Source organism: Flavobacterium difficile, assembly GCF_011392115.1.
GTDB classification, from domain to species: domain Bacteria; phylum Bacteroidota; class Bacteroidia; order Flavobacteriales; family Flavobacteriaceae; genus Flavobacterium; species Flavobacterium difficile.
In genome coordinates this window covers 230,686-288,356 of the sequence record NZ_JAAJBT010000001.1, presented here as the reverse complement: position 1 = coordinate 288,356, position 57,671 = coordinate 230,686, and the positions used below count along the sequence as shown (strand labels likewise).

Annotated in this window: 46 protein-coding genes, 1 pseudogene and 1 riboswitch (2 of these 48 only partly in view); of the genes and pseudogenes, 15 read left to right on the top strand and 32 right to left on the bottom strand. The window is 32.4% G+C overall.

Going from position 1 to position 57,671, the window contains the following annotated elements:
• The 17 genes and pseudogenes from metH to G4D72_RS01145 form a co-directional block, all read right to left on the bottom strand.
• Nucleotides 1-1,417, bottom strand: partial view of a methionine synthase gene (metH, locus tag G4D72_RS01225; RefSeq protein ID WP_166075762.1) — the 5' portion only. Its footprint begins 1,259 nt before the window's first position; the window shows 1,417 of its 2,676 coding nt (coding positions 1-1,417); the start codon lies at nucleotides 1,415-1,417; its stop codon lies beyond the left edge, outside the window.
• Nucleotides 1,418-1,594: 177 nt separating this feature from the next.
• Entirely contained in the window at nucleotides 1,595-2,620 is a 1,026-nt protein-coding gene (locus tag G4D72_RS01220) for a homocysteine S-methyltransferase family protein (RefSeq protein WP_166075761.1), read from the bottom strand.
• A gap of 101 nt (nucleotides 2,621-2,721) precedes the next feature.
• Nucleotides 2,722-2,828, bottom strand: a riboswitch (SAM riboswitch).
• Nucleotides 2,829-2,977: 149 nt separating this feature from the next.
• Nucleotides 2,978-4,516: pseudogene (locus G4D72_RS13620) on the bottom strand (ACT domain-containing protein); the annotation flags it as partial.
• 47 nt (nucleotides 4,517-4,563) lie between these two features.
• Nucleotides 4,564-5,547, bottom strand: coding sequence for an alpha/beta fold hydrolase (locus tag G4D72_RS13615; RefSeq protein ID WP_166075759.1), 984 nt, complete (start codon nucleotides 5,545-5,547; stop codon nucleotides 4,564-4,566).
• 542 nt (nucleotides 5,548-6,089) lie between these two features.
• The gene (locus tag G4D72_RS01205) at nucleotides 6,090-7,535 is read right to left on the bottom strand and encodes a TSUP family transporter (protein WP_166075758.1); all 1,446 of its coding nucleotides are present in this window, start codon (nucleotides 7,533-7,535) and stop codon (nucleotides 6,090-6,092) included.
• Entirely contained in the window at nucleotides 7,528-8,274 is a 747-nt protein-coding gene (locus G4D72_RS01200; protein ID WP_166075757.1) for a DUF2490 domain-containing protein, read from the bottom strand. The genes G4D72_RS01205 and G4D72_RS01200 overlap by 8 nt, the downstream gene beginning before the upstream one ends.
• On the bottom strand, nucleotides 8,271-9,917 hold the full coding sequence (locus tag G4D72_RS01195; protein WP_166075756.1) for an NADPH-dependent assimilatory sulfite reductase hemoprotein subunit: 1,647 nt from the start codon (nucleotides 9,915-9,917) through the stop codon (nucleotides 8,271-8,273). The genes G4D72_RS01200 and G4D72_RS01195 overlap by 4 nt, the downstream gene beginning before the upstream one ends.
• A 39-nt stretch (nucleotides 9,918-9,956) precedes the next feature.
• Nucleotides 9,957-11,627, bottom strand: coding sequence for a diflavin oxidoreductase (locus G4D72_RS01190; RefSeq protein WP_166075755.1), 1,671 nt, complete (start codon nucleotides 11,625-11,627; stop codon nucleotides 9,957-9,959).
• On the bottom strand, nucleotides 11,617-12,435 hold the full coding sequence (gene cobA / locus G4D72_RS01185) for a uroporphyrinogen-III C-methyltransferase (protein WP_166075754.1): 819 nt from the start codon (nucleotides 12,433-12,435) through the stop codon (nucleotides 11,617-11,619). Before cobA ends, G4D72_RS01190 begins: the two co-directional genes overlap by 11 nt.
• Nucleotides 12,436-12,513: 78 nt before the next feature.
• A complete protein-coding gene (cysK, locus tag G4D72_RS01180) occupies nucleotides 12,514-13,425 on the bottom strand; it encodes a cysteine synthase A (RefSeq protein ID WP_166075753.1) in 912 nt (303 codons plus the stop codon).
• Nucleotides 13,426-13,506: 81 nt separating this feature from the next.
• Nucleotides 13,507-14,322: a serine O-acetyltransferase EpsC gene (epsC, locus tag G4D72_RS01175; RefSeq protein ID WP_166075752.1), complete on the bottom strand. Its 816-nt coding sequence runs from the start codon at nucleotides 14,320-14,322 to the stop codon at nucleotides 13,507-13,509.
• Nucleotide 14,323: 1 nt separating this feature from the next.
• Nucleotides 14,324-15,556: a sulfate adenylyltransferase subunit 1 gene (locus G4D72_RS01170; protein ID WP_166075751.1), complete on the bottom strand. Its 1,233-nt coding sequence runs from the start codon at nucleotides 15,554-15,556 to the stop codon at nucleotides 14,324-14,326.
• A 93-nt stretch (nucleotides 15,557-15,649) separates the two neighbouring features.
• Nucleotides 15,650-16,555 (bottom strand): sulfate adenylyltransferase subunit CysD, encoded by a 906-nt coding sequence (cysD, locus tag G4D72_RS01165; protein ID WP_166075750.1) that lies wholly within the window; start codon nucleotides 16,553-16,555, stop codon nucleotides 15,650-15,652.
• Between the two features lie 46 nt (nucleotides 16,556-16,601).
• A complete protein-coding gene (locus tag G4D72_RS01160; protein WP_166075749.1) occupies nucleotides 16,602-17,297 on the bottom strand; it encodes a phosphoadenylyl-sulfate reductase in 696 nt (231 codons plus the stop codon).
• A gap of 466 nt (nucleotides 17,298-17,763) precedes the next feature.
• The gene (locus tag G4D72_RS01155) at nucleotides 17,764-19,254 is read right to left on the bottom strand and encodes a PLP-dependent transferase (protein ID WP_166075748.1); all 1,491 of its coding nucleotides are present in this window, start codon (nucleotides 19,252-19,254) and stop codon (nucleotides 17,764-17,766) included.
• 1 nt (nucleotide 19,255) lies between these two features.
• Entirely contained in the window at nucleotides 19,256-20,425 is a 1,170-nt protein-coding gene (locus G4D72_RS01150; protein WP_166075747.1) for a trans-sulfuration enzyme family protein, read from the bottom strand.
• A 320-nt stretch (nucleotides 20,426-20,745) separates the two neighbouring features.
• Nucleotides 20,746-21,135, bottom strand: a complete 390-nt coding sequence (locus G4D72_RS01145) for a hypothetical protein (protein WP_166075746.1) — start codon at nucleotides 21,133-21,135, stop codon at nucleotides 20,746-20,748.
• Nucleotides 21,136-21,381: 246 nt separating this feature from the next.
• Here G4D72_RS01145 and metK point away from each other — a divergent pair, with 246 nt between their 5' ends.
• Nucleotides 21,382-22,653, top strand: a complete 1,272-nt coding sequence (metK, locus tag G4D72_RS01140; RefSeq protein ID WP_166075745.1) for a methionine adenosyltransferase — start codon at nucleotides 21,382-21,384, stop codon at nucleotides 22,651-22,653.
• Nucleotides 22,654-22,713: 60 nt separating this feature from the next.
• Here the strand turns inward: metK and accD are convergent, their stop codons facing one another.
• From accD to tamL, 3 genes are all read right to left on the bottom strand, one after another.
• Nucleotides 22,714-23,568 carry an acetyl-CoA carboxylase, carboxyltransferase subunit beta gene (accD, locus tag G4D72_RS01135; RefSeq protein ID WP_166075744.1) on the bottom strand — a complete coding sequence of 285 codons (855 nt, stop codon included), beginning with the start codon at nucleotides 23,566-23,568 and terminating at the stop codon, nucleotides 22,714-22,716.
• 111 nt (nucleotides 23,569-23,679) lie between these two features.
• The gene (gene fbaA / locus G4D72_RS01130; protein WP_166075743.1) at nucleotides 23,680-24,747 is read right to left on the bottom strand and encodes a class II fructose-bisphosphate aldolase; all 1,068 of its coding nucleotides are present in this window, start codon (nucleotides 24,745-24,747) and stop codon (nucleotides 23,680-23,682) included.
• A 69-nt stretch (nucleotides 24,748-24,816) separates the two neighbouring features.
• A complete protein-coding gene (tamL, locus tag G4D72_RS01125; protein WP_166075742.1) occupies nucleotides 24,817-27,381 on the bottom strand; it encodes a translocation and assembly module lipoprotein TamL in 2,565 nt (854 codons plus the stop codon).
• Nucleotides 27,382-27,413: 32 nt separating this feature from the next.
• On the opposite strand from tamL, the gene G4D72_RS01120 reads away from it, so the two are divergent.
• Nucleotides 27,414-28,142, top strand: coding sequence for a TrmH family RNA methyltransferase (locus G4D72_RS01120; protein ID WP_166075741.1), 729 nt, complete (start codon nucleotides 27,414-27,416; stop codon nucleotides 28,140-28,142).
• 83 nt (nucleotides 28,143-28,225) lie between these two features.
• Here G4D72_RS01120 and porT read toward each other — a convergent pair whose 3' ends face one another.
• The 9 genes from porT to G4D72_RS01075 form a co-directional block, all read right to left on the bottom strand.
• Nucleotides 28,226-28,924 carry a type IX secretion/gliding motility protein PorT/SprT gene (gene porT / locus G4D72_RS01115; protein ID WP_166075740.1) on the bottom strand — a complete coding sequence of 233 codons (699 nt, stop codon included), beginning with the start codon at nucleotides 28,922-28,924 and terminating at the stop codon, nucleotides 28,226-28,228.
• Nucleotides 28,925-28,927: 3 nt separating this feature from the next.
• A complete protein-coding gene (gene ubiE / locus G4D72_RS01110; protein ID WP_166075739.1) occupies nucleotides 28,928-29,659 on the bottom strand; it encodes a bifunctional demethylmenaquinone methyltransferase/2-methoxy-6-polyprenyl-1,4-benzoquinol methylase UbiE in 732 nt (243 codons plus the stop codon).
• Nucleotides 29,660-29,700: 41 nt separating this feature from the next.
• Nucleotides 29,701-30,198, bottom strand: coding sequence for a dihydrofolate reductase (locus G4D72_RS01105; protein WP_166075738.1), 498 nt, complete (start codon nucleotides 30,196-30,198; stop codon nucleotides 29,701-29,703).
• A gap of 102 nt (nucleotides 30,199-30,300) precedes the next feature.
• Nucleotides 30,301-31,245, bottom strand: coding sequence for an energy transducer TonB (locus G4D72_RS01100; RefSeq protein WP_166075737.1), 945 nt, complete (start codon nucleotides 31,243-31,245; stop codon nucleotides 30,301-30,303).
• A gap of 9 nt (nucleotides 31,246-31,254) precedes the next feature.
• Nucleotides 31,255-32,079 carry a thymidylate synthase gene (locus tag G4D72_RS01095; RefSeq protein WP_166075736.1) on the bottom strand — a complete coding sequence of 275 codons (825 nt, stop codon included), beginning with the start codon at nucleotides 32,077-32,079 and terminating at the stop codon, nucleotides 31,255-31,257.
• Between the two features lie 66 nt (nucleotides 32,080-32,145).
• Nucleotides 32,146-33,405 (bottom strand): nucleoside permease, encoded by a 1,260-nt coding sequence (locus G4D72_RS01090; RefSeq protein WP_166075735.1) that lies wholly within the window; start codon nucleotides 33,403-33,405, stop codon nucleotides 32,146-32,148.
• A gap of 23 nt (nucleotides 33,406-33,428) precedes the next feature.
• Nucleotides 33,429-34,049 (bottom strand): bifunctional nuclease family protein, encoded by a 621-nt coding sequence (locus tag G4D72_RS01085; protein WP_166075734.1) that lies wholly within the window; start codon nucleotides 34,047-34,049, stop codon nucleotides 33,429-33,431.
• Nucleotides 34,050-34,172: 123 nt separating this feature from the next.
• Nucleotides 34,173-35,141, bottom strand: a complete 969-nt coding sequence (locus G4D72_RS01080; RefSeq protein WP_166075733.1) for an electron transfer flavoprotein subunit alpha/FixB family protein — start codon at nucleotides 35,139-35,141, stop codon at nucleotides 34,173-34,175.
• Between the two features lie 52 nt (nucleotides 35,142-35,193).
• The gene (locus G4D72_RS01075) at nucleotides 35,194-35,940 is read right to left on the bottom strand and encodes an electron transfer flavoprotein subunit beta/FixA family protein (RefSeq protein ID WP_166075732.1); all 747 of its coding nucleotides are present in this window, start codon (nucleotides 35,938-35,940) and stop codon (nucleotides 35,194-35,196) included.
• Nucleotides 35,941-36,190: 250 nt separating this feature from the next.
• Between G4D72_RS01075 and G4D72_RS01070 the strand changes: the two genes are divergently transcribed.
• The 10 genes from G4D72_RS01070 (at nucleotide 36,191) to G4D72_RS01025 (ending at nucleotide 51,138) form a co-directional block, all read left to right on the top strand.
• Entirely contained in the window at nucleotides 36,191-37,171 is a 981-nt protein-coding gene (locus tag G4D72_RS01070) for a pyruvate dehydrogenase complex E1 component subunit beta (RefSeq protein ID WP_166075731.1), read from the top strand.
• Between the two features lie 64 nt (nucleotides 37,172-37,235).
• A complete protein-coding gene (locus G4D72_RS01065) occupies nucleotides 37,236-39,716 on the top strand; it encodes a DUF5686 and carboxypeptidase-like regulatory domain-containing protein (RefSeq protein WP_166075730.1) in 2,481 nt (826 codons plus the stop codon).
• Between the two features lie 42 nt (nucleotides 39,717-39,758).
• Complete coding sequence (locus G4D72_RS01060; protein WP_166075729.1) at nucleotides 39,759-40,349, top strand: DNA-3-methyladenine glycosylase family protein; 591 nt, start codon at nucleotides 39,759-39,761, stop codon at nucleotides 40,347-40,349.
• A gap of 79 nt (nucleotides 40,350-40,428) precedes the next feature.
• Nucleotides 40,429-40,959, top strand: coding sequence for an inorganic diphosphatase (locus G4D72_RS01055; RefSeq protein ID WP_166075728.1), 531 nt, complete (start codon nucleotides 40,429-40,431; stop codon nucleotides 40,957-40,959).
• Between the two features lie 63 nt (nucleotides 40,960-41,022).
• The gene (locus G4D72_RS01050; protein WP_166075727.1) at nucleotides 41,023-41,880 is read left to right on the top strand and encodes a T9SS type A sorting domain-containing protein; all 858 of its coding nucleotides are present in this window, start codon (nucleotides 41,023-41,025) and stop codon (nucleotides 41,878-41,880) included.
• A 116-nt stretch (nucleotides 41,881-41,996) separates the two neighbouring features.
• The gene (locus G4D72_RS01045; RefSeq protein ID WP_166075726.1) at nucleotides 41,997-44,633 is read left to right on the top strand and encodes a sodium-translocating pyrophosphatase; all 2,637 of its coding nucleotides are present in this window, start codon (nucleotides 41,997-41,999) and stop codon (nucleotides 44,631-44,633) included.
• Between the two features lie 84 nt (nucleotides 44,634-44,717).
• On the top strand, nucleotides 44,718-46,982 hold the full coding sequence (locus G4D72_RS01040) for a glycoside hydrolase family 20 protein (protein WP_166075725.1): 2,265 nt from the start codon (nucleotides 44,718-44,720) through the stop codon (nucleotides 46,980-46,982).
• 12 nt (nucleotides 46,983-46,994) lie between these two features.
• Nucleotides 46,995-47,990: an isoaspartyl peptidase/L-asparaginase family protein gene (locus G4D72_RS01035; protein WP_207784832.1), complete on the top strand. Its 996-nt coding sequence runs from the start codon at nucleotides 46,995-46,997 to the stop codon at nucleotides 47,988-47,990.
• A 24-nt stretch (nucleotides 47,991-48,014) separates the two neighbouring features.
• The gene (locus G4D72_RS01030) at nucleotides 48,015-48,686 is read left to right on the top strand and encodes a copper homeostasis protein CutC (RefSeq protein WP_166075724.1); all 672 of its coding nucleotides are present in this window, start codon (nucleotides 48,015-48,017) and stop codon (nucleotides 48,684-48,686) included.
• A complete protein-coding gene (locus G4D72_RS01025; RefSeq protein WP_166075723.1) occupies nucleotides 48,679-51,138 on the top strand; it encodes a beta-mannosidase in 2,460 nt (819 codons plus the stop codon). The genes G4D72_RS01030 and G4D72_RS01025 overlap by 8 nt, the downstream gene beginning before the upstream one ends.
• Before the next feature lie 45 nt (nucleotides 51,139-51,183).
• Here G4D72_RS01025 and G4D72_RS01020 read toward each other — a convergent pair whose 3' ends face one another.
• The 3 genes from G4D72_RS01020 to G4D72_RS01010 are packed head-to-tail and all read right to left on the bottom strand — an operon-like array spanning nucleotide 51,184 to nucleotide 53,166.
• Nucleotides 51,184-51,774: a carboxymuconolactone decarboxylase family protein gene (locus G4D72_RS01020; protein ID WP_166075722.1), complete on the bottom strand. Its 591-nt coding sequence runs from the start codon at nucleotides 51,772-51,774 to the stop codon at nucleotides 51,184-51,186.
• A gap of 9 nt (nucleotides 51,775-51,783) precedes the next feature.
• Entirely contained in the window at nucleotides 51,784-52,398 is a 615-nt protein-coding gene (locus G4D72_RS01015) for a deoxynucleoside kinase (RefSeq protein WP_166075721.1), read from the bottom strand.
• Nucleotides 52,399-52,401: 3 nt separating this feature from the next.
• A complete protein-coding gene (locus G4D72_RS01010; protein ID WP_166075720.1) occupies nucleotides 52,402-53,166 on the bottom strand; it encodes a hypothetical protein in 765 nt (254 codons plus the stop codon).
• Nucleotides 53,167-53,250: 84 nt separating this feature from the next.
• On the opposite strand from G4D72_RS01010, the gene G4D72_RS01005 reads away from it, so the two are divergent.
• The 3 genes from G4D72_RS01005 to G4D72_RS00995 all read left to right on the top strand — a co-directional run.
• Complete coding sequence (locus G4D72_RS01005; protein ID WP_166075719.1) at nucleotides 53,251-54,138, top strand: GLPGLI family protein; 888 nt, start codon at nucleotides 53,251-53,253, stop codon at nucleotides 54,136-54,138.
• 59 nt (nucleotides 54,139-54,197) lie between these two features.
• The gene (locus G4D72_RS01000; RefSeq protein WP_166075718.1) at nucleotides 54,198-56,909 is read left to right on the top strand and encodes a peptidase associated domain and porin domain-containing protein; all 2,712 of its coding nucleotides are present in this window, start codon (nucleotides 54,198-54,200) and stop codon (nucleotides 56,907-56,909) included.
• Nucleotides 56,910-57,017: 108 nt separating this feature from the next.
• Nucleotides 57,018-57,671 carry the start of a hypothetical protein gene (locus G4D72_RS00995; RefSeq protein WP_166075716.1) on the top strand. 1,629 nt of this gene lie beyond the right edge of the window, so only the first 654 of its 2,283 coding nucleotides appear in the window; its start codon is at nucleotides 57,018-57,020; the stop codon falls past the right edge of the window.

The following is a 57,671-nucleotide window of genomic DNA, read 5'->3' as shown; positions in this document are numbered from 1 at the left end:
TTAAACCAATAATATCAACATTTTCCTTAACAGCGGCTTCAATAATTTTTTCTGGCGGAACCATCACACCTAAATCGATGATTTCGAAATTATTACACGCCAACACTACCGAAACAATATTTTTACCGATATCGTGCACGTCTCCTTTTACGGTAGCCATTAATACTTTTCCGGCTGACGAAGAAGCGGTGTCGTCTTTTTCTGCTTCAATAAAAGGTAATAAATACGCCACGGCTTTTTTCATCACACGAGCAGATTTAACTACTTGTGGCAAGAACATTTTTCCACTTCCGAATAAATCGCCCACTACATTCATTCCGTTCATTAAACTGATTTCGATGACTTCGATAGCTTTCTTAGCATGTAATCGGGCTTCTTCTACATCAATTTCAATAAATTCATCAATCCCTTTTACTAAAGAATGTGTTAATCGTTCTTGAACTGATTCATTTCGCCATTCGGCAACCGCTTTTTCGTTCGACTTGATATCGCCTTTGAAACTTTCGGCTAAGTCTAATAATCTTTCAGTAGCGTCTTCTCTTCTATTTAAGAGCACATCTTCTACATGCTCTAGTAAAACCTTATCAATTTCATCGTAAATTTCTAACATTTCTGGATTTACGATTCCCATTGTCATTCCATTTTGAATGGCATGATATAAAAAAGCTGAATGCATCGCTTCACGCACTTTATCGTTTCCGCGAAAAGAAAACGAAACATTACTTACTCCGCCCGAAATGTTAGCATACGGCAAGTTTTCTCGTATCCATTTTGTGGCTTGGAAAAAATCTAGAGCATTTAATTTATGTTCGTCCATTCCCGTAGCAACAGGGAAAATATTTGGATCGAAAATGATGTCTTCGGCTGGAAAACCGACTTCGTTGACTAAAATATCATAACTTCTTTTACAAATCTCAATTCTTCGTTGATAGGTATCAGCTTGTCCGACTTCATCAAAAGCCATAACAATTACAGCTGCACCATAGCGTTTGATTAATTTAGCATGATGAATAAATGTTTCTTTTCCTTCTTTTAATGAAATAGAATTTACAACAGCTTTTCCTTGCACAACTTTTAAACCTGCTTCGATGATCTCCCATTTCGAGCTATCTATCATAACAGGAACACGAGCAATATCTGGTTCGGCAGCAATTAAATTTAAGAATTTTGTCATCGCATAGACGCCATCTAACATGCCTTCATCCATATTGATATCGATGATTTGCGCGCCACCTTCAACCTGATTTCTAGCAATATCCAATGCCTCTTCATAGTTTTCTTCTTTAATTAATCGAAGAAATTTACGAGAACCCGTTACGTTTGTTCTTTCACCCACATTTACGAAAATCGACTCTTCGGTAATGAAAAGTGGTTCTAAACCTGAAAGTTGTAAATTTATTTTATTATTTCTTGACATCTTTTTCTACGCTTGTACTTTTTAATTAAAGTACATTATTTATTTTCCTATAATTTTCAGCAACTTCCTTCCAGAAGATTTTGCTTTGCTTATAATATTTTTTAAATTTTAATATCGTTTTTTTCATGATAGACTTTTTACCATTCATTTAGAATCATAAAAAGCTAAATGAATTTTTTAAACAGATTTTCTAGGTTGAAATTCGGCTGCAACCTCAGCAATTAATTGGATATGCTCTGGAGTCGTACCACAACAACCACCAATAATATTAACTAAATTATCTTGCAAATATTCCCGAATAAGTACTTGCATTTCTTTTGGTGTTTGGTCATATTCTCCAAAAGCATTTGGCAAACCTGCATTAGGATGTGCAGAAATATTTAACTGCGTATGATGTGCTAATCTTTTCAAATAAGGTTTTAGTTGATCGGCTCCTAACGCACAATTGAATCCCACACTTAATAATGGAATATGTTGAATGGAAATCAGAAAGGCTTCTACGGTTTGACCAGATAACGTTCTACCAGAAGCATCTGTAATCGTTCCTGAAACCATGATGGGAATATCTAAATTCCGTTCTTCTTTGACTTCTTCAATGGCAAATAATGCAGCTTTTGCATTGAGAGTATCGAAAATCGTTTCTACTAAAAGTACATCTGAACCACCATCAATTAGGGCATTGACTTGCTGTTTATACGCAATTCTTAAATCGTCAAATGTTACCGCACGATATCCTGGATCATTTACATCTGGCGACATAGAAGCGGTTCTGTTGGTTGGTCCGATAGAACCTGCTACAAATCTTGGTCGCTCTGGATTTTTGGCTGTAAATTCATCCGCTACTTCTCTAGCAATTTTAGCCGATTGATAATTTAATTCGTAAACCAAATCTTCCATATGATAATCGGCCATACCAATAGTAGTTCCAGAAAATGTATTCGTTTCTACAATATCAGCACCAGCTTGAAAATACAAACGGTGTACTTCTTTAACGGCTTCGGGTTGGGTTAACGACAACAAATCGTTATTTCCTTTTAAAGGATGCGGAAAATCTTTGAAACGTTCGCCACGAAAATCTTCTTCTTCAAATTTATTGCGTTGCAACATGGTTCCCATAGCGCCATCTAACACAAGAATCCTTTCCTTAATGGCTTGGTAAATAGTACTTTTTTTGGTTAAAGCTGCTGTGCTCGTATCTGACATTTTGTTTTTTTTAAAGTATAAATTATAGCAAGTGTACACGGGCTAAATTGTAGCGAGTGTAAACTTTATATTGGTATCAGCGAAAAGTGGTGAAAATTTTCTGGTTATCTGTTTCCGATTAAAATCGAAATAGAATGTAGCACCTTCTACAAGCGTAGGGTTGCTAAGGTTTCGCAGGGTCTAATCCCTCCACCTTTCGTGATAACAATCATTATGCTTATGAACGATGCAAATGTAATAAAAAAATGTGAAATAGAAATATTTTCTATTTATTAATTAAATAATCACAAAAAATAGTTTTTTAATCACAATTAGCACATAAAAAAAGAACAAAAAACTAAAAAAACGAATTTTAAGTTATTTTTTATCAATAATTCTTAGAATATCTCCAAAAACTCCGCGAGCAGTAACTGACGCACCCGCACCTGCACCTTGAATTACGATTGGTCGTTCTCCATACGATTCGGTATAAATTTCGAAAATGGAATCGGAGCCTTTTAATTGACCTAATGCTGAGCTTTCTGGAACTGAAACTAATTTCACCTGTAACACTCCTTTGTCTTGTTGCAAATCGCCAGATAATTCTCCGATATAACGTAACACATTTCCTTTTTCTTGGTTGTCTTTTATTGTTTTATAATGAAAATCCAACAACTTTAAATTTTCTAAAAAATTGGAAGTCGTTAAAGTTCTTAATTCGACTGGAATTAAATTTTGAATCTCAATTTCACTCAATTCATTTTGTAAATCTAATTCGCGTGCTAAAATCAATAATTTTCTGGCCACATCATTTCCACATAAATCTTCACGAGGATCGGGTTCGGTAAAACCTTGTGCTATGGCTTCTTTCAACACTTCACTAAAGGGTTTGTCTTGTACAGAAAAATGATTAAAAATATAACTCAAAGTTCCTGAAAAAACACCTTTAATCTTTGTAATATTTTCTCCTGAAAGATGCAATAATTGTATCGTATCAATTAACGGCAAACCTGCACCTACATTAGTTTCGTACAAATAATTTTTCTGGTTAATTTGTAAAGCCTTTCTAACATCTTTATAAAAATCATAACTTAAAGTATTGGCAATTTTGTTAGAAGATACTACATCGAAACCATTTTCAATAAGTGTTACATAATTTTCAACAAAAACACTACTTGCGGTATTATCCACAGCGATTAAATTTTCTAAATGATTTTCTTTAGCAAATTGAATTACATCTTGAATGGTATAAGCTGCTCCATTTTTAATAATTTCCTCCTTCCAGTTTTCGTTTACTCCCGCTTTTTGAAGTACTAATTTGGTAGAATTCGCAATCGCAAATATATGCAGCTGAATTCCTTTTCTACCTTCAATATTTTTTGCAGATGATAACACTTGATTGATAAGCGTTCCACCTACTAAACCATGACCAAAAACAGCAATATTGATTTTTTTAGTTTGTCCGAAAATCTCAACATTAATCACATTCAAAGCGCGATTTAAATCGGTTTTCTTCACCACTAAGCTTACACTATTTCCTGTGATGATAGTATTGAATAAAATTGGTGTAATTTTATTCTTTATTAAAGCAGAATACAACTTATGAAAAGTACTCAAATCCTGACCCGTAATAGAAATAGCAGCGATATTTGTATCAACTGAAACCTTACTTACATCGCCAAAAAGTAGTTCTTTTGAAAATTCTTTTTCCAATCCCTGCAAAGCTTCTGTAGCCCTGTCCGAGTTAACAACGATTCCGATTCCTCTTTCCGAAGAACCTTGTGAAATGATACTTACACTAATATTATGGAGCGCCATAACACTGAAAATTCGCGCATCGATTCCTGCTTTTCCAAGCAAGCCTTTTCCTTCTAAATTTAGCAAAGAAACAGTATCTAAGACCGTTAATTCTTTTAATTCTTTGTACTTGATTGCTTTTTGTTCTGATTTTAAAATTGACATAATTAAGTTGTGTGTTTTGCGTTAATAATTGTTTTTAAAATATAGTTTAATCGTTCATATTCTATCAAGAATGCATCATGACCATGAATAGAATTTATTTCATGATACGTAATGTTCTTTGTGAGATTGCTTAACAAATTATGTGTTTTGATATTTTCATTTGGAGCGAAAAAATAATCGCTATTAATCGCTATTTGGTGAATTTTTGTATTGCTGCTTAGTATGAAATTTTGCAAATCTTTTTCCGAATAACTTTCACCAATAGTCTTTAAAAGATGATTCATTAATTTGTAGGCACTTAATTGAAATCGACCTGCTAATTTTTCGCCATGATGCAGCAACCAGGATTCAACCTTATAACTATCCTGATTGCCATTCTTTTCTGAGTTAAATTTCGCGGTTAACGATTCTGGTGTTCGATATAAAAGCATCGCATGCAATCTGGCATCATGAATTGGATTGATTGAATGATTCAGAATCGCATCTTGTACTAAAACATTTCCAATTAGCCAATCATTAGCTTTCCAATTTGTGGCAATGGGAATAAGATTTTGAATAGATTTTGGTTTTATAAAAGCCATTTCCCAAGCGATAGCACCGCCTAAACTACCACCAATGACTGCAAAAAGTTGTTCTATTTTTAAATATTCTAACCCTTTCCAAAAGAGAGACGCGATGTCTTTAGTCGTAAAACTTTTATAGTTTTCAATTAAATTCTCAGGAATTTCATCGTACCCATTTCCTGGAATATTGAAGGCGATTATGGTAAATTTTTGGGGATCTATTACTTTATTTTCCCCCACAACTTCTTTCCACCAACCGTTTTCACCAGCTACATTTGAATTTCCTGTTAATGCGTGATTGACAATTACTATTGGCGCCATTCCAATTGGCAAACCAAAAGTTTGAAAGGATAAATTGATTCTACAAACCTCACCAGATTGAAGTAAAAAATTTGATATTGTTATATTTTGTACTGTTTTCATTTATTTTAAACTATTGTTGTTTTTTTAAAACATTGCGCTTTTCCTTAATATTCTGAAACAAGTTCAGAATAAAAAAACCCTTTTGAACGTTTGCCAAAAGGGTTTTTAGTTGAACTAATACTAAGATTACATCTTCCGTTTTTGGCAATAGTTTTCACGCATACTAAACATTGTACGCATTTTCATTGTTGTGTAGTTTATGGTTTGGATTGTTTGTTTCATCTTTAAAATGTGTTATTTATAAAATCTGGTAAAAAAAAACCTCTACAAATTGCAGAGGTTAAATCTTATAACTTTTAAAATATTTAAAATCATACAATACTAGCCCGCTGCGAAAGGTTCCACATCATAAAGCGCATATTGTCAATTATTAAATTCATTTATATTGATTTTGATATGGCAAATTTAGAATAATTTTCTGTAAAATAAAAATTAGTAGATAATTTATCTAAATTTTATTATTTTGATGTTTAAAAATAGATTTTATTTCGTAAATTATATCTCTGAAGCAAAAATAATTCTATGAAACAGAAAAATTTAGTTTATACAATTTTCAATAACATTCTCAAACTAAAAACAATTACCAAAAACGCCACTAATAACATGGCCGTTTTTTGAGGTAATTTCCCAGTTAGTTTAGCTGCAATTGGCGCTGCGACAGCACCACCAATAATCAAACCAGCAATAATATACCAGTGACTTACTCCGATTGATGCAAAAAAGGTAATGGATGCGGCCATTGTGACAAAAAATTCAGCTAAACTTACTGTTCCAATAACATATTTAGATTTTTTACCTCTTGACAAAAGTGTTGATGTTACAATTGGTCCCCAACCACCACCACCAAAAGCATCTAAAAAGCCGCCAGCAAAACCTAACCATCCAGTATTTTTACTTTTTCTATTTGGAATTTGTTTTCTGATGGCGATTCTCAACAAACTAAACCCCATAATCATGGTATAAGTTGCTAAAACGCCATATGTAATTTTTTCATATTTATTGCCTAAATACACTAATAATAAAGCACCAGATACCGCGCCAATAACACCAGGAATAACCAACCAACAAAGTAGTTTTTTGTTTACATTCCCAAATCTGTAATGCGAAAAACCACTGATTCCGCTTGAAAACATTTCTGCTGTATGGATACTTCCGCTTATAGCTGGCAATTTTATCCCTAACAACATCATACTTGTAGAACATGTAATTCCATAACCTAAACCCACCGCACCATCTACCAATTGTGCAAAAAAACCAACTAATAACATTCCGAAAAAAACATTTGGAACTTGGCTTGAATATTCTTTAACTTGATCGATTGAAATTACACCTGAAAGTCCGTATCCAAAGAAAATAGCAAAAAATAAAAGCGTTAATTGAAACGTTAAATTTTTATATTTCTTTTTTTCTGAATTTTTCTTTTCAAATACGGCAGTAACTTCATTTAAAACGGCTAATTTTTCTTTAAAATCTCCTTTTTGTTGGTTTCTAAATGTATTCAACTGCAGAATAGTTTCATCAATTTCATCGGGAATAACTTCTGTGAAATATTCTCGCATTCTTTTGGCTAAAACAGGCGATTTCCCATTGGTAGAAATGGCAATTTTTAGATTCCCTTTATTTACAATCGAACCCAAATAAAAATCACATAAATCGGGTTGATCGGCGGCATTCACTTTAATTCCTCTTGCTTTGGCTAACTCACGTACTTCTTTGTTTACCTTAGGTTGATCAGTTGTAATAATTACAAAATCTTTATGTTCTAGGTCTGCCACTTCAAAAGGGCGTTCAAAACAAGTAATAGTTGAATGTATCTTAATTATTTCTCTCAACTTAGGATGCAAAAGCGGCGCAACAATTACGATATGAATGTGCGGATTTTGCTTTAATAAGGTTTCTGTTTTTTCTAAACCGACATTTCCGCCACCAACAATTAAAAATTGTGCGGTTTCTGTTTTTAGAAAAACTGGAAATAATGTATTAGTCATTTTTTTTATTTTTAAAATAGATGTTATGGAAAATAGACAATCTTAAAATATCTCTATCATAAAAATCGGTTCCTGTTTTTTGTTGCTGAAACCAATTCATATATCCTAATTCTACACCATATGAATTATTTATTTTGTAATATAAAGCCGCATAAATTCTGTTTTGATCGAAGGTATTATTAACGATTTTATTTCCCATGTTTAGCATCAATTCATCTTTAACTTTTACTACTAACTCTTGATCTTTATTATTCTTCCAAAAAGAATAATCGAGACCTATTTGATAACGAAATCGAAAATTAGAAAAACGATATCCTCCAACTAATTTGTTGTTTTCCACATCATGAAAAAATCTTGCTTCTGCTTTATATCTGTGGTTAATGGTGATGAAACCCAATTTTTGTTTGTGATTAAATCCGATGTCCGGTCGTAATTCTGGAACAGTTAAATTGCTTTCAGAATTTGGATCATTCGGATTCTGCAAAAAAAACGTCAAACCTGCTGAAGTATTCCAATCTCCAGCTAATTTTCTCTCTAAATTCGACCTAAAAACCAATTGATGTTGACTTGTAGGATTGTAAAACTGACGCTGTTGAATTTCACTATTTACACTCCAATTTTCATTCCACTTAAATTGATTGTAATACCCATACCACATAAGTTGTTGTTTTTCTATTTTTTTTTGAGCAGCAACAACTTCTAAAAGCAACATAAATAGAAGTAAGACTAATTTTCTCATTTGTTCAAAATGGTTCTGTAGGCAAAATCTCCAAAGGTTTCCTGTTCTAATTTCTCATTTACATATTTTCCCAATAGCACATCTACTTCATCTAGAATTTGCGATTCGGTTTGTTTTTCTTTGTAAATAGTATTTAACCTTTGTCCGAATCTGTCGCCACCCAACATAAAATTATATTGTTCCGGACCTGTTCCTACAAAACCAAGTTCGGCCACATAAGGGCGACCACAACCGTTCGGGCAACCTGTCATTCGTATGGTAATTTCATCATTTGATAGTTGGTATTTGGCTAAAATGGGTTCGATTTTTGTAACTAAAACCGGCAAATATCTTTGTGCTTCTGCTAACGCTAACGGACAAGTTGGTAAAGCCACACAAGCCATTGAATTTTTTCGTAAAGCACTTACTTGTTTTTCTATGTTATGTTGTTGCAATAAGGCTTCCACACGAGCTTTTTTAGCAGCATCAATCTCGCCTAAAATTAGATTTTGATTTCCTGAAAAAATAAAATTATTGATGCCTAATTGCGCCAATTCGTACAAGAATTGCTTCAGTTCCGGTTTAACAACTCCGTGCTCTACAAACAACGTATAAAACCACTTTCCTTGGTGATTTTGTTCCCACCCAAAACGATCACTTCTTTCAGTAAAAACATACGCTCTTGCAGGTTCTAATTGAAATCCGATACGGCTTTCCAATTCTTTTTTAAAACCTTCCACAGTTAATTTATCTACTGTATATTTCAATCGAGATAATTTTCTGTCGACACGATTTCCAAAATCACGTTGTACCGTTAAAATTTCGTACACCGCTTTTAACGTTCTCTCTTCTGTATCTGTAAAACCAATGATAGTTCCTAAGCGAGAATACGTATTCGGATTTCCATGAGTGGTAGCCAAACCGCCACCAACAGCGATGTTAAAACCTTTCAGTACATTATTTTCGATAATGGCGATCAAACCGATATCGTTCGTAAACACATCCACATCATTACTTGGTGGAATAGCGATGGCAATTTTAAATTTTCTTGGCAAATAACGATCTTCATATAACGGATCGGCTTCAGAAGAACGTTCATAAATTTTTTCACCATCGATAAAAACCTCATAATACGATTGCGTTTTAGGCAAAAGCAAGGTTGAAATTTTATCCGCATACTCATAAATTTCTTGATGAATTGGTGAAATTTGCGGATGCGAACTCACAATAACATTTCTATTTACATCGCCACAAGCAGCAATAGAATCTAATTTTGCCGTGTTAAAAGCTTGAATAGTTGGTCGCAATTGATGTTTTAACAAACCATGTAATTGCACCGTTTGTCGGGTTGTAATTTTTAACGTTCCAGTTCCGTATTGCTCTGAAATTTCATGAGTTGCTAACCATTGTTCTGCTGAGATTACGCCACCTGGAATTCGCAAACGTATCATAAAAGAATACAATTTGTCTAATTTTTTTGCGGCTCTTTCTGCCCTTCTATCTCTATCGTCTTGCACATACATGCCATGAAACTTTACTAGGGTTTCATCGTCTGGACGCACACTTCCGGTGTGATTATCTAAATCGATACTTTCCTTTAAAGTACCTCTAAGACCATCGCTTTTGGTCTTTATATATTCTACTGCTGATAATTTTTCGCTCATTTTGTTTTTATTTTAAATGCGATAAATCGCTACGCTCCGTTAATACACGTCTTTTTGATATTTTCCTTGGTTTTCTAATGCTTCTAAAATTTGTTTGGCTTCAGCTTCTGAGACATTTCGTTCTTTTGCAATAACAGCAACAATCGCATTTTCTACATCTTGACTCATTGGATTCTTTTGTCCGCAGATGTAAATGCTGGCTCCGTTTTCTAACCAATTATTAAACTCTTTTCCTTTTTCTCTGATTCTATCTTGCACATAAATTTTTTGTTCTTGATCTCTTGAAAAAGCTGTATCCAATTTCGTTAACACACCTGTAGTAAGCCATTCTTGAATTTCTGTTTGATAATAAAAATCGTGCACGAAATGTTGTTCTCCGAAAAACAGCCAATTTTTCCCTTCGGCACCTCTAACGTCTCTTTCTGCTAAAAAACTTCTAAAAGGAGCGATTCCTGTTCCTGGGCCAATCATAATGATATCTGTATCTTCTGATGGTAGTCTGAAATTTTGATTTTTATGAATGTAAAATTCCACATCTGAATGCTGTGACAATTCAGCTAAAAATTCTGAAGCCAAACCTTTTTTTATTTCACCATTTACTGAAAACGTATTTAAATTTACTGTTAAATGCACCTGACCATCGTGTGCTTCTGAAGAAGACGAAATCGAATACAATCGTGGAGAAATTGGCAAAAGCAATGCAATTAGTTCTTCTAATTTTACCTTTTTTGGTTGGTATTTTTGGATGACATCTAACAGATTCGCTTTCTCTTCGGTAATTTCAATTTTGAACAACTTTGAAAAAGCTTCTAGTGATTTTTTTGATAAACCACGGATATTTTTGTCTTCTAAATCTGAATAGTTATTTTCATTAAAATACGCAGCGATAGCTTGAATTTCTTCTATTTTATTTTTCGGAATAATCCCTAAAGCATCGCCAGGTTCGTAACTAATTGCTTCATCCGATTCAATTTCGATGTGATAAGTTTCTTTATTAGAACCTATGTCATTTAAAACTACTTTATGACTAATTTTTCCGATATAATTTTTCTTTTGAGAAGAAGCTGTTGCAGGTGTTGGTTTTACTTCATTCGTTACATTCGAACCTAAATTCTGAAAGGCTTTTTGCAAATCCGATTCCCAGATTGAAACTGTTTCCGTAAAATCTACATCTGCTTTCACTAAAGGCAATAAACGTTTCGCCCCTTTTTCTGCTAACACTTCATCTAATAAAATTCCAGCATTACAAAACAACGGATAAGATGAATCACCTAAACCTAAAACGGCATAAGACAATTGATTTAAATGAACCGTTGAACTTTTAAGTTTTTCGTAAAACGACACGGCATTTTGTGGGAATTCGCCTTCGCCTTGTGTACTCATTATAAAAAGAACTACATTTTCTTTTTGTAGTTTATCCGCATCGTATTGCGAAACTTCGATGGCTTTGGCTTGAATTTTATTCTTTTTAAAAGAAGCTAATAAACCAGAAGCTACTTTTTTAGAATTTCCAGTTTCTGTTCCGTATACAATTAATGGTTTTACTGCTACTTGAGCCGTACTGTTTTTTTCTACAATTTCCGAAGTGCCTCCCAACCATTCTTTTGCATCTAAAAAACCTGAAAAATAGCCATTAGCCCATATCACTTCTTCTTTTGAAGCATTTTTGGTAAATTGTTGTAATAAAGTTAATTTAGTTTCAGATAGCATTTTGATACATATTTTTGTGATTATCGAAATAAGATTCGGTGGTATAATTTTCTGTGAACCATGAAAACTGATGGTGTAAATTCACCACTTTCCCAATGATTAATAAAGTAGGAACAAATTCAAAATTGGGTAAAGATTGTGTTTGTAAGCTTTCAAAAGAATACACAGAAGTTTTCTGATTTGGAGTTGTAGCTTGTTGAACAACTGCCATTCCTTTACTTGTTTCAATTCCGTTATTTAGTAATTGCTTTGTTAATACGTCTAAGCGTTGTCCGCTCATGTAAAACACCAAAGTATCTTCTGTAGTTGCCCAGTCTTTCCATTGTTTGGAATCCACAGTATTCAAATCATATAAGGTTAAAAATCGGACACCACGAGAATACGTTCTGGCTGTTAATGGAATACCGGTATAAGCTGCGGCACCAAAAGCAGCAGAAATTCCTGGAATGATTTCATAAGTAATCGCGTTCTTTTTAACGGCTTGTAACTCATCTAACACGTTGGAAAACAATGAGGCATCACCACCTTTTAGGCGAAGCACCAATTTACCTTGCAAAGCGTAGGCTACGAGTAAATCGTTAATGTCTTTTTGCGGTGTCCAGATGCCTTTAGAACATTGTTTACCCACATAAATAACTTCAGCCTCTTTTCGCGCATGATCCTCAATAAGTATGGGAGAAACCAATCGGTCGGTTAAAATTACATCTGCAATTTGCAGGTATTTTAATGCTTTTAAACTAATTAGATCGGGATCACCAGGACCTGCTCCTGCTAAAATCACCTTTCCTTTTTTATGTATTTGTATCATATTTCTCTTAAAATTTGGCATAGAAAGGGCTGTTCCGACCAATATCGGAAGACAAATTCTACAATAAATAATTGATTTTTAGAACAATCCTTCTATAGAAAGATAACGTTCACCCGTATCGTAATTAAACGTTAATACTACAGCTTCATCGGGTAATGTTGCTATTTTTTTGGCTACTGCCGCTAAGGAAGCACCTGTTGAAATTCCAACTAAAATCCCTTCTTGTTTAGCGATATTTCTGGTAAATTCAAAAGCTTCTTCTTTAGAAACTGGAATCACCTCATCGATAAATTCTGCATGATAATTTTCAGGAACAAATCCGGCTCCGATACCTTGTAGTGGATGCGGCGATGGACTTCCACCACTCAAAACCGGTGATAATTCTGGTTCCACTGCAATTACTTTCACATTTGGGAATTTCGCTTTTACTACTTTTGCTACGCCAGAAATATGTCCGCCCGTTCCTACTCCAGTTATAATATAATCTAGACCTTGAGGGAAATCGTTTAAAATTTCTTGTGCGGTAGTTCTTTGATGCACCACTACATTGGCTGGGTTTTTAAACTGAGAAGGCGACCAAGCATTTGGCGTTTCAGCTACCAATTCGGCAGCTCTTTCTATGGTGCCTTTCATTCCTTTTTCTCTTGGAGTTAAGTCGAAAGTTGCCCCATAAATTTCCATTAGTTTTCGGCGTTCTACACTCATAGATTCAGGCATAACTAAAATCACTTTATAGCCTTTTACGGCTGCCACTAACGCTAATCCGATTCCTGTATTTCCAGAAGTTGGTTCGATAATTACACTGTTTGGTTTTAATAAGCCTTTGGCCTCAGCATCTTCAATCATCGCAAGAGCAATTCTATCTTTTATACTGTTTCCAGGATTATTTCTTTCTAATTTTATAAATACATTTTTATTCGGACCGAATAGTTTGTTAATTTTTACAACTGGTGTATTTCCAATCGTTTCTAATATATTATTTGCTTTCATGTTATTTTAATTTCAAGTTTCAGGTTTCAAGTTATCTTAACCTATTCATTTATTTTGTTTTAAATTTTAAGTTTCAGGTTCTTAAATCACATAATTTAAGGCTTCTGGAAACTCGCTTTTCTTTTTAATTTCGATTTCACTTTTATGATAAACCAATGAATTTTCGGGAACAGAATGTGTTAACCAAACATTTCCCCCAATCACAGAATTGACTCCAATGGTAGTTTTTCCTCCTAAAATTGTAGCATTGGCATAAATCGTAACATTATTTTCAATGGTTGGATGCCTTTTGGCAGAAGTGTTGTCTTTTGCAACGGATAATGCGCCTAAAGTTACACCTTGATAGATTTTTACGTTGTTTCCAATTTTTGTGGTTTCACCGATTACGATACCAGTTCCGTGATCGATAAAGAAATTTTCTCCAATTTCTGCACCCGGATGAATATCGATTCCTGTTCTGCTGTGCACATATTCTGTGATAATTCTTGGAATAATTGGAATATTTAGTTTCCAAAATACATTAGCAATACGGTAAGCTGTAATGGCAAAAAAACCAGGATACGCTAACAAAACTTCTTCTTTAGACTTTGCTGCTGGATCAAAATTGACAATCGTTTCTAGGTCGTTAATAAGCACAAAATGAATTTGCTCTAAGCGATCAAAAAAATAATTTGAATTTACAATCACCTGATGCGTGTCGTCTGTCACTTTTGCTAAAACATCTTGCAACTGCAAGTGCAACAACTTTTCTTTATTTTGAAAAAACCTGTAATTATGATGCTCTTGATTGATGTCGAACAACCAATTTATCAAGGCATCAACCCAAATTTCAACCTGATTTTTGTTGATTGGGTTTTTGGTTCTTTCCTGATTTCTGATGTAAATAGAATAAGACATTTTATAAAAACATTAAAGCTGCTACGGTATTATTACTAGTTTCGTCAATTAAAATCGCATTACCCGATTTTGGATTTTTATCAAAAGCATCGTAAAACAAAGGCTGATTGGTTTTTAAACTAATTTGTCCGATATCATTTAATTTAATTTCCGTTTCTTTAGTAAATTCCCATTCGTTGATGTTCCATTTTTGGTTCACTTCTTGAATTTTCACACGAACATTTTTAAAACGATGTTTTAACAAATAGGTTTTTCCAATTTGTAATGGTTCATTGTCTAACCAAGAAATCCAAGTATGAATTTGTGTAGATTCTTTTGGTAATTGATGGTATAAAACGATAGCATCACCCCGACTGATATCAATATTGTTTTCAAAATGCAACACAATATTATCACCAGCTTTCGCTACTTGAACGCTTTCTAAATTCTTCTCAATTTTTACAATTTTAGTAGCCATATTTGCTGGCAAAACAATTACGGTATCTCCAACTTTATACGTTCCACTTAACACCAAGCCTGCATAACCGCGATAATCATGATGCGCATCATCTTTCGGACGAATTACCCATTGTACTTGAAATCTTGAGTCTAAATCTTCAGTAGTTTCAATTTCAATGGCTTCCAAGGTTTCTAATAACGCTTTCCCTTCGTACCAACTAGTACGTTCAGATTTTGACACAATATTATCTCCGATTAAAGCACTAACAGGAACATAATGAATTTCATTAAACAATAATTCTGATTTGATGGCTTCGAAATCCGTTTTAATTTGATTGAAAACCGTTTCAGAATAATTGAGCAAATCGATTTTATTAATCGCGATAATTGCTTTTTTTATTCCCATTAACGATCCAATACTTGCATGACGTTTCGTTTGTTCTGTAATACCTTTTCGTGCATCGACTAGAATGATAATGACATCGGAATTGGATGCGCCTGTAATCATATTTCTAGTATATTGTTCGTGACCAGGTGCATCAGCGATGATGAATTTTCTTTTCTTCGTTGAAAAATATTTGTATGCTACATCGATTGTAATTCCTTGTTCACGTTCCGCTCTTAATCCGTCTGTAATTAAAGACAAATCGATATCCACACCTTCTTGTTTGGTTTGTTTTTGCAACACCCCTAATTGATCGGTGTGAATACTATCCGAATCGTATAAAAGTCGCCCAATTAAAGTGCTTTTACCATCATCGACATTTCCTGCTGTTATAAATTTTAATGTGTTCATTTTTTTAGTTTCAAATTGTTTTTGTTTAATTCCGCTGCACTCCATTCTGTTCGGCTACGCCTCGGATCAAATTCCAGATTTCAAGTTTCAAGTTTAAAAATATCCTTGTTTTTTTCTGTCTTCCATGGCTGCTTCGGATAGTTGATCGTCTAAACGCGTTTGGCCTCTTTCACTAATTCTTGTTTGAATGATATCGTCTATGATATCTTGAACCGTTGTTGCTGTTGATGGAACTGCTGCGGTACATGTCATATCCCCAACCGTTCTGTAGCGTACTTTTTCGACAACTACTTTATCATGCTCTAGCGGTTGGATAAATTTTGAAGTAGCCACCAATTTGTCTTGGTGGACAATACATTCTCTTTCATGTGCGAAATATAAGCTTGGCAATTCGATATTGTATTTTTGAATGTAATTCCACACGTCTAATTCGGTCCAATTGCTAATTGGGAACACGCGAACATTATGTCCTTTTTTGACTTTTCCGTTTAAGATATCCCATAATTCGGGGCGTTGTAATTTGGGATCCCATTGTCCGAAATCGTCTCGAACTGAAAAAATTCTTTCTTTTGCTCTGGCTTTTTCTTCATCGCGTCGTGCGCCACCGATACACGCATCAAATTCATTTTCTTCGATGGCATCTAAAAGTGCGTAGGTTTGTAAGGCATTTCTTGAAGGAAAACGACCCGCAGTTTCCTTCAAATTGTATTTTTTAATGCTGTCTTCAACTGAAGCTACTATTAATTTTTCGCCAATTTGGTTTGCTAAATAATCTCTAAATTCAATCGCTTCAGGAAAATTATGACCGGTATCGATATGTACCAAAGGAAACGGAAATTTACCAGGTCGAAAAGCTTTTAAAGCCAAATGCACCAATACGATTGAATCTTTTCCGCCTGAAAAAAGCAAGGCTGGTTTTTCAAATTGTGCGGCTGTTTCACGAAGGATATAAATGGCTTCGTTTTCTAATTGTTCTAGATAATTATATTTCTGACTCATATTTTTTGTTTCGAATTGTTATTGTTTTAAGTTTTTTACCTTTTTTTTATTTATGTAATCCACATTCTTTTTTGGATTGCTCTTCCCACCACCAACGACCAGCTCGGAAATCTTCACCTGGTTTTATAGCTCTAGTACACGGCGCACATCCAATACTAATAAAACCTTCATCGTGTAATGGATTATAAGGAACAGCATTTTGTTTTAAATATTCCATTACTTCATCAGTTGACCAATTTAGAAGTGGATTGAATTTGAACAGTTGTTTTTCTTGATCCCATTCTATTTCATTTAACCCATTTCTGTTATTAGATTGTTCTGATCGTAAACCCGTAATCCAAATTGTTGCGTCTTCCAAAGCCCGATTTAACGGTTCTACTTTTCGAATGAAACAGCATGTTTTCCTTAAATCCACTGAATTGTAAAAAGCGTTAATTCCGTTTTCATTGATGTACCTTTCAATGGATTCTGAGTTCGGATAAAAAGCTTTTACTTTGGCATTGTATTGCAATTGTGTTTTATCCCATACCGAATAAGTTTCAGGAAAAAGTCGACCTGTATCTAATGTAAACACTTCAATATTTTCAATGTTTTGCGAAAAAATAGCGTGAGAAACAACTTGATCTTCCATTCCGAAACTAGTTGAAAACACTATTTTACCTGGAATTAAATTAGATATTTGTTTTAATTTTTCTTCTAACGTTTTACTTTCAGCTACTATTTTTAATAATTTTTCTTTCATTTTGATTTACTTTTAAATAAAAAAGCTCCTTCTATTTGAAGGAGCTCTTATACCTGTTTTGAATTATATTCATACCAAATTAGTGCTCCTTTTGGAAAAAGCAACCACAGCAAATTAAAGTTGAAACTGTATTATTATTTGATTTTGAATTCATTTTTTGGTTTGTATATGATTAAAAAAAAAGCCTCTGCAAAACAGAGGCTTTTAGCTATTTTATATATTTAAAATTAGGCAATAGGCTACTCTGTGGAAATTTTCCCCATACAACAACACTTATTGCAAAATTTATTTGTCATTTTTGATTCATTTATGGTACAAAGATATACAAATTTTCCATGAAACCAATTTTTATAGATAAATTTTCTATATTTTGCTACTTTATGAAACTATAAACGAATAATAATCTTTAAAATTCTATTTTTACAGAATATTATTCATCATGCTGTTTTTATTGTAATTTTTTAACTTATTCTAAAATCCACTGAAAAGCTTTGACAATAGCTTCTATCGGCTCTGTTCCAACAGAAATTCGCAATAAATCCGGATTGATTCCCAATTCACTGAGTTGACTTAAACCTTCTGCCGATTTTAAATACTCATAATGAGCCAAATACACGTAAGGCATTGCTAATGTAAATTCAGTTCCTAAACTAGGGCCTTTCGCTATTTGTAACTTATCGTAATAAAATGCTAAACTTTTATCAAACACAATCGATAATAAACCCGGAACACCATTTCCTTTTTGAATTTTCGAATAGTTTTCCCCATTCGCAGTATGAAACACACTTTTTACTTCCAATACTTTTGCTTGCTTTTTTAAATATTCGTAAAGTAAAATTGTATTTTCAGAAACTTTACGAACTCTATTTTCATACTCTAATATTTCAAAACCCAACCTTTTAATTTCTCCTTCAAAAGGTGGAATTACATATTCATGAAGCAACGCAATTAAACTTCTATCTTTTGCTATAATTGCTCCTAAAAGCAAATCGGCATTACCACATGCGAATTTAGTTAGACTTTCTACTGCCACATCACAAAACGGCAAAACATCTGCACAAAACGGCGTGGCTAAAGTATTATCTACAATTAATTTAACAGAAAACCACGAACATATTTCATATAATTTAGGCAAATCTACACATTGTAAAAGCGGATTACTCACCACTTCTGTAACCATCACAGCAACACTTTCATGATGAATTTCCAGCCAATTTTCTAGTTGAACTAAATCGAAAACATTGACTTGAAGATGAAAATTTCCTTTTCTTTCGATAATTTCCATGGTATCGACATACAACCAACCCAATTGTACAATTTTTGTTTTTCTAAATTCTTGTTGAACAGCAACTAAAGCTTCAGTAGCCGCAAATAAAGCATTCATACCGCAATTAGACAAAACAATATTCTCTGAAGAAGAACCGTAAGCTTCACTTAAGGTGTTTTTAATGTTCGAAATAGCTTCCGCTTCTTCCACCGTTTCTTCCTTAAAAATTGTATCGATAACCCGCAATTCATATAAAGTTGCTTCCGCTTTTCTTGAACTAATAATCAATCCCGCATTTCTGATAAAATCTGTATATTTTTTAGCGTTTTCATCATTGGAATCTAAAATTAAAAACACATTTTCAAATTCATCTTTAATATATTCGAAAACCACTTGAAACACTTTTTCGATATTATTTTTAGCTTGAATCGAAGAAATTGGAATCAGTTTCTTTTCATCTGAAATCTGATTTTTTGCTTTGATATAATCCGTTAATTGTTTCACAAAATGATTTTGAAAAAACCTCGGATAACCCGATTTCATTACCTCAAGAACATGTGATTTTCCTTCTTCATAATCGACAACATCCTGAATTTTCGGCAAACTAACTGAAACCGCATGCGGATTATTTAAAGGAATCGTTGCGCCACATGGAATCTCATTAAAATAATTTTCAACCGTTGTACTCATTTTACACACATTTACTAGTTTCTATTTTTAAAGCTTGTTGTATATCAGCAATTAAATCGTCAACATTTTCCAATCCTACAGCAATTCTAACTGTAGCATGAGTTAGTCCTATTTTCTTTAAATCTTCTTCCGAGTAAGTAGCATGACTCATTTTTGATGGAATTTCTAATCTTGAATCTGAAGTGCCGAAAGATACTTTTTCTCCAAATAACTTCGTATTTCGAATTAATTGTTCCGATTTTTCTGCCGATTTTAAAGTGATGGTTAACACCGAAGGAATAATTTTCATCTGTCTTTTAGCCAATTCATATTGCGGATGCGAGGGCAACCCTGGAAATTTTACCTCAACAACTTCTGAAAGCGAAAGTAAAAATTCTGAAAGTTGAATGGCGCTTTGCTCTTGCGTTTTCATTCTGTATACTAAAGTGGGCAAACCTAATGATACTAAAAACACATCAAACGGACTTTGCGCTCTCCCATTTGCGTTAGAAAAATAGCATAAACGTTCTGCCCAATAGTCAGTTTTTGCTATAATAGCTCCAGCCACCACACTTCCGTGACCAGAAATAAATTTTGTGGCAGAAAACAACGAAAAATCCGCTCCTAAATCTAATGGTTTTTGGGAAGCAAATGTGGCCATACTATTATCTACCGCAAATAAAGCATTGTATTTTTTACTTAATTCTGCTACTGCTTTTAAATCTACAATTTTTAAACTTGGATTGGTTGGAGATTCACATAAAACAAGTGTTATAGCATTATTTTTCAATACATTTTCTACTTCAATTGCATCTGTAAAATCGGCATAACATGTTTTAATATTTTGTTTTTCAAGTAGAATATTTAACATTCTGTAAGTTCCACCGTAACAATCTCTTTCGACTAAAACAGTATCGCCTGATTTTAAAACCGTATCAAAAAGAAGTGCTAATGCTCCAACACCTGTATTAGTACATACACCGCCAGCACCGTTTTCTGCAATTGTAAAAATATCTTCTAAGGCATTTCTAGTTGGATTATCAGTTCTGGAATAATCGTAGTTTTTATGATTAGGAAATTGCCTTTTATGATCGAAAGTTGCGGTATTGTAAATCGGCAAATGAGTCGCACCATAAGCATCGACTAAATTGGCATGTTGAGTGATATTAGCTAATAGAGTTTCAAGTTGCATGTTGGTTGAGTTTTAAATTTTAGACAAAAAAAAACCTCTACAAAAGCAGAGGTCTATTTATATTATTATTTTAGATTTAACAAATAGAATACCCTGCGGAACTTTTCCACATCATCAATTGCATCATCATTTTATTTGTTACTATTTGCACTTTGTTGTTTTTTTTAACGAGGCAAAAATAGAATAATTTTCTAATAAAATAAATATTCTAGTTAAATTATCTAAATTTTACTATTTAAAACATAAAAATAAGAAAATAAATCTAAAAAGCAACCGTCTAGTAGATTTAAAACTAATTTAAAATTAATTTTAGATTAAACTTATTTAGTACTAAGATATTCTTCTCTTAGATCATCATAATTGTTATAGAAAAATTCCCACACAAAACTAGACACTTCTTCATTTAACGTGTTTGAATAAATAAAATCTTGCTCGGTTAAACCTGCTTTACTGATAGCAATTTTTATATAAGCCAACGTTTCTTTTTGATTGTTTAATCCGAAATAAGCGTTTGCTAATTCTAAATATACTTCTTTAGGAGCAGTTGTTTTCAATTCGTTTATATATTGTTTTAATAATGGAATTGCAGCAGCATAATTTTCAACTTTAACTAACGATTTTGCTTTTTCCAACAAAAACTCATCCTTTTCATTCGCTATTGAAAATTGACTAAAACACACCAAAACAAACATCACTACAAACTTTTTCATATCATTAACTTTTAAAACTATTATTACTTAAATCTAACTACGAAAAGAAATTAAAATTGGATTCAAAAAATAAAAAAAATAATTATTCGATTTTAAAAAACTAATTAGTAAATTTGCACAGAATTAAAAGAGGAAAAATTTGAACTGATTGCAACCTCGTAAAAAAAATGCTAAAGCAGAACTTTCTTCCTTTAGTATTTCCTTGCAATTTTTTCGGTATTATTTATATAATTTATTTTTATAATTATGGCATATTTATTTACGTCGGAATCTGTGAGTGAAGGACATCCAGATAAAATTGCAGATCAAATTAGTGATGCATTAATTGATAATTTTTTAGCATTTGACCCAGCGTCAAAAGTAGCTTGTGAAACTTTAGTTACCACTGGACAAGTTATTTTAGCTGGTGAAGTAAAGTCTTCTACTTATTTAGACGTTCAAACTATTGCTCGTGATGTGATCAAGAAAATTGGTTATACTAAGAGTGAATATATGTTCGAAGCAAATTCTTGTGGTGTTTTATCTGCTATTCATGATCAGTCTGACGATATCAATAGAGGTGTTGACAGAGCTGCTGCAACAGATTTCGAATCGAAAGCTAACGCACAAGGCGCAGGTGACCAAGGAATTATGTTTGGTTATGCTACAAACGAAACAGAAGACTTAATGCCATTAGCTTTAGACTTGGCACATAAATTATTACAAGAATTAGCAGCATTAAGAAGAGAAAATTCGGCTATTACTTATTTACGTCCGGATGCAAAATCGCAAGTAACTTTAGAATATAACGATGACAACATTCCAGTTAGAATTGACTCAATCGTAGTATCTACTCAACATGACGATTTTGATGAAGAAACAGCCATGTTAGCCAAAATCAAATCGGACATTATTACTATTTTAATTCCAAGAATTTTAGCTAAATATCCGCAATACGCACATTTATTTAATGACAAAATTGAGTACCACATTAATCCAACTGGAAAATTCGTAATTGGAGGACCACATGGAGATACAGGTTTAACAGGTAGAAAAATTATCGTAGATACTTATGGTGGTAAAGGTGCTCACGGTGGTGGAGCATTCTCAGGAAAAGATCCAAGTAAAGTAGACAGAAGTGCGGCTTATGCAGCACGTCATATTGCTAAAAACTTAGTTGCTGCTGGTGTAGCTAGCGAAGTTTTAGTACAAGTTTCTTATGCCATTGGTGTTGCCAAACCATGTAACATTTACGTTAACACTTATGGTACAGCCAATAATGGTTTATTAGATTCTCAAATTGCTGATAAAGTGGCACAATTGTTCGATTTAAGACCTTATGCTATTGAGCAAAATTTAAAATTAAGAACTCCAATTTACAGCGAAACGGCAGCTTACGGACACATGGGACGTAAAAACGAAGTAGTTACCAAAACGTTTAAATCTCCAAATGGTGACGTTAAAACTATAGAAGTTGAATTATTTACTTGGGAAAAATTAGACCGAGTTGCAGATATTAAAACTGCTTTTGGAATTTAATCTTTTCTAAACAATCATAAAAAAACCCCGATTTTTAGTTGAAAATCGGGGTTTTTTGTTTTATCTAATATCTTGATTTAAAATTAAATCAACGTACATATTAATTTTGTCTTTTAAATCTTTTCTGTGTGAAATGAAATCTAAAAAACCGTGATCTAGTAAGAACTCTGAAGTTTGAAATCCTTCTGGTAAATCTTTACCCGTTGTATCTCTGACCACACGCGGTCCAGCGAAAGCTACTAAAGCTCCTGGTTCTGCGATATTGATATCACCTAGCATTGCATAAGAAGCGGTTGTTCCACCTGTTGTTGGATCGGTACATAATGAAATGTATGGTAATCTTTCTTCAGCTAATTGTGCTAATTTTGCAGAAGTTTTAGCCAATTGCATTAAAGACTGTGCCGCTTCCATCATACGAGCACCACCTGATTTTGAAATCATCACAAATGGCAACCTATGCTTAATCGCATAATTAATACCACGTGCTATTTTTTCACCTACTACCGCACCCATTGAACCACCAATAAAGGCAAAATCCATACAGCTTACTACGATGTCGTTTCCTTTAGATTTACCTACAGCTGTTCTAACTGCGTCTTTTAATTTTGTTTTTTCTGTTACTTCTTTTAAACGGTCGCTATATTTTTTAGTATCTACGAAGTTTAAAGAATCTACAGAAGTTAAATTTGCATCTAATTCTTCAAATTCATTATTATCAAATAAAATTTGAAAATATTCAGCACTACCAATTCTAACATGATAATCATCTTCTGGGCTAACCCATAAATTTCTTTCTAATTCGTCAGAATCAACAATTTTCCCTGTTGGAGACTTATACCACAATCCTTTCGGAACATCTTTTTTATCTTCTGTTGCGGTAGTAATTCCTTTTTCTTTTCTTTTAAACCAAGCCATAATAGTAAGTTAGAAGTTAGAAGTTGGAAGTTAGAAGTTGCCTTCAAAACATAACTTTATCTAACATATTAAAAATTTATTATCTTATATTTTGTACAATTAATTTGTAAATTATAACGTGTTTACATTATTTAAATCTGCGAAAGCTTGTTCTAATCTAGTATTGAATGTAACTTCACCTTCACGCACCCATTTTCTTGGATCGTAATATTTTTTGTTAGGCACATCGCTTCCTTCTGGATTTCCAATTTGAGTTTTTAAATAATCGATATTGTTCACCATGTAATCTCTTACACCTTCAGTATATGCGAATTGTAAATCAGTATCAATATTCATTTTAATTACACCGTAAGAAATTGCTTCTCTAATTTCCTCTAAAGTAGAACCTGAACCACCATGGAAAACAAAATCTACTGGATTTGCTTCTGTATTGAATTTATTTTGAACGAATTCTTGAGAATTTTTCAAAATCTTAGGTGTTAATTTTACGTTTCCTGGTTTGTAAACGCCGTGTACATTTCCGAAAGAAGCTGCAATAGTAAAACGCGGACTCACTTTCATTAATTCTTCGTAAGCATACGAAACTTCTTCTGGTTGCGTGTATAATTTCGAGCTGTCCACATCTGAATTATCTACACCATCTTCTTCTCCACCTGTTATACCTAATTCGATTTCTAATGTCATACCCATTTTACTCATACGTGCTAAATAGGATTTACAAATTTCGATATTTTCTTCAATTGGTTCTTCAGATAAATCGATCATATGTGAAGAATATAATGGTTTTCCTGTAGCTGCGAAATGTTTTTCAGAAGCCTCTAATAAACCATCAATCCATGGTAATAATTTTTTAGCACAATGATCTGTGTGTAAAATTACAGTTGCACCATAAGCTTCTGCTAAAGTATGCACATGAATGGCACCAGCGATTGAACCTAAAATAGCTGCTTTTTCACCAGCATTAGAAAGACCTTTACCTGCATTATATTGACCACCACCATTTGAAAACTGAATGATTACAGGAGCGTTTAATTTTGCTGCAGTTTCTAAAACGCCATTTACTGTACTACTACCAGTAACATTTACGGCTGGTAACGCGAAGCCTTTTTCTTTAGCATATCTAAAAATTTCTTGAACTTGATCTCCTGTTGCAACTCCTGGTTTAATAGTATGACTCATAATGTGTTTTTTATTTTTAATAATTTATTTTGTGTTGTTGAATTTACAAAAGTAATAATTTTATTAATTCTAGAAAGGATAATTGATACCTATATTAAATACAGTTTTTGATAAATTTACATCTTTAAGCCATCTTTCTTCATAACGCTTAGCTGGATTATAAGCTTTAAACCCAAAATCGCCACGAACTACGAAAAAACCAAAATCGTAACGCAATCCGAAACCCGTTCCTAAGGCGAATTCTTCGAAAGATTTTGCTCCTTTAAATTTAAGTTTTTCATCTTCCACATTATCAAAAACATTCCAAATATTTCCCGCATCAGCAAATAATGCGCCATTTAAACTGTTAAAAATATTAAATCTATATTCTAAATTTAAAGAAAATTTCAAATTGGCTTCATTAAAATCATTTACACTAGCACTTGAACCTGGCCCTAACGAATAAGCTTGCCATCCTCTATTATCATTACTTCCACCTGCAAAATAACTTCGTGAAAACGGAACAGAATTGGAGTTCCCATAAGGAATTGCTATACCTCCAAAAAATCGGAAAGCTAAAGAACTTTTTTTGTAAAGATGTAAGTGTTTGATGTATTCTAGTTCTGTTTTTATGTACTGAGCATATTCTACACCAAAAAGTGTTCTTTTATTATTGTCGCTAAAGCCTTCATTTTTTTGTTTTGCAATTGCGTTTAAAATATTACCAGAACTTTCTATTTTGGCTTTTATATTATAAAACTGCACATCGTTAAAATCGCTTTTTGTACTTAAATTATAAGAAAAACTAGAGGATAAAATTAAGTTGTTTTCGATAAGTCTTTTTCTTCTTTCACCAATAGTGTTGATGGTTTTGAAATTTTCTTCACTTCCAACATCTATAAATCCAGCACCAACTTGATTAATAAACTCAACTGCACCTGGAAAAGTTAAATCATTCCCTAAAATTTGTCCTACATTAAAATTTGGATTAGTGTTATAAACTAATGCTAAATCGTTCAACGTATCATACGAATAATTATATACATTAAAATAATTTCCAATATTTAGATTTCTAACAAATTGTAGGTTAAACAAATCGAATCTGAATTTTTTAGTTTCGTCTTTATTTAAGCCCCAATCGTAATAGAAACTTCCGTTATAATTTTCTTTATCTAAACCGATATTGGTTTGTTTAGAGAGTCCTAAAGTAATAGATGTACTGGGTAACGATTCTTTTTTAATTATGCTCTTGGTATTAATTGGAAAGAAAATCCTTGGAAATGTCAATTTTAAATCACCTCCATATTCTAAGATGTTAAAAAAAGCATTTGTACTGTTTTTGATACTCGGATCGGTTGAAGTTCCAAGATTGCCTCGAATGGAAAAATCTAAAATTTCGGCCCCTTTAAATATATTTCTAAAAGTAATACCTGTAAATCCGGAAATACCAAATTGTTGAATGTTAGAATGGGTTAAATCGCCTTTAATGTTAAATTGATATTTTTTTAAAGGTGTTAAAACAACGTTAGCTATCAATCCTTCACCACTAGCATCTTCAACATACTGAATTTGCGGATAAGAAAAGATTTTCAAGTTGGATAAAGCCCTTGTAGTTAACGTTTTATCTTGATCACTAAACAATTTACCTTCTTCAATAAAAATAGAATTTGTTATGGCTTTGGGTTTGTATTTTAATTTTCCAGAACTGTAAAAATTATAATTTTTGTAGGCAATACTGTCAATTCCAACAACTTTTTCTTTAACTTGTTTATCTGTAAAAATGTTGACTTTATTAATTTTATACAGCTTAAAAGGTTCTGTATAGCTAGAATCGCCTTTTTTTACAATTCGATTTCCAATATTAAAAGTTAAATTTAGTGTGTTTTTAGGTTTATCTATAGTATCGGCATCAGGTTGTTTTATGTAGTTTTCCTGAAAATGATATACGCCACGATTTCTAAATTCTGTAGTAATTCTTTTTTTCTCAATTGCAATATTCTCGGCGTTATAAGAAGTTCCAGATTTTATTAAAGATCGGTTAGATATTTCCACATATAATGAATCTATAATTGGAGAATTTATATTTCTAAAAATACTATCAATTAGGTAAGGTTTTCCTGAATTGATAAGGTATGAAATTTTTACTTTTTGCTTTTTTAAAGAATCAATTTTTGAGGTTACTTTCGCATCAAAAAAACCACGATTAAAATGATATTTAAATAATCTTTTTTCAGATTTTTTTACTCTTGAAGTATCTAAAATAGAAGGTGCTTCTCCAACTCTCTTAAAAAAATCGCTGTAACCTGAAACAAGAAATGATTTTCCTAAGCGATTCACTTGTTTTTTGGAATATAACTTCGTCATTTTCGCTACGCGATTTGGCTTTTTAAGTAACCAAGCCTGATAAGAAGAATCTGCGTTTTTTTTACTTAAATTAAAAAGTTGTAATCTTGGCTTAAAACCTAATAATTTACTGTTGGGTTTTTGGTACAACTGATTTTGTAAATCTTCCGCTTTTGTAGATTTACCATTAACTATAATTTCGTTATTATGAATTAGCAACTGTTTCTTTTGGAGTTTTCTTACTTCAGAACAGGAGTAAAAAAATAGTCCAAAAAGAAAAAATAGTACTATTTTTGATGTGAATTTTTTCAAACACTTAATTTTATTCAAAAATACAACTTTTTATGGTTAGCAAAAACCAAATTAAACTAATTAATAGCTTACAGCAAAAAAAGTACCGAAAAATACATCAACTTTTTATTGCGGAAGGTAAAAAAGTAATTCAGGAGCTTATTGATGCCAATTTTAGCTTGGAACATTTATTTGTAACTAAAGAAAATTTATTTGATAAAAAATTTCAAACAGAATTTATTTCTGAAAGTGAACTTAAAAAAATATCTGCATTAACTACCGCAAATGATTGTTTGGCTGTTTTTAAAATTAAAACAACTAGCTCTAAATTAGGTTCTTCTGATTTAGAATTGGCCTTAGATAATATTAAAGACCCTGGAAATATGGGCACAATTATTAGACTGTGCGATTGGTTTGGAATTTCTAAAATTGTTTGTACGGAAGAAACGGTTGATATTTACAATCCAAAAGTAGTTCAGGCTACTATGGGAAGTTTGGCTCGTGTGGAAGTTGTATATACGAACTTAACGGACTATTTAAAAACTACCGATTTAGACATTTTTGGTACTTTTATGGAAGGTGAAAACATTTATAAATCGGAACTACCTCCTAAAGGAATCATTGTTATGGGTAATGAAGCCAATGGAATTTCAAAAGAAATTGAGAATTTGGTAACTCAAAAAATCAGTATTCCAAGATTTGGCAGTTTACAACAAACAGAAAGTTTAAACGTAGCAACTGCGACGGCAATAATTTTATCGGAATTTAAAAGAATGCAATAACTTATTTTAAAGCAATTGAAATAAAAATATTATAGCAACTAACTGTTTTAGACTACTTTACTCTAAAAATAAATTATGGCATTTTAATGAAACGTGAAGTTGATAAAAACAGCTCTAGTTTTCATAGATTGTATGTTACCCGTCCAAGGAGAATTTGGGTCGTTGTCACGAATTAACTCATCATTCATACCAAAAACACCTCGAATTGAGGGTGAGAATTTGAAATATTCTAAATACAAATCCAAACCAAATCCAATCTCATAATTTTGCGTCCAAGTTTTCACTCTAAATCTGTCAGAAAAATTATCGTCGGGCGCTTTTTCGTTACTTCCTAAATTTAAAGTTGAAGAAACTCCACCTAATAAATAAGGCCTAACATTTCCGGTACGCAAAGCAGAATATTTTAATAATAGTGGAAAATGCAAATTGGCTGCTTTAACTTCTCTTAGTTTATCTACACTATTTGCAATATCAGGATATACTAAATTTCTTTGAGTAGCATAAAAACCAGGTTCAAAACGCAAATCTAAAAATTCATTTAAACGAAGATTTCCAACTAATCCGACATTAAAACCTGTAGAAGTTTTTAACTCGATATCTTTTCCAACAGTTAAATAATTAAATTGATAATTATAACTACTAAAGCCTAAAAAATAACCCCAATGCACCCTTTGTTTGTCGAAATTTTCTTGCTGAATAATTGGATCTTTACCAAATGTTCCGCCTTGTCCAAACGAATTTAGTGTAATGAATAGTAGTATAAAAATTGATTTGAATTGCATGTCTTACTTTTTTGATGCTTTATAAATTGTTGCCACACCTAATGTTTGAGGCAAGTGCTTTACATCTATAAACCCAATTTTTCGTAAAATATTGTTTAAAGCTTCTCCAAAAGGAAAATTTTGTGCCGAATTGGACAAATAGGCATAGGCTTTTTTATCTTTAGAAAACAATTTACCTATGGCTGGCATAATAAAATTGGTATATACATAATAACCTTGTTTCACAGGGAATTTTGTAGGAACAGAAGTTTCTAAAATTAACAGTAAGCCATTTGGTTTTAGCACTCTTAAAACTTCTGACAAACCTTTATCTAAATTCTCAAAATTTCTCACTCCGTAAGCAATGGTAATTACATCAAAATAATTATCTGCATACGGAATTTGTTCTCCATCACCTAAAACCATTTGAATTTTTGATTCTAGTTTTTTATCTAAGATTTTTTTCTTTCCAACTTCTAACATGCCGTGAGAAATATCTAAGCCAATAATTTCTTTTGCAGAAGTTGCAGCGAAAAGAATGGCTAAATCCCCAGTTCCCGTAGCTATATCTAAAATATTTGTTGGATTTTGAAGTTGCACCATTTTCAGAATCTTCTTTTTCCAGGCGGCATCGGTTCCCAAAGAAATAATTTTGTTCAATCCGTCATAATTCCCGGAAATAGTGTCGAACATTTGAGCAACTTGCTCTTTCTTACTGGTGTCGGAATCTTGGTATGGTTTTATGGTTTTAGACATGATTTTTTATTTGTGCTACAAAAGTAATTCAAAATTACGATTTACGAATTAGGATTTGCTTTAATAAAAGTTAAAAAAGTAAAATCGAAGGCATGTTTTTCATCTTTGGGATGAAATTCTTCGAAAACAACTTTCCATTTACCTGGATCAACTTCAGGAAAAAAAGTATCTGCTTCTACGATAGTATGCACACGAGTTAATTCAACTTTGTCAGCAATATCTATAGATTGCTTATAAATTTCACCACCACCGATAATGAAAATTTCTTCATTTTTTGGACAAACCTCAATAGCATTTTCTAAACTTGAAACCACAATACATCCTTCTGGTGCTTCGTAATTTTTATTTCGAGTAATAATTACATGCGTTCTGTTTGGCAAAGGTTTAGGGAAACTTTCAAACGTTTTTCTTCCTAAAATAATGTAATGTCCTGTAGTTAAAGCTTTAAAACGCTTAAAATCGTCAGGTAAATGCCAAACCAATTGGTTGTCTTTTCCTAAAGCGTTATTTGTAGATGTTGCGGCGATTAGTGTTAGCATAATTATTTAGAGTATTTGATAAAAGAAATTTACAAAATGTATATGAATTGTTTTAAAAGCAAATTATGATTTTTTAAAACACATCGAAACCAATTTATATTATCACTTAGCTTCCTCCACATCAATTAATAGAGGAATTGTAAAATATTGTTTTACTTTCAGACCTCTATATTCACCAGGAGTCCATTTTTCCGTATTTCTCAAAATATCAAGCAATTGATTATCAAAATAAGAATTTAAACTTTTAACAATTATTGGATTTTTAATCGATCCGTTTGTATCTACAATGAACTTAGCTATTACTTGACCTTTAAGGGCAGATTTTTGTCTTTTTGTTGACATTTGCGAACCAATTAGTCCTCTAAAACTACTCATTCCTCCATTTGGTTTTGCCTGAATAGCAATTTCTGTGTAATATTTTGATTCTTTTTTAGAAACTTTTCGCATTCCATTTAACAGTTTTCCTTTTGAATAATATTCTTCAAAATAAGGAAACACCTCATCATTTGAATTAAATTTACCTTCAAATAAACCATCAACTACATTACCAGTTAGAAAAAGTTTCTCATTTAAACCAAAATTAACTGATATTTCGAACTCAAATTTTCCATTGCCTTTAATAACTTGTTGCTCGCCTTCTTTGTTCCAAAATTCATTAATTTTATAAACAGAGTTTAATGATTGGTCATACTCCATTTGATATACTGCTTTTTTTAAGCCATTATCGTAATATTCTACTATATCACCATCTAATTTATTGTTTAAGTATTTTCTTGTTTTTGATATTTTTCCATTTTCGAAATACTCAGTTTCCTCAATGTTTTTTGCATAGTTTATTGTATCAACTACAATTTTTACAGCGTTTAATTTGCCTTTGTAAAAAGTTGATATCTTATATAAACTATCTTTCTTTTCATACACAATTTTTCTAAAACCTGTCTCATTAACGGACCTCATTCCTAGAGAATCAAAAAATTCTGTTTTGTATTCTTGTCCAAATAAAAAGGCATTAAAAAACAAAACTAAGAGTAAAACAATCTTCTTCATAAAATCTATTTATACCGAAACGGCTCCTTTAATGTGTTCATGAGGTTCGTAACCTTCTAAAGTGAAATCGTCAAATGTGAAATCGAAAATGTTTGTCACATTCGGATTTAATTTCATAGTTGGTAATTTTCTTGGTTCTCTACTCAGTTGCAAATTCACTTGTTCAATGTGGTTATTATAAATATGCGCATCACCAAAAGTATGAATAAATTCACCCGCTTCTAAATTACAAACTTGAGCAATCATCATAGTAAATAAGGCATAAGATGCAATATTAAATGGTACTCCTAAGAAAATATCAGCACTGCGTTGGTACAATTGACAAGATAATTTTCCGTCTGAAACATAAAACTGAAAAAAGGCATGACACGGTGGTAATGCAGCTTTTCCATTTGCCACATTTTCTGAAAACGAAACTGTAGTATCTGGCAAAACAGAAGGATTCCAAGCCGAAATTAACATTCTACGGCTATTTGGATTGGTTTTTAAGGTTTCGATTAATTCTGTAATTTGATCAATTTCTTCACTGTTCCAATTTCTCCATTGGTGTCCGTAAACTGGCCCTAAATTTCCATTTTCATCTGCCCAAGCATCCCAAATTTTCACACCATTTTCTTGCAAATAGGCAATATTAGTTTGTCCTTTTAAAAACCACAGCAATTCGTGAATTATTGATTTTAAATGTAGCTTTTTGGTAGTTACCATGGGAAAACCTTCACTTAAATCGAAACGCATTTGGTATCCAAAAACACTGATAGTTCCAGTTCCAGTTCGGTCGCCTTTTTGTGTTCCGTTTTCTAATACGTGCTTAACTAAATCGTGGTATTGTTTCATAGTAAAGTTAGAAATTAGAAGTTAAAAGTTAAAAGTGTAAAAATAGTTCAAAACCTTTAACCCTTTTTAATGATTGAATGATGCTACGTCTTTAGGATCGTGTTTGTGTTTGAATAAAACAGCGAAAGCAACAGCAATTACAAGCGCATAAATAGCAAATGTTAGCCAAATGTTGTGCCAGTCTTTTGCTCCTGTTTTAATATCTGTAAAATAAAGACTTATTATTTGTCCACTCACTATACTACCTAAAACTGCGCCAAATCCATTAGTCATCATCATAAATAAACCTTGTGCAGAAGAACGAATTTTCGAATCAGTTGAAGTTTCGACAAATAATGAACCTGAAATATTGAAAAAATCGAATGCCATTCCATAAACAACACATGATAAAATAATCATCCAAAGTCCATCACCTGGATTTCCATATGCAAATAATGCAAATCGAAGCACCCAAGCAATCATACTAAATAACATTACTTGCTTAATTCCGAAACGTTTTAAGAAAAATGGAATTGCTAAAATGAAAAGTGTTTCAGATATCTGTGAAATTGACATTATTATTGTTGAATATTTTACAACAATAGAATCCTTATATTCTGCAACATGCTTAAAATCGTCTAAAAAAACATCTCCATAAGCATTTGTTAGTTGTAAAGCAGCACCTAAAAACATACTGAAAACAAAAAACAATGCTAGTTTATAATCAGCAAATAATTTAAAAGAAGTTAAACCCATTAAATCTAAAAAAGATTTATTTTCAATAGTTTTTCCTTTTGGTTCGCATTTAGGAAGTGAAAAAGAATAAATACCTAAAATCACTGCAGCGATTGCAGCAATATAAAATTGATTCTCTGAAGCTTTATTTCCTGTTAAATTTGTTATCCACATGGCAGCAATAAAACCTACAGTTCCATATACCCTAATTGGAGGAAAATCTTTAACTACATCTAAATTATTACTTTTTAAGGCATTATATGCAACTGAATTCGATAAGGCTATCGTTGGCATATAAAAAATCATAGCTACTAATATTACCCAAAAGAAATCTGATGGATTTGTAACTTGAGGAACATAAAACAATGTAATTCCACCTAAAATATGTAGAATTCCATATAATTTTTCAGCATTTAACCATCTGTCTGCAATAATACCGCAAAGTGTTGGCATAAAAATTGAAGCTATTCCCATCGTTGAAAATATAGCTCCAAATTGAGCTCCATCCCAATTTTTTGTTCCAAACCAATAGTTAGCAACTGTAATTAACCAAGCTCCCCAAACAAAAAATTGGAGGAAATTCATTATTGTCAATCTAAATTTTATGCTCATTTTGTAGTATTTTGGTTGATTTTTTAACTCTCTTTTTTATCGATTTCTTCTTTTAATACCGCTGCTTTCTCGTAATCTTCGTTTTGAATGGCTTCCTCTAAGAGGTTATGCAATTCTTGTAAACTATATTTCGCATAGGCACTTTGTTCTTCCTTATCGTCTCCAAAAGTTTCTGGTTCTGTTAAAACTCCATCATTATGGGTATCTTCTGGATTACCTTCTTGAGTATTTAAATTTAAAAATACTCCAGCTTTGTCCAAGATGTTTTTATAGGTGAAAATTGGCGCGTTAAATCTTAGAGCTAAGGCAATGGCATCTGAAGTTCTGGCATCAATAATTTCTTCAATGCTGTCTCTTTCACTAATAATACTAGAATAAAAGACACCATCTACTAATTTATGAATGATCACTTGTTTGATTACAATATCATATTTATCCGCAAAAGTTTTGAACAAATCGTGCGTTAAAGGACGCGGTGGTTTTATTTCTTTTTCTAAGGCAATTGCAATAGATTGTGCTTCAAAAGCACCAATAACAATTGGCAACTTTCGATCTCCATCTTCTTCATTCAAAATAAGCGCATAAGCACCATTTTGTGTTTGACTATAAGATATTCCTTTAATGGTTAATTTTACTAAACTCATTTTGTACTTAAACTTTATTCAAATGTACTATAAAAATATTTTCCATAAAATAAAAGGCTATCTAAACAAGCTATTTCTATCTTATTTAGATAGCCTTTTTTAGGAGGCACAATATATAAAAAATTATGCGTTTGCTGCTTTAAAAGCTTTTAATTTTTCAACCAATTTAGGAACCACATCAAAAGCATCACCCACAATACCGTAATCGGCAACTTTAAAGAAAGGTGCTTCAGCATCTGTGTTAATAACTACTTTAACTTTTGATGAGTTAATTCCTGCAATATGTTGAATGGCTCCAGAAATACCCACTGCAATATATAAATTGGCAGCTACTGGTTTTCCTGTTTGTCCAACGTGTTCTCCGTGTGGTCTCCAACCAATATCAGAAACAGGCTTAGAACAAGCGGTTGCTGCACCAAGTACAGAAGCTAAATCTTCAATCATTCCCCAATTTTCTGGACCTTTCAATCCACGACCAGCAGAAACAACAATTTCAGCATCAGCAATAGTTACTTTTCCTGTAGTTTTTTCTGAATTTGTTACTTTTACACCAAAATCTGCATCGGATAAAGCTGGTGAAAAATCTTCTTCTGTTAATGAAGTAGCGTTTTCAATTAAACCAAATGAGTTTTTAGAAATTCCCAAGACTTTAACTTCTGTTGCAATTTCCGAAATTGTAAATGCTTTATTTGAAAAAGCACTTCTTTTTACTTGAAATGGTGCAACACTGATAGGTGCTTCAATTACATTCGAAGCAAAACCTGCATTTAAGCTTACAGCAACTAATGGCGCAATATGCAAACTATCTGTAGTTGAAGCAACAATTACTACTTTAGCACCTTCTTTTTCAGCGGCTTGCTTAATTACATCTGCATAAGCTTTAGCGCTAAATGAAGATAATTTATCATTGTTAACTTTTAATACTTTACTTACTCCGTAAGCAGATAAAGCTTGATTTTCTGTAGCATTGATAGAAACAGCTGTTACGGTTGTTCCTAACATATCGGCTACTTTTTTTGCGTATGAGGCAATTTCAAAAGCTACTTTTTTGAATTTACCATCGTTTGATTCTGTATATATTAAAACTGACATATCTTTTTTAATTACGATTTACGATTTATGATTTACGAACTCGATTTATGAATTATATTACTTTAGCTTCGTTGTGTAATAAACTGATTAATTCATCAATGTTATCTGCGCTAATTAATTTTACTGCTGACTTAGCTGCTGGCTTTTCAAATTTGATTGAAGAAGTTGCGTTAGCATCACCTGAAGCTTCTACAATATTTAAAGCTTTAGTTCTAGCAGTCATAATTCCTCTCATATTTGGAATTCTTAGGTCTTTTTCTTCTACCAATCCTTTTTTACCTGCAATAATTAATGGTAAACTTGCTGTTGCGGTTTCTTTACCACCATCGATTTCTCTAATTGTAGTAGCTTCTGTACCAGAAATTTCTAAACCAATACAAGCATTTACGAAATTGTAACCTAATAATCCCGCTAACATTCCAGGAACCATTCCTCCGTTATAATCAATAGATTCAGTACCTGCAATAATTAAATCGTAACCACCTTGTTTGACCACATTTTCTAATTGTTTGGCTACAAATAAACCATCCGTTGGATTAGTGTTTACACGAATAGCTTCATCTGCACCAATTGCTAGTGCTTTTCTTAAAGTAGCCTCGGCATCTGTACCACCAACATTTACAACTGTAACATGAGCACCATTTTGCTCTTTCAATACAATTGCTTTGGTTAAACCAAATTCATCATTTGGGTTAATAACATATTGAACTCCATTAGTATCAAATTCTGTATCGTTATTAACAAAATTAATTTTTGAAGTAGTATCAGGAACGTGACTGATGCAAACTAATATTTTCATTTTTAAATAATTTATATTGATGGTACGAAATTACAAAAAATGTTTTAAAAAAATACTATGCGTGCATATAAAATATGTAATTTTTATCTAAAATTGATGATTTTTATGAATTGTTTAATTTTATTAGCTCAAAATAAGAATTCATTAATTAATTATTAAAGAAATCGATTTAGTAAAATTATTTAATAATAATGTTAGTACTCGTTAAAATTTATTATTTTTGCGTTTCACTAAGTTTTAGAATTAATTTATGAGAACAATACAGTTTAGAGAAGCAATTGCGGAAGCGATGAGTGAAGAAATGCGTAGAGATGAATCTGTGTATTTAATGGGTGAAGAAGTTGCGGAATATAATGGAGCTTACAAAGCTTCAAAAGGAATGTTAGATGAATTTGGACCAAAAAGAGTTATCGATACTCCAATTGCAGAACTTGGTTTTGCAGGTATTGCAGTAGGTTCAGCCATGAACGGATGCCGACCAATTGTCGAATACATGACGTTCAATTTCTCTTTAGTTGGAATCGATCAAATTATAAACAACGCAGCGAAAATGCGTCAAATGTCGGCCGGACAATTCCCTATGCCAATGGTTTTTCGTGGTCCGACAGCTTCGGCAGGACAATTAGGCGCTACTCACTCACAAGCTTTTGAAAACTGGTTTGCAAATACACCGGGTTTAAAAGTAGTAGTACCAAGTAATGTTTATGACGCCAAAGGTTTACTAAAAGCGGCCATCAGAGATAATGACCCTGTTATCTTCATGGAATCTGAGCAAATGTATGGCGATAAAGGTGAAGTGCCTGATGGCGAATATGTTTTACCTTTAGGTGTAGCTGATATCAAACGTGAAGGAACTGATGTAACTATTGTTTCTTTCGGAAAAATCATCAAAGAGGCTTACACTGCTGCAGAAGAATTAGCCAAAGAAGGTATTTCTTGTGAAATTATCGATTTAAGAACAGTACGTCCAATGGATTACGACTGTATTATTAATTCGGTTAAAAAAACAAATAGATTAGTAGTTTTAGAAGAAGCTTGGCCATTCGCTTCAGTTGCTTCAGAAATTACATATATGGTGCAAGAACGTGCTTTCGATTATTTAGATGCACCTATTCAACGTATCACAACTGCTGATACACCAGCACCTTACTCACCAACTCTTTTAAAAGAATGGTTACCAAACAGTAACGATGTAATAAAAGCTGTTAAAAAAGTGATGTACAAGTCATAGTACATAATTTTTATTATATATTTGAATCCCGATTGTATCGGGATTTTTTTTTAAAAACATAATAATGAAAAACCTATTTGCCTTTATTTTTTTAATTTCAACTCTTGCTTTTTCTCAAACAAAAGTAAGTGGTATAATTTTAGACGATGTAAAACAACCTGTAGCTTATGCAACTGTAGCTTTTAAAAACTCATCTGAAGGTGTAATTGCAGATGAAAACGGTAAATTCTATTTAGAATCTAAAAAAACATACACGACTTTATCTGTTTCTTTTGTGGGATACAAAGACAAAGAAATTGAACTTACTGGCGAACACAATTACGACTTAAAAATAGTTTTAGAAAACTCCAACGAAATTGCTGAAGTTAAAGTCTACGGTGGTAAAACATCTAAAAAAAATAATCCTGCAATAGATATTTTACGAAAAATTTGGGAACGAAAAAAGAAAAATGGCTTGCGTCAATTTGAGCATTATCAATATGATAAATACGAAAAAATTGAATTTGACATCAACTCTATCGATAGTACTTTTATGAAGAGTAAAATCTTTAAAAATGTAGAATTTATTTTTCAACACGTTGATACATCTGCAATAACAGGTAAAAACTTTTTACCTATATTTATCAACGAAACACGAAGCAAAGTATATGGAGACAATACAAAAAACCGCACAAAAGATGTATTGCAAGCCAACAAATACTCCGGTTTTGGAAATGCCAACAACGATGGTGTTAACGCCTTTTTAAAAGATTTATATGCCGATTATGACATTTATAATAATTATTTAAAATTTTTCGATAAAGATTTTATAAGTCCACTTTCAAGAACTGGAATTCAAGTATACAATTATGTTTTATCAGACAGTACTTTTATTGACAACAAATGGTGTTACAATATTGTGTATTACCCAAGAAGAAAAAACGAACTTACTTTTAAAGGTGATTTTTGGGTTAACGATTCAACATTCGCCATTAAAAGTATTAATATGGAAGCCAGCAAAAGTGCAAATATAAACTGGGTCCGAGACATTTACATAGAACAAGAATTTGATGTTTTAAACGATTCTGTTTTCTTACTAAAGCGCGATTATATGATGACCGATTTCGCCTTAACCAAAAAAGAAGGTGCTAACGGAATGTACGGAAAAAGAACCACCATGTTTAAAAATCATGAATTCAACCAACCTAAAGATGATAAATTTTACCGAGAAGATGTAAATACGTTTGATAAAGAAGTATATACCAAAACAGATGATTATTGGGAAGAAAACCGTTTTGAAAGTTTAAATTCCAACGAAAAAGGAATCTATGAAATGCTTGACACCTTAAAAACAGTACCAAAAATCAAACGCTTTTACAATTTAGTTTCTATTTTAGGAAGCGGTTATATTCAGGTTGGAAAATTCGACATTGGACCTGTTTTCTCCACTTTGGGTTATAATGATGTAGAAGGACAACGCATTCGTTTTGGAGGAAGAACGTATTTTGGAGCCAACGACCCTTGGAGAATTCAAGGTTACACTGCTTATGGCTTTAAAGACGACAAAGTGAAATACGGAATCAATGCCCGTGTAATGTTAAATAAGAAAAATAGATTTATCGTTTCGCTAGGAAACCGAAGAGATGTAGAACAAATTGGTGTAAGTTTAACCACTTCAAATGATGTTTTAGGCAGAAGTTTCGCTTCTTCATCTTTCTTTTCAAACGGTATTAATAACAAATTAACTAATGTCAACCTTACCAATTTAGGTTTCGAAATCGAACCTGTTAAAAATTTAGTCTTAGAAAGTAGCTTTTCCTACCGAACATTATCTTCAGCCTCACCTGAATTTAAACTAGATTATTTTACAGATAACACTTTTACAACCACTTCAAATAAAATTACGCAATCTGAAATTAATTTCTTAATCAACTATACACCCAAACGAAAAATGGTTGGATATGGCGTTGACCGAATTGATGTAGATTTAAATTATCCTAGATTTTTCGTGAGTTATTCTCAAGGTTTAAAAGGTGTTTTTGATAGTGATTTCAACTATTCAAAATTACAATTATATTACCGTCAACCCTTATTAATTGGAGGATTCGGAAGATTATTTTCTACTATAGAAATTGGAAAAACTTTTGGTGCCGTACCTTTATCATTAATGGGTATTATTCCTGGAAATCAATCGTATTTTATTATCGATAACACCTATAACCTATTAAACTATTACGATTTTGTGGCAGACCAATATACTTCCCTACACTTAGAACATAATTTTAATGGAAAATTATTTGCAAGAGTACCGTTATTACGTAAATTAAACTGGAGAGAAATTATTGGCGTAAAAGCCGTTTATGGCTCTGTTTCTGATGAAAATATTGCTTTAAATGCTTCTGGACAAAAATACCAAGCTCCAGTAGATGGGTATTATGAATATTCAGCAGGAATTGGAAATATTTTTAAAGTTATGCGAATTGATGGGGCTTGGCGTGGAAGCTATTTCAACATTCCAGATGCGCGTAAGTTTACGATTCGTGTTGGTTTTGGTTTCTATTTTTAAATTGTTCAACATGCAACATTCGTTTTTCAAAATTGAATATTTGTGTTAAGTTTTCTTGAACCATTAATTGAAATCGAACCTAAGTTTCAACAAATCATTGACACTTACGGACTTCCTACTATCACTACTCGCCCATCAGGTTTTATAGCTTTATCACAATTAATTTTAGAACAACAAGTTTCTATGGCTTCTGCAAAAGCTTGTTACGACAAAATCGAAAACTATTTAAATGGTTTTACTCCAAAATTAATACTTGAAGCTTCAGATGAAGTACTAAAAAAATGTGGTGTATCGCGACAAAAAATAAGTTATCTCAAAAACTTAGCATTTACCATCCAACAAAATCATATGGATTTAGAAAGTTTCCAATACAAAACAGAACAAGAAGTTTTCAATGAATTAATTCAACTAAAAGGAATTGGCAAATGGACTGCCCAAGTCTATTTAATGTTTTGTTTGCAAAAAAAAGATATTTTTCCCATCGGAGATATAGCCATACAACATTCTATGCGTGAACTTTTTAATTTAGAAACTTTAGAAGAAATGGAAAATCACGCTGAAAACTGGAAACCATTTCGCTCTTTAGCGACATATTTATTGTGGCATCATTATCTAAAAAAACGCAATCGTTAATTTTATTCGAAAAACTTCTTACTTTTTACTTTTTACTTTTTACTTTTTCACTACCTTTGCACCCGCAAATAAAAAGAAAATGACAGCAGATAAAATAACAACGTTTGACGTTTTGGTAGAAATTCCAAGAGGAAGTAGAAACAAATATGAATATGATTTTGATTTGAAAAGAATGCGTTTTGACAGAATGCTTTTCTCTTCAATGATGTATCCAGCAGATTACGGTTTCATTCCTGAAACTTTAGCTTTAGATGGCGACCCATTAGATGTTTTAGTATTAGTAACTAAACCAACTTTCCCTGGTTGTGTCATCGAAGTGAAACCTATTGGTGTTTTCCATATGGCTGATGATAAAGGTCCAGATGAAAAAATCATTTGTGTACCTGTTTCAGATCCAATTTGGAATTCTTTAAATGATTTAAGCGATGTAAACCCACACTTAGTTAAAGAAATTGAACACTTTTTCCAAGTTTACAAAGACTTAGAAAACAAACAAGTAGATGTTGAAGGATGGGGAGATGTAAACGAGGCGCGTGCTATTATCAAAGCTTGTACTGATCGTTTTGATGCTATTGAAAACAAACCAGAAGGATTGTTTAGCATTAAATAAGCTAACTCATTATAAATCAAATAAAAGGTGTTAAATTTGTTCAACAGATTAACACCTTTTTTTATGAGAAAAAATTACATTTTATTTTTAGCTGTTGTTGCCAGTTTTCAATTCAACACTGCCCAAACACTTGGCTCAGCTCCTACGCTAACTTTTACTAATAATACTGGAATTTCTTCTGATAACATAGCTACTGATGGCGATGGCGGATCTGTAAATATTTCAGATATTAACATTCAAATATATTCTATTCTAGACACTAATGGCACTTTAACTATGCCATTATCTTGGGAAGATGCTAGTTTTTATACAGCAGGAAGCTACACAGGTTTAACCGCAAATATGGCCACTGGTAGAAAAGGAATGGCTATTAAATCTGAAAATGGAGCCGAATTCAAATTAAACCAATTTCAATATTTAAACTGGGGAGAAACTCAAACTGGAGGTGCCGTGAATACAATCAAAGGATATAAAAACGGAATAGAAGTAGCCTCCACTACTTTTCAAGGGTTTAATAATCCGTTCTTACCAAATACGATTATTTTAAATAATGCATTTGATAATGTTGATGAAGTAAGATTTTATATTTCAGCTGGTGGATATGAAGGCAATCAAAACTTTACCAATCATAGTATTAATTCTATTCAAGTAAGTACTCCTGTCCTTAGTGTCAACGATTTTGATACTAACAAAAAATTAAACATCTATCCCAATCCAACTTCAAACCAAGTCAATGTAGAATTTCAAACTGATGAAATCGCTACACTTGAAGTTTATGATGTTTCTGGGAAATTACTATTTACAGAAATACTAAATTATAAAAGAAACAGTATTAATCTTGAAAAATTATCTTCTGGAATTTATTTCTTCAAAATAAGTTCAACTGAAGGAATTAGCACCAACAAAATTGTGAAGCACTAAATAAAAAATTTTCAATATATTTATTAAAAAAGGCAATTATCATTAGGATAATTGCCTTTTTTGTTTATTTTTGTTAAAACGAATTAAAATTAACCATTAACTATTTTACTATTACTATGAATAATTTTATGATCTACTTGCCTGTTGTAATGGCAATTATTGGATTGCTTTTTATGGCAATGAAACGTGCTTGGGTTTTAAAACAAGATGCCGGAGACGGTAAAATGAAAGAAATTTCAGATTATATTTATGAAGGTGCTTTAGCATTCCTTAAAGCAGAGTACCGATTATTAACCTTTTTTGTGATTGGCGCAAGTATAGTTCTTGGAGCCATTTCTTTTTTTGTACCTACAACACATTGGCTAATTGTAATTGCCTTTATTTTTGGAGCTTTCTTTTCTGCCTTGGCAGGAAACATGGGAATGAAAATTGCTACGAAAACAAATGTTCGTACAACTCAAGCTGCTCGTACTAGTTTACCGCAAGCCTTAAAAGTTTCTTTTGGCGGTGGTACAGTAATGGGATTAGGAGTAGCTGGTTTAGCCGTTTTAGGATTAACAGGTTTTTTTATTCTTTTCTTTAGATATTTTATGAATGGTACTTGGACTTCTACTGAAGACATGACTATCGTTCTAGAAACATTAGCTGGATTCTCTTTAGGAGCAGAATCTATAGCATTATTTGCACGTGTTGGTGGTGGAATTTACACTAAAGCTGCCGATGTAGGTGCCGATTTAGTAGGTAAAGTAGAAGCTGGTATTCCAGAAGATGACCCACGTAATCCTGCAACAATAGCAGATAACGTAGGTGATAACGTAGGAGACGTTGCCGGTATGGGTGCCGATTTATTCGGTTCGTACGTAGCAACAGTTTTAGCAGCAATGGTTTTAGGTAATTATGTTATCAAAGATATGGGCGGAAAAATAGAAGATGCTTTTGGTGGAATTGGCCCAATTTTATTACCAATGGCCATCGCAGGTTTCGGAATTTTATTTTCAATCTTCGGAACAATGCTAGTAAAAATTTCAAATGATAACGCTAAAGAAGCTCAAGTTCAAAAAGCATTAAACATCGGAAACTGGGTTTCAATCGGTTTAACTTTAATTGCTTGTTACTTCTTAGTTCAATACATGCTACCAACTACAATGAAAATGGAATTTTACGGAGAAGGACTAAAAGAAATTTCTTCAATGCGTGTATTTTATGCCACAATTGTTGGATTAGTTGTTGGTGGTGCAATTTCATCAGTAACAGAATACTACACTGGCTTAGGTACCAATCCAGTAATGGCTATCGTTCAAAAATCATCAACTGGTGCAGGAACAAATGTAATTGCCGGATTAGCAACTGGTATGATTTCTACTTTCCCAACTGTCATTTTATTTGCAGCTGCTATTTGGGCATCTTATGCTTTTGCAGGATTTTACGGAGTAGCTTTAGCAGCTTCTGCAATGATGGCCACAACTGCTATGCAATTAGCCATTGACGCTTTCGGACCCATTTCTGATAACGCAGGTGGTATCGCTGAAATGAGCGAATTACCTAAAGAAGTTCGTACTAGAACAGATATTTTAGATTCAGTAGGAAACACAACTGCTGCAACTGGTAAAGGTTTCGCAATTGCTTCGGCAGCGTTAACTTCATTAGCTTTATTTGCAGCATACGTAACTTTTACTGGAATTGACGGAATTAATATTTTCAAAGCACCCGTTTTAGCCATGCTATTTATTGGAGGAATGATTCCTGTAGTGTTCTCAGCATTAGCTATGAATTCTGTTGGTAAAGCAGCCATGGATATGGTTTACGAAGTACGCCGCCAATTCAAAGAAATTACAGGAATTATGGAAGGAACTGGAAAACCAGAATATGCCAAATGTGTAGACATTTCTACAAAAGCCGCTTTACGCGAAATGATGTTGCCAGGAATAATGACTATCGGTTTCCCAATCGCTATCGTATTATTAGGTAAATTAGTTTATAGCGACAACAACCAATTAATTGCCGAAATGTTAGGTGGCTATATGGCTGGAGTTACAGTTTCTGGTGTGCTTTGGGCAGTTTTCCAAAACAACGCTGGTGGAGCTTGGGATAATGCAAAAAAATCTTTCGAAGCTGGTGTAATGATTAATGGTGAAATGACTTACAAAGGTTCAGACGCACACAAAGCTGCTGTAACTGGTGACACTGTTGGAGATCCATTTAAAGATACATCTGGACCATCCATGAATATCTTAATTAAATTAACTTGTTTAATTGGATTAGTAATCGCACCAATCTTAGGAAGTGGACATGCTTCTGAAGATCATAAAATGGGAGCTTGTTGCTCTAAAGATAAAAAAGAAATGGTTTGCAAAGATGGTAAATGTGATTTATCTAAATGTGCAACCATGACCAAAGAAGAATGTGCCAAAATGTGTGAAGACAACGGATGTTCTCAAGAATGTAAAGACAAATGCATGTCTCAATACGATGAAAATGGTAAATATATTGGTGATGCTCATGTTCACGGTCCAAATTGTGATCATGGTCATGATGCAGATTATGAAAAACGTCACCAAGATAATAGTCCAGTAGTTACTAAAAAAGAGGAACAAAAAATTCAAATTAAAAGAGAAATCTTAAAAGATGGAAAAGAAAAAGCTACAGTTACTATAACCACTTCAATCGAAGGAAAAGAAAGCGTTGCCACTAAAGTTTTCGAAGGTACTCCAACAGAAATTGATAAAAAAATTGCAGAATTAGATAAAAAATAATTTCTCAAAAAACAGATTTTTTTAAAGCCTTACTTAATGTGAGGCTTTTTTTGTATTTTTAGCCAACAAACAAACACAACTAAAATGCTTAAAAAATACCTTCTTGTACTTTTACTATTTGTTAATCTTGCCTTTTCTCAAAAAAAATTGGCATTAATTCCGAAACCTACAACTATTGAAACATACGAAGGCCATTTTATTCTAAATGAAAACACAGTTATCCTAGGAAAAACATCTAGCTTTGAAACTCAATTTCTAAAAGAAATTATTAAAGAAAAAACAGGCTTAGAATTGAAAATAGCAACTTCAACAAATTCTAATTCTATAATTCAATTGAGTTTGCCAAAATTAACGAAAACCGAAAAAGAAAATTATTCGTTTTCCATCAATAAATATGGTGTATTCATAGAATCTAATTCTTATCAAGCTCAATTTTATGCGATTCAAACCTTATCGCAAATTATTCCTTTCGAAAAAAATGCTGAAATCAAATTACCTTTTCTAAATATAAATGATCAACCCAAGTACGCTTGGCGTGGCATGCATTTAGATTGTGCGCGTCATTTCTTTTCTGTGGAATTTGTAAAAAAATATATTGATTATTTGGCGATGTATAAATTCAACACCTTTCATTGGCATTTAACAGATGATCAGGGTTGGCGAATTGAAATTAAAAAATATCCAAAACTTACCGAAGTAGGTGCTTGGCGAAAAGGTTCCATGATTGGACATTATAACGATCAAAAATTCGATGACAAACGCTACGGCGGATTTTACACCCAACAAGAAATAAAAGAAATTGTTGCCTACGCCACTGAACGCCACATAACTGTTGTTCCAGAAATTGAAATGCCAGGTCACGCTGTTGCAGCTTTAGCCGCTTATCCTGAATATTCTTGTACAAGCGGACCTTTCGAAGTAGGTAAAATTTGGGGAGTTTTAGACGATGTATTTTGTCCCAAAGACGAAACCTTTACTTTTTTAGAAAATATTTTAACCGAAGTAATCGATTTATTTCCATCAGAATACATTCATATTGGTGGCGATGAATGTCCGAAAACTCGATGGAAAGTTTGTCCGCATTGCCAAAAAAGAATGAAGGATGAAAAACTAAAAGACGAACATGAGTTGCAAAGTTATTTCATTCAAAGAATTGAAAAATTTGTGAATGCTAACGGACGAAAAATTATCGGCTGGGATGAAATTTTAGAAGGCGGGTTAGCACCAAATGCAGCTGTTATGAGTTGGCGCGGCACTGAAGGCGGAATTGCAGCAGCCAAACAAAAACATTTTGTAGTTATGTCGCCAGGTTCGCATTGCTACTTCGATCATTATCAAGGTGAACCAAAAAATGAACCCTTAGCTATTGGTGGTTACACTACGGTAGAAAAAGTATATTCTTTTCAGCCAACTCCTAAAGAATTAACTTCCGAAGAAACTAAATATATTTTAGGCGCACAAGCCAATGTTTGGACCGAATATATAGCAACGCCCAATCATGTGGAATATATGATTTTCCCTAGAATGTTAGCCTTATCAGAAGTCCTTTGGGGAACTTCCAATCCAGAAAAATTTTCCGATTTTCAAAACAGATTGATCCAACATTTTGATATTCTAGAAACAAAAGGAATCAATTACAGCAAATCTATTTTTGAAGTAACAACAAAAATAAAGCCTTCAGAAACAGGAACTGGAGTTCTTTTTGAATTACAATCAGCAAATAATTCTGATAAAATTCGATATACAACCAATGGCTCCTTACCTACTTCATCATCAAAACCTTATACCAAACCCATCGAAATTCTGAAAAGCCAAACTGTAAAAGCCGCTTATTTCGATGATAACAAACCAAAAAGCGCTGTAATTGAACAAACTTTTTCTTTTCACAAAGCAACAGGAAAAAAAATTATTCTAGAACATCCACCGCATGAAAATTACAGTATTGGTGGCGCATTAACATTGGTCGATGGTGTGAAAGCCAATCGAAGTAAATTAGGTAAAGACTGGCTAGGATTTTCAGGAAAAGACTTAATTGCTACAATCGATTTAGGAAAAAAAGAAAGCATAAAAAAAATCTCTATTAGCACTTTAGCCAGTGAAGGAAGCTGGATTCATTACCCAAAAAGCATAGAAATTTTGACTTCTAATGACGGAATAACTTTTCAAACCTATACACAAATTGCAACAGAAACTATTTTATTGGCTAAAGGCGAATTAGAACTAAAAATCAACAACATATCTACTCAATTTATAAAAATTATAGCCAGAAATGCTGGGAAAATTCCAGAGGGAAAAGCAGGCGCTGGCTCAAATGCTTGGCTATTTGTAGATGAAATTGGGATAGAATAAAAAATTAAAATTATGGCAAATCGTAGAAATTTCATAAAAACTGCAGCAATTGGTTCGGTAGCGATTGCTTTAAATTCTTTTAAATCGAAACAAGAAGTAACAATTGGAAACACCAACAAAAAAGTAAACAAACCCATTGTACTTTCCACATGGAATTTCGGAATTCAAGCCAATGAAGCGGCTTGGGAAGTTTTGAAAAACAATGGTCGCGCTTTAGATGCTGTTGAAGCTGGTGTGAAAATTCCAGAAGGCGACCCAAAAGAAAGAAGTGTAGGTTACGGTGGACGACCAGACAGAGATGGAAAAGTCACACTAGACGCTTGTATCATGGATGAATTTTCTAATATTGGCTCGGTGGCGTGTTTACAACATATCAAACATCCTATTTCTGTGGCTAGAGCGGTTATGGAAAAAACACCTCACGTGATGTTAGTGGGCGATGGCGCCTTACAATTCGCACTTTCTCAAGGTTTCAAAAAAGAAAATTTATTAGTAGAAGATTCCGAAAAAGAATGGAAAGAATGGCTAAAAACCAGTCAATACAAACCTATTGCCAACATTGAAAACCACGATACAATTGGAATGATTGCGTTAGATGCACATGGAAATTTATCAGGAGCTTGCACTACTAGCGGCATGGCATTTAAAATGCACGGAAGAGTTGGAGATTCTCCAATTATCGGCGCAGGATTATATGTAGATAATGAAATTGGTGCCGCAACTGCAACTGGTCATGGAGAAGAAGTCATTAGAATTACAGGTTGCCATTTGGTGGTAGAATTGATGCGTCAAGGAAAATCGCCTCAAAAAGCGTGTGAAGAAGCCGTTTCTAGAATCGTAAAACTAACCCAAAACAGAGGAAAAGAATTGAAAGACATTCAAGTTGGTTTTATTGCATTAAATAAGAATGGCGAATATGGTTCGTATTGTGTTCAAGGCGGATTTAATTATGCCGTTCAAGATGCTTCTGGAAGTAAATTAATTGATGCAAATTACTTTTTGAAATAAATACTGAAATTAATTCAGCACAAGATGAATCAGCTAGAAATTGCATGTTTTAATTTAAATTCAGCCAAAATCGCTCAAGAAAATGGTGCGGATCGAATAGAACTTTGTGCAGAAATAGAAGTTGGAGGAACTACTCCAAATTTAGAACTCACCAAGCAAGTTAAAGATCTCATTAGCATCGATTTAAATGTGATGATTCGACCTCGAGGTGGAAATTTTGTGTATTCGGAAGCTGAATTTCAACAAATGAAAAACGAAATTCATCTGTTTAAAGAAATTGGCGTAAACGGATTGGTATTCGGAATTTTGAATGAAGATCATTCCATAAATTGTACTCAAAATGCTGAACTTGTTGCACTAGCAAAACCTATTCCTTGTACTTTTCATCGTGCTTTTGACGAAGTTACTGATGCCTTTGAAGCTTTAGAAGAAGTGATTGCTTGTGGATTTCAAACGATTTTAACTTCTGGTCAAAAACCAAATGTAATGGAAGGTGCCAATCGATTAGCAGAATTAGTTGAAAAAGCAAAAAACCGAATTACAATTATGCCTGGTGGCGGATTGCGTGCAACAAATATTGAATTTTTACAAGAAAAAACTAAAGCTACATTTTATCATTCTTCTGCTATTACCGATGGAAGTGAAACTGCCAATCCAGAAGAAGTAAAACAATTAAAAAGCCAACTGAATGCTTAAGAATTTATTTCTTTTACTAGCGATTTTATCTTGTAGTTTATTGACTGCTCAAAATTCCTTTCGCAATTTATCAACTGAAAAGTGGACGTTTCACAAACAAAACGACACTAAAAAAAACAAAGCAACAGTTCCAGGAACGATTCATACCGATTTATTCGAAAACCAACTCATTCCCAATCCTTTTTTAGAAACAAATGAAAAAGATTTGCAATGGATTGAAAACGAAAATTGGGAATATGAAACGAAATTCAACCTTTCAAAATCGGAATTAAAAAATCAAAATATAGATTTACTTTTTGAAGGTTTAGATACGTATGCGACAGTTTACTTAAACGGAAAATTGCTTTTAGAAACCGATAACATGTTCCGAACTTGGCAAACATCGGTAAAAGACAAATTACAAATTGGAGAAAATAGTCTGAAAATAATCTTCAAATCGGCTTCAAATTTCGGAAAAGAAGAAGCTAAAAAACTACCTTACACTTTACCTGGCGATGAAAAAGTGTTCACTCGAAAAGCGCAGTATCACTATGGTTGGGATTGGGGACCACGATTTGTTACCTGCGGCATTTACAAACCTATTAAACTTCATTTTTGGAATGAAGTAAAATTGGAAACTGTAAAATACAGTCAAATGGAACTAACAGACACTAAAGCTGTTTTAGAATTCACTACCGAAATCAATGTTTCAGAAGTATATTCAATTGAACTACAAATCAATGAAAAATCAACTACTTTCCATCTGAAAAAAGGAAAGAATAATGTCAAAATGCAATATGAAATCGCCCAACCAAAACGCTGGTGGTGCAACGGTTTGGGAACAGCCAACTTGTATCCGTTTCAAATCAATATTGTAAAAAATAAGAAAATTATTGACTCTAAACAACTAAATATTGGATTAAGAACCATAGAATTAGTTCAGGAAAAAGACGAAATCGGTAAAAGTTTTTATTTCAAATTAAATGGGAAACCCGTTTTTATGAAAGGTGCGAATTACATTCCGCCAGATAGTTTTTTACCAAGAGTTACGGATTCTACTTATAATAAAATAGTTAAAAATGCGGTAGATGCGAATATGAACATGATTCGCGTTTGGGGCGGAGGCGTGTATGCTGATGAGGCGTTTTACGAGGCTTGTGACAAAAACGGAATTTTAGTTTGGCAAGATTTTATGTTTGCTTGCGCGATGTATCCGAGTGATGAAAAGTTTCTTTCGACTGTAAAACAAGAGGTCGTTGACAATGTTAATCGTTTACAAAACCATGCTAGTATTGCGCTTTGGTGCGGGAATAATGAAAACGATGAAGGCTGGAAAAATTGGGGCTGGCAAAAACAATATAACTATTCAAAATCTGATTCTACAGCAATTTGGAACGGGTACCAGAAATTATTTCATGAAATCATCCCTCAAACTTTAGACAGTTTAGTATCTAAGGAAAAAAACATCTATTGGCCGTCTTCTCCGTCAATTGGTTGGGGAAGAAAAGAAAGTTTACAGCAAGGCGATTCCCATTATTGGGGCGTTTGGTGGGGCATGGAACCTTTTGAAATTTATAAGAAAAAAGTCGGGCGATTTATGTCGGAATACGGTTTTCAAGGTATGCCAAGTTTAGAAACTTTCTCGAAATTCGCGAATTCCGATAACTTAAATTTGAATTCTGATGCGGTTAAAGCCCATCAAAAACATCCAACAGGTTTCCAAACCATTCAAACCTATATGGAGCGCGATTATAAAGTCTCAACTAAGTTTGACCACTATGTTTATGTTTCGCAATTGCTTCAAGCAGAAGGTATGAAAACCGCTATAGAAGCGCACAGAAGAGCCAAACCGTATTGCATGGGTTCCTTATTTTGGCAATTGAACGATTGTTGGCCTGTTACGTCATGGAGTTCGGTGGATTATTTTGGCAATTGGAAAGCGGTGCAACATCAAGCGAAAGAAAGTTTTGAAAATATTTTGATTTCTGTAAATGAAGAAGAAAATCAGTATAAAATTTACATTATTAATGATGAATTAATTTCTAAAGAAGGAAAGCTCGAGATACAACTTATAGATTTTAATGGAAATATATTGTGGAATAAAAATTCAGAAATTCGAATTGATGCCAATACTAGTATAGTTTATTCTGAAATTAATCTGAAAGAATTTGAGAAATTCAATTTGAAACAAGCGGTTTTAAATCTAAAATTTGATCATGCTGAAACCAATTTCTTTTTTGTAAAACCAAAAGATTTAGAATTGAAAAATCCAACAATTGAGATAAAAAGTGTAGGCGAAACACTTATTGAAATTACCACAAACTCTTTAGCTAAGAATGTTTTCTTAAAAGCCGAAGATATTTTCTTTGTTGATAATTATTTCGACTTACTACCCAATGAAAAGCGAATTATTAAAACTTCAAAACCAGCTAAAGATATTGAAGTGATGTCGTTGTTTGATACGATGCAATAAAAAAATCCTCAAGTGCTATTTAATTTGAGGATTTAAATTTTATTTTTATTGGTGTTTTCCAACTTCCCAACCTGCTTTTCCTAAATATTTTTCAGCACTTTCAATTGCGCCTTCTTCAACAACGGTTCCCATACTGTCATTCCAACGGTTTAAATAACCAAACAAAGAAATTACACCTAGCATTTCAACTATATCACCTGCTGTCCAATATTTATATAATTCCGATTTAATATCCTCAGTAACAGCATTAGGAACTAAAGTAGCTGCTACAGAAAAATCTAAAGCTATGCGTTCAGCAGCTGAAAATGCAGGATGTGTTTTATAATCCCAAATATTATCTAGTTGCTCTTGTGCTGCATCGTATCGTTCTGCTGCTCTAATGGTATGTGCTTGACAATAGCGACAACCTGTAACATTACTACTTACCCAGCCAATCATACGTTTTAAAGCAGAAGTAACATTACCTTTATTTTCCATAACCGCCATATTCAAATTTATAAAAGCTTTTGAAATAGCAGGTCTGTGTTGCATGGTAAGTACCGAATTAGGACAAAAACCTAAGGTTTCATTAAAAAACGCTGCAAGCTTTTTAGTTTCTTCATCATGGTTTGGTGGCAAGGGATGGACTAATGGCATAACTTAATTTTAAAACAATCCGTTTATTTCGGCATCTATTTTTTGAATAATCGCTCCTAAATCTTCTGGGTTATTTACGTAATCAATATTATCTACATCAATAATTACTAATTTACTTTTGTCGTAAGTTTGAATCCACGCTTCGTATCTTTCGTTTAAGCGACTTAAATATTCTATTGAAATGGTGTTTTCATAGTCGCGACCACGCATGTGAATTTGTTTCACTAAATTCGGAATAGAACTTCTTAAATAAATCATTAAATCTGGTGGACCAACCAAATCTTCCATCAAATCGAACAACAATTTATAGTTGGTATAATCACGATTAGTCATTAAACCCATGGCATGTAAATTAGGCGCAAAAATAAAAGCATCTTCATAAATGGTTCTATCTTGAATCGTATTTTTACCAGTTTTTCTAATTTCTAAAATCTGTCTGAAACGGCTATTTAAAAAATAAATTTGCAAGTTAAAACTCCATCTTTCCATAGAATGATAAAAATCGTCTAAATACGGATTATCATCTACATCTTCAAAATGCGCTTCCCATTTAAAATGTTTGGATAACATTTTAGTTAAAGTTGTTTTTCCAGCTCCAATATTTCCAGCAATAGCTATATGCATACTTTATTTTTTAATTTGATATGTACTTATTTGATAGTCGGTAAAAATAGACAAAATTCCATCCTTATAGAAGAAATTTTTAATCATTTTTTCATCAATTTTAATATTTATTGGCAACTGATTTTCAAGTGAATAATAAAATATTTTATCATCTAATAGAAAGAATAAATCGCTTTTGTCAGAAAAAATCACTTTTTCAAATGGATTGACTTTTCCTAAAGCAGCAATTTTTCCAAATTTATTTATTGAAAACACTTCATTATGGCTATCTATCCAATACAGATAATTATAATCTGAATGGGCCTGTTTAATTCCTGAATTTATTGGATTTGAAAGAAATTTAATGGTTTGAGAATTCAAATTATACAAACCTATTTGTTGACTCAAACTATCGTAAAACCAAATTTCATTTTGAGAAGCCGGCTTTAAAAACTCCGCTGTAATATCCGAAAAAATAGTAGTATTAATTTCATTAAACTGCGCATCTAACAAAACAAATGCATTATTTTGTTTGTAAAAAATAAGTGTTTGCAACATGTTAAACGTTTCTACACTTGTAATTTTTCCAAATTTATTATTCGTATAATTTAACGTTTCAGTTTCATTTACTTTGAATAAATTATTGCTTGAAGAAAAATAATTATTTCCAGAAATGTCATTTCCCCAAAAAACATCATACTTTGCAGGCTTCACTCCTACCTTCTCAAAATGCATATTTTGAGCAAAAGAAGAAAAAGTAATTAATATAAAAAAATGTAAAAATTTCATACAAACAATATTAACAAAAAATAACGAATTTAATAGTAACGAATTAGTAAAATTGTAGTCTTATCTAAAACAAAAAAATATATCATGAAAAAAATATTTATAGCTGTATTGGGTTTCACCACTTTTATGGCCTCTGCACAAAAGGAATTTCAAGGAATGGCCGTTTATGAATCTAAAACTTCAACATCAGATTTTGCTAAGAATTTCGATGGAAATAAAGACATTACACCCGAAATGAAAACGCAAATTATGGAAAGAATGAAAAAAATGTTTGAAAAAACGTTTATTCTGAATTTCGATAAATCGGCTTCTATTTATAAAGAAGAAGAAAAATTAGATGCTCCGGGACAAAATGGTGGCGCAAGAATGATGGCTAGCTTTATGGGCGGCGGCGGAACGTATTTTAAAAACATTAAAGAAAAACAATATACTGTTGACAAAGAAGTGTTTGGTAAAGAGTTTCTTATTAAAGATTCTTTACCAAATTTAAAATGGGTTTTAACCGAGGAAACTAAGAAAATTGGCGATTACACTTGTTTTAAAGCTACTGCAGTAAAAGAGGCAAGCAAATCTGACTTTAGAAATTACAGAAGAAAAGAAGAAAAGAAAAAAGAGGAAACAACGGCTACAGAAAAGAAAGACGAAAAGAAAACTAACTTTTTTGAAGAAATTGATTTACCTAAAGAGATTACAGTTACCGCTTGGTATTGTCCAGAAATCCCTGTTAGTCAAGGTCCGGATGAATATTGGGGTTTACCAGGTTTAATTATGGAAGTAAACGATGGAAAAACAGTAATTATGTGTTCTAAATTAGTAATGAACGTTAAAGAAAAAACTGAAATTAAAGCACCAACTGGTGGCGACAAAGTAACTCAAAAAGAATTTGATGAAATTATGATTAAAAAAATGAAAGAAATGAGTGAAATGGGCAGTCAAGGTCGTGGTGGAATGCAAATGAGAATGGGAAGATAATTTAAAAAAACAAGTCGCCAAAAAAGGCGACTTCCTTATATATAACAATACTTATCACAATGAAAAAAATAATTTTATTACTAACTATTCTCCTAACAAGTTTATCATTTGCACAAACCGTTAAAGTTACAGGAATACTAAAAGATACCGAAAATGTAGTCATTGAAACGGCTAATGTTATGGCTATAAATCCAGTTACTAAAGCCATGGATGCGTATAACATTACAAGTGAAAAAGGTGAGTTTTCATTAAACTTAAAACCAAATACCGAATATATTATAAAAGCCGGTTATATTGGATATGCCCCATTTGAAAAAAAAATTACTACGACCAAAGAAAACATGAAATTAGACATCATTTTAACAGGATCAAATACTATTGAAACGGTTGAAATTGTGAAAGAAATGCCTGTAAGAATTAGTGGCGATACCATTATTTATAATTCTGACTCATTTACTAATGGTACAGAAAAAAAACTTGAAGATGTATTAAAAAAGCTACCTGGTGTTTCTGTGAATAAAGATGGTGAAATTGAAGTAGAAGGAAAAAAAGTACAAAAAGTAATGGTCGAAGGAAAAGATTTTTTTGATGGTGATACTAAAATTGCTACAAAAAATATTCCGGCTGATGCTTTGGATAAAATTCAAGTTTTACGAAACTATAATGAAGTTTCTAATTTAAAAGGATTAGAAAACAACGATGATAATGTAGCTATTAACATCAAATTAAAAGAAGGAAAAAAGAATTTTTGGTTTGGAGACATGATGGCAGGCGCTGGAGTTGGCGACACAACCGATAGAAGTATTTTAAATCCGAAGTTGTTTTACTACAGTCCGAAATACAGCGTAAACCTTATTGGAAACCTAAATAATATTGGCGAATTACCGTTAACCATGCAAGATTACTTCAAATTTACTGGAGGTTTTAAAAACATGATGCGTAAAGGCGGTTCGAGTTTTAATGTTACGAGTAACGATTTAGGAATTATGGGCACAAGAAACAATCGCGCTAAAAACATAGATGCGAAATTTGGTGCTGCGAATTTTTCTTATAATCCAACAAAAAAATGGACGATAAGCGGTTTCGGAATTTACTCGTATAACAAAACCGACTTACAAACCGAAAATATTTACAATCGTATCGATAGATTACCAAACGGAACAACGGTAAATATTACAGAAAACCGTCAAGATATTTCCAAACAAAAAACCAATCTAGGTTTGTTTAAATTGAGTTCAAGTTATATCCCATCTGCTAAAATGCATTTAGATTACGATGCTTTATTAAAAACATCTGATCAGACTGAAAACCAAGGTGTTATTTCTACTTTACAAGGTGACATTTTTACTGAAAAAAGTCAGAAACCACTATCTATCAATCAAAACTTAAATTACTATTATACTTTGAATGACAAAAATGTTTTTGCTTTTGAAGTACAAAATTTATACCAACAAGAAGATCCTTTTTACAATGCTAATTTACAAATACAACCGTTTGCTTTAAGCGGTTATAATACTATGCAAAGTAGAAACAACATCAATCAAAACCGCTTCATAAGAACCAATAAAACAGATGCGAAATTTGATTATTACTATATGGTTACTCCAAAAAGTAATATTAACGTAACTGTTGGGAATACGTATTCTTATCAAAATTTCAACTCCAACATGTTTCAAATTTTAGATAATGGTTCGCGAAACGATTTAACAGATACTTCTAACACCAACGATGTAAATTATGCATTTAATGATGCTTTTATTGGAGTACATTATAAAATGTTACTTGGAAAATTTACTTTAAATCCTGGAGTTTCTTTACATCAATTTAACACTCTAGACGAGCAGTTAAACACTACTAACAAAATGAGTTTTAATAGAGTATTGCCTGATTTTTACGCTTTATGGCAAATAAAAAAATCGCAATCGTTAATTTATAATTTTTCATTAACGAATAATTTTACAGATATTATAAAACTTTCTCAAGGATTTGTATTTTCTAACTACAACAGTTTGTATAGTGGAAATCGTTTCCTAGAAAACTCGGTTTCTCAAGTTCACAGTTTATTTTTCAGAAAATTTTCTATGTTTAATATGGAGAATGTTTTTGCTAATGTGACTTATACTAAACAAACGGATATTATTACCAACAGAGCTTTATTAACAGGTGTAAATCAGGTTTCAAGTTCTGTAAACATCAATTCTAATTTTCCAAATGAAAGTTTAACGGGAAGTTTTAATTACGGTCGATCATTTGCTCGTTATTTCAAAGCAAATGGTAGAGCTAGTGTAAATTGGAGTCAAAACAATAACATTCGTGTGAATCCTGATAATACAGAATTTATACAAAATACAGAATCGTTTACTCAAAATTATAGTATTGGATTTTCAACTAATCTTAAAAATTTACCAAACATAGATTTATCCTATGATTTTACGATTAACGACTTTCAAGATCAGGTAAATTATATAGATAATCCATCTGTAACTTTAGAATATTTCTTTTTAGATGCATTTTCATTTACATCAGAATATAGTTTTTTTCATAACAGAAATAGAGAAAAAACAATTGACACTGAATACGATTTTTTAACTGCCTCTTTATCGTATCAGAAAAAAGACAGTAAATTAGAGTACAAAATAAGCGCAACTAACTTATTAAATACGTTAGCTTTAAACGAAAATAGTTTTAATGCTTTGGGTGGTTCTACTAATTTTTCAAGTTATTTCGTACAACCTAGGTTTCTAATTTTAAGTTTGAAGTATAATTTATAAAAATTTCAAAAAATAATATGGAAAATCCCAAGCAAAAAAGCTTGGGATTTTTTTGTTTTCAATTCTATTTAAATCGATACATTTACATAAAATTTTGATACTTAAAAAATGAAAAAACTTCTTTTTATTATTATTTGCGCTGTTCAGTTAATTCAAGCTCAAAATACTATTGTTGGTGAATATGTTAGCACAACCAAAAATTCAAACGGAATAAAACTGTTTTTTCAAGAAGACGGAACGTATCAAATTACTGTATTTTCTGGAAAGTATAAAGTAATTAACGATTCTATAGTTTTTGAAAACGATAACAAACAAAATTCCTATCATTTACTTTTTGAAAACGGAAAAAAATATTCAGAAAAAATAACAATCAAAGTAGAACCAATTAATTATTATTCGATTTTTCAAAGTGATTATTTAGGTATTCAAAAAACAGAAACTTCTGAAATTGAATACCAACCTTTAAAAGATTATTTTAACAAAAATGACATAGAAAATTATTTACAAAATGCCTATAAAATTGCAGAAGCTGTAAAAGAAAATGACGAAATTAATACAGAAAAAACGGAAACAAAAATAACTTTTGAAATCGACCGAATACATGCACTTTATTTTGTAAAAAAGAGCGATTACAATTCAGTTATTGAAAAATACATCGTACCGAGAAACGTTAATGTTATTGATGTAACATTTGAAAATAGTTATTTAGCCAATTTAAACTTGACAGGAAAAATAAACAAAGCAAACAATGTCTTGTTCTTA

Coding starts and splice junctions, on each gene's coding strand:
- G4D72_RS01200 (WP_166075757.1), bottom strand. CDS start 8,274: ATGAGAAAATTAGTCTTACTTCTATTTATGTTGCTTTTAGAAGTTGTT.
- G4D72_RS01000 (WP_166075718.1), top strand. CDS start 54,198: ATGAAAAAAATAATTTTATTACTAACTATTCTCCTAACAAGTTTATCA.
- G4D72_RS01085 (WP_166075734.1), bottom strand. CDS start 34,049: ATGAGTTTAGTAAAATTAACCATTAAAGGAATATCTTATAGTCAAACA.
- G4D72_RS01160 (WP_166075749.1), bottom strand. CDS start 17,297: ATGAAAGAAAAATTATTAAAAATAGTAGCTGAAAGTAAAACGTTAGAA.
- ubiE (WP_166075739.1), bottom strand. CDS start 29,659: ATGTCTAAAACCATAAAACCATACCAAGATTCCGACACCAGTAAGAAA.
- G4D72_RS01155 (WP_166075748.1), bottom strand. CDS start 19,254: ATGAGTACAACGGTTGAAAATTATTTTAATGAGATTCCATGTGGCGCA.
- G4D72_RS01145 (WP_166075746.1), bottom strand. CDS start 21,135: ATGAAAAAGTTTGTAGTGATGTTTGTTTTGGTGTGTTTTAGTCAATTT.
- epsC (WP_166075752.1), bottom strand. CDS start 14,322: ATGTCTTATTCTATTTACATCAGAAATCAGGAAAGAACCAAAAACCCA.
- G4D72_RS01030 (WP_166075724.1), top strand. CDS start 48,015: ATGAATCAGCTAGAAATTGCATGTTTTAATTTAAATTCAGCCAAAATC.
- G4D72_RS01105 (WP_166075738.1), bottom strand. CDS start 30,198: ATGCTAACACTAATCGCCGCAACATCTACAAATAACGCTTTAGGAAAA.
- G4D72_RS01035 (WP_207784832.1), top strand. CDS start 46,995: ATGGCAAATCGTAGAAATTTCATAAAAACTGCAGCAATTGGTTCGGTA.
- G4D72_RS01075 (WP_166075732.1), bottom strand. CDS start 35,940: ATGAAAATATTAGTTTGCATCAGTCACGTTCCTGATACTACTTCAAAA.
- G4D72_RS01195 (WP_166075756.1), bottom strand. CDS start 9,917: ATGAGCGAAAAATTATCAGCAGTAGAATATATAAAGACCAAAAGCGAT.
- cysD (WP_166075750.1), bottom strand. CDS start 16,555: ATGAGTCAGAAATATAATTATCTAGAACAATTAGAAAACGAAGCCATT.
- G4D72_RS01100 (WP_166075737.1), bottom strand. CDS start 31,245: ATGAAGAAGATTGTTTTACTCTTAGTTTTGTTTTTTAATGCCTTTTTA.
- G4D72_RS01010 (WP_166075720.1), bottom strand. CDS start 53,166: ATGAAATTTTTACATTTTTTTATATTAATTACTTTTTCTTCTTTTGCT.
- G4D72_RS01080 (WP_166075733.1), bottom strand. CDS start 35,141: ATGTCAGTTTTAATATATACAGAATCAAACGATGGTAAATTCAAAAAA.
- G4D72_RS01015 (WP_166075721.1), bottom strand. CDS start 52,398: ATGCATATAGCTATTGCTGGAAATATTGGAGCTGGAAAAACAACTTTA.
- G4D72_RS01190 (WP_166075755.1), bottom strand. CDS start 11,627: ATGCTATCTGAAACTAAATTAACTTTATTACAACAATTTACCAAAAAT.
- cobA (WP_166075754.1), bottom strand. CDS start 12,435: ATGATACAAATACATAAAAAAGGAAAGGTGATTTTAGCAGGAGCAGGT.
- G4D72_RS01170 (WP_166075751.1), bottom strand. CDS start 15,556: ATGAACACATTAAAATTTATAACAGCAGGAAATGTCGATGATGGTAAA.
- G4D72_RS01055 (WP_166075728.1), top strand. CDS start 40,429: ATGACAGCAGATAAAATAACAACGTTTGACGTTTTGGTAGAAATTCCA.
- G4D72_RS01205 (WP_166075758.1), bottom strand. CDS start 7,535: ATGACTAATACATTATTTCCAGTTTTTCTAAAAACAGAAACCGCACAA.
- G4D72_RS01095 (WP_166075736.1), bottom strand. CDS start 32,079: ATGAAACAATACCACGATTTAGTTAAGCACGTATTAGAAAACGGAACA.
- G4D72_RS01065 (WP_166075730.1), top strand. CDS start 37,236: ATGAAAAACCTATTTGCCTTTATTTTTTTAATTTCAACTCTTGCTTTT.
- metK (WP_166075745.1), top strand. CDS start 21,382: ATGGCATATTTATTTACGTCGGAATCTGTGAGTGAAGGACATCCAGAT.
- G4D72_RS01020 (WP_166075722.1), bottom strand. CDS start 51,774: ATGCCATTAGTCCATCCCTTGCCACCAAACCATGATGAAGAAACTAAA.
- G4D72_RS01045 (WP_166075726.1), top strand. CDS start 41,997: ATGAATAATTTTATGATCTACTTGCCTGTTGTAATGGCAATTATTGGA.
- G4D72_RS01090 (WP_166075735.1), bottom strand. CDS start 33,405: ATGAGCATAAAATTTAGATTGACAATAATGAATTTCCTCCAATTTTTT.
- G4D72_RS01025 (WP_166075723.1), top strand. CDS start 48,679: ATGCTTAAGAATTTATTTCTTTTACTAGCGATTTTATCTTGTAGTTTA.
- fbaA (WP_166075743.1), bottom strand. CDS start 24,747: ATGAGTCATACTATTAAACCAGGAGTTGCAACAGGAGATCAAGTTCAA.
- accD (WP_166075744.1), bottom strand. CDS start 23,568: ATGGCTTGGTTTAAAAGAAAAGAAAAAGGAATTACTACCGCAACAGAA.
- G4D72_RS01150 (WP_166075747.1), bottom strand. CDS start 20,425: ATGCAACTTGAAACTCTATTAGCTAATATCACTCAACATGCCAATTTA.
- porT (WP_166075740.1), bottom strand. CDS start 28,924: ATGCAATTCAAATCAATTTTTATACTACTATTCATTACACTAAATTCG.
- G4D72_RS01005 (WP_166075719.1), top strand. CDS start 53,251: ATGAAAAAAATATTTATAGCTGTATTGGGTTTCACCACTTTTATGGCC.
- G4D72_RS01220 (WP_166075761.1), bottom strand. CDS start 2,620: ATGTCAGATACGAGCACAGCAGCTTTAACCAAAAAAAGTACTATTTAC.
- G4D72_RS01120 (WP_166075741.1), top strand. CDS start 27,414: ATGGTTAGCAAAAACCAAATTAAACTAATTAATAGCTTACAGCAAAAA.
- G4D72_RS13615 (WP_166075759.1), bottom strand. CDS start 5,547: ATGAAAACAGTACAAAATATAACAATATCAAATTTTTTACTTCAATCT.
- G4D72_RS01070 (WP_166075731.1), top strand. CDS start 36,191: ATGAGAACAATACAGTTTAGAGAAGCAATTGCGGAAGCGATGAGTGAA.
- G4D72_RS01050 (WP_166075727.1), top strand. CDS start 41,023: ATGAGAAAAAATTACATTTTATTTTTAGCTGTTGTTGCCAGTTTTCAA.
- cysK (WP_166075753.1), bottom strand. CDS start 13,425: ATGAAAGCAAATAATATATTAGAAACGATTGGAAATACACCAGTTGTA.
- G4D72_RS01040 (WP_166075725.1), top strand. CDS start 44,718: ATGCTTAAAAAATACCTTCTTGTACTTTTACTATTTGTTAATCTTGCC.